This is a genomic window from Dokdonella sp., from assembly GCF_019634815.1.
In the GTDB taxonomy this organism is placed as follows: Bacteria; Pseudomonadota; Gammaproteobacteria; order Xanthomonadales; family Rhodanobacteraceae; genus Dokdonella_A.
On sequence record NZ_JAHCAP010000024.1, the window covers coordinates 1 to 47,692 of the forward strand.

At 65.6% G+C, this 47,692-nt stretch carries 45 protein-coding genes; 17 read left to right on the forward strand and 28 right to left on the reverse strand.

Going from position 1 to position 47,692, the window contains the following annotated elements:
• Positions 1-554 precede the first annotated feature (554 nt).
• From KF759_RS11570 to KF759_RS11590, 5 genes are all read left to right on the forward strand, one after another.
• Entirely contained in the window at positions 555-2,624 is a 2,070-nt protein-coding gene (locus KF759_RS11570; protein ID WP_291225653.1) for a S9 family peptidase, read from the forward strand.
• A 139-nt stretch (positions 2,625-2,763) separates the two neighbouring features.
• On the forward strand, positions 2,764-3,372 hold the full coding sequence (locus KF759_RS11575) for a hypothetical protein (RefSeq protein WP_291225655.1): 609 nt from the start codon (positions 2,764-2,766) through the stop codon (positions 3,370-3,372).
• Positions 3,373-3,401: 29 nt separating this feature from the next.
• Positions 3,402-5,117 carry a right-handed parallel beta-helix repeat-containing protein gene (locus KF759_RS11580; protein WP_291225657.1) on the forward strand — a complete coding sequence of 572 codons (1,716 nt, stop codon included), beginning with the start codon at positions 3,402-3,404 and terminating at the stop codon, positions 5,115-5,117.
• A gap of 78 nt (positions 5,118-5,195) precedes the next feature.
• Positions 5,196-5,834, forward strand: coding sequence for a glutathione S-transferase family protein (locus KF759_RS11585; protein WP_291225659.1), 639 nt, complete (start codon positions 5,196-5,198; stop codon positions 5,832-5,834).
• 126 nt (positions 5,835-5,960) lie between these two features.
• Entirely contained in the window at positions 5,961-6,668 is a 708-nt protein-coding gene (locus tag KF759_RS11590; RefSeq protein WP_291225661.1) for a YafY family protein, read from the forward strand.
• Between the two features lie 141 nt (positions 6,669-6,809).
• Here KF759_RS11590 and hisIE read toward each other — a convergent pair whose 3' ends face one another.
• From hisIE to oxyR, 10 genes are all read right to left on the reverse strand, one after another.
• Positions 6,810-7,448, reverse strand: coding sequence for a bifunctional phosphoribosyl-AMP cyclohydrolase/phosphoribosyl-ATP diphosphatase HisIE (gene hisIE, locus KF759_RS11595; RefSeq protein ID WP_291225663.1), 639 nt, complete (start codon positions 7,446-7,448; stop codon positions 6,810-6,812).
• The gene (gene hisF, locus KF759_RS11600) at positions 7,445-8,221 is read right to left on the reverse strand and encodes an imidazole glycerol phosphate synthase subunit HisF (RefSeq protein WP_291225665.1); all 777 of its coding nucleotides are present in this window, start codon (positions 8,219-8,221) and stop codon (positions 7,445-7,447) included. The genes hisIE and hisF overlap by 4 nt, the downstream gene beginning before the upstream one ends.
• Positions 8,203-8,940, reverse strand: a complete 738-nt coding sequence (locus KF759_RS11605; RefSeq protein WP_345777431.1) for a 1-(5-phosphoribosyl)-5-[(5-phosphoribosylamino)methylideneamino] imidazole-4-carboxamide isomerase — start codon at positions 8,938-8,940, stop codon at positions 8,203-8,205. The genes hisF and KF759_RS11605 overlap by 19 nt, the downstream gene beginning before the upstream one ends.
• On the reverse strand, positions 8,931-9,530 hold the full coding sequence (gene hisH / locus KF759_RS11610) for an imidazole glycerol phosphate synthase subunit HisH (protein WP_291225667.1): 600 nt from the start codon (positions 9,528-9,530) through the stop codon (positions 8,931-8,933). The genes KF759_RS11605 and hisH overlap by 10 nt, the downstream gene beginning before the upstream one ends.
• Positions 9,527-10,657, reverse strand: coding sequence for a bifunctional histidinol-phosphatase/imidazoleglycerol-phosphate dehydratase HisB (gene hisB / locus KF759_RS11615; protein ID WP_291225669.1), 1,131 nt, complete (start codon positions 10,655-10,657; stop codon positions 9,527-9,529). Before hisB ends, hisH begins: the two co-directional genes overlap by 4 nt.
• Positions 10,654-11,721 carry a histidinol-phosphate transaminase gene (gene hisC, locus KF759_RS11620; protein WP_291225671.1) on the reverse strand — a complete coding sequence of 356 codons (1,068 nt, stop codon included), beginning with the start codon at positions 11,719-11,721 and terminating at the stop codon, positions 10,654-10,656. Before hisC ends, hisB begins: the two co-directional genes overlap by 4 nt.
• Positions 11,718-13,055 (reverse strand): histidinol dehydrogenase, encoded by a 1,338-nt coding sequence (gene hisD / locus KF759_RS11625; RefSeq protein ID WP_291225673.1) that lies wholly within the window; start codon positions 13,053-13,055, stop codon positions 11,718-11,720. The genes hisC and hisD overlap by 4 nt, the downstream gene beginning before the upstream one ends.
• Positions 13,052-13,945, reverse strand: coding sequence for an ATP phosphoribosyltransferase (gene hisG / locus KF759_RS11630; protein WP_291225675.1), 894 nt, complete (start codon positions 13,943-13,945; stop codon positions 13,052-13,054). The genes hisD and hisG overlap by 4 nt, the downstream gene beginning before the upstream one ends.
• On the reverse strand, positions 13,942-14,277 hold the full coding sequence (locus tag KF759_RS11635) for a YerC/YecD family TrpR-related protein (RefSeq protein ID WP_291225677.1): 336 nt from the start codon (positions 14,275-14,277) through the stop codon (positions 13,942-13,944). Before KF759_RS11635 ends, hisG begins: the two co-directional genes overlap by 4 nt.
• A gap of 128 nt (positions 14,278-14,405) precedes the next feature.
• Positions 14,406-15,320: a DNA-binding transcriptional regulator OxyR gene (oxyR, locus tag KF759_RS11640; RefSeq protein WP_291225679.1), complete on the reverse strand. Its 915-nt coding sequence runs from the start codon at positions 15,318-15,320 to the stop codon at positions 14,406-14,408.
• Positions 15,321-15,487: 167 nt separating this feature from the next.
• Here oxyR and KF759_RS11645 point away from each other — a divergent pair, with 167 nt between their 5' ends.
• Together KF759_RS11645 and KF759_RS11650 are read left to right on the forward strand one after the other, a co-directional pair.
• A complete protein-coding gene (locus KF759_RS11645; RefSeq protein ID WP_291225681.1) occupies positions 15,488-18,178 on the forward strand; it encodes a M1 family metallopeptidase in 2,691 nt (896 codons plus the stop codon).
• A 440-nt stretch (positions 18,179-18,618) separates the two neighbouring features.
• Positions 18,619-19,959: a hypothetical protein gene (locus KF759_RS11650; protein ID WP_291225683.1), complete on the forward strand. Its 1,341-nt coding sequence runs from the start codon at positions 18,619-18,621 to the stop codon at positions 19,957-19,959.
• 110 nt (positions 19,960-20,069) lie between these two features.
• Here KF759_RS11650 and KF759_RS11655 read toward each other — a convergent pair whose 3' ends face one another.
• The 16 genes from KF759_RS11655 to KF759_RS11730 all read right to left on the reverse strand — a co-directional run bounded on the left by KF759_RS11655 (position 20,070) and on the right by KF759_RS11730 (position 34,658).
• Positions 20,070-20,747 (reverse strand): DUF2987 domain-containing protein, encoded by a 678-nt coding sequence (locus tag KF759_RS11655; protein ID WP_291225685.1) that lies wholly within the window; start codon positions 20,745-20,747, stop codon positions 20,070-20,072.
• Between the two features lie 248 nt (positions 20,748-20,995).
• Positions 20,996-21,331 carry a glutaredoxin domain-containing protein gene (locus tag KF759_RS11660; protein ID WP_291225687.1) on the reverse strand — a complete coding sequence of 112 codons (336 nt, stop codon included), beginning with the start codon at positions 21,329-21,331 and terminating at the stop codon, positions 20,996-20,998.
• A 235-nt stretch (positions 21,332-21,566) separates the two neighbouring features.
• A complete protein-coding gene (locus tag KF759_RS11665; protein ID WP_291225689.1) occupies positions 21,567-22,295 on the reverse strand; it encodes a sulfite exporter TauE/SafE family protein in 729 nt (242 codons plus the stop codon).
• Positions 22,292-22,510, reverse strand: a complete 219-nt coding sequence (gene ccoS, locus KF759_RS11670) for a cbb3-type cytochrome oxidase assembly protein CcoS (protein WP_291225691.1) — start codon at positions 22,508-22,510, stop codon at positions 22,292-22,294. The genes KF759_RS11665 and ccoS overlap by 4 nt, the downstream gene beginning before the upstream one ends.
• On the reverse strand, positions 22,507-24,927 hold the full coding sequence (locus KF759_RS11675) for a heavy metal translocating P-type ATPase (RefSeq protein WP_291225694.1): 2,421 nt from the start codon (positions 24,925-24,927) through the stop codon (positions 22,507-22,509). Before KF759_RS11675 ends, ccoS begins: the two co-directional genes overlap by 4 nt.
• Entirely contained in the window at positions 24,924-25,106 is a 183-nt protein-coding gene (locus tag KF759_RS11680; protein WP_291225696.1) for a hypothetical protein, read from the reverse strand. Before KF759_RS11680 ends, KF759_RS11675 begins: the two co-directional genes overlap by 4 nt.
• A gap of 31 nt (positions 25,107-25,137) precedes the next feature.
• Positions 25,138-26,043 (reverse strand): cytochrome-c oxidase, cbb3-type subunit III, encoded by a 906-nt coding sequence (ccoP, locus tag KF759_RS11685; RefSeq protein WP_291225698.1) that lies wholly within the window; start codon positions 26,041-26,043, stop codon positions 25,138-25,140.
• The gene (locus KF759_RS11690; protein WP_291225700.1) at positions 26,040-26,201 is read right to left on the reverse strand and encodes a cbb3-type cytochrome c oxidase subunit 3; all 162 of its coding nucleotides are present in this window, start codon (positions 26,199-26,201) and stop codon (positions 26,040-26,042) included. The genes ccoP and KF759_RS11690 overlap by 4 nt, the downstream gene beginning before the upstream one ends.
• The gene (ccoO, locus tag KF759_RS11695; protein WP_291225702.1) at positions 26,198-26,854 is read right to left on the reverse strand and encodes a cytochrome-c oxidase, cbb3-type subunit II; all 657 of its coding nucleotides are present in this window, start codon (positions 26,852-26,854) and stop codon (positions 26,198-26,200) included. The genes KF759_RS11690 and ccoO overlap by 4 nt, the downstream gene beginning before the upstream one ends.
• 10 nt (positions 26,855-26,864) lie before the next feature.
• The gene (gene ccoN / locus KF759_RS11700; RefSeq protein WP_291225704.1) at positions 26,865-28,331 is read right to left on the reverse strand and encodes a cytochrome-c oxidase, cbb3-type subunit I; all 1,467 of its coding nucleotides are present in this window, start codon (positions 28,329-28,331) and stop codon (positions 26,865-26,867) included.
• Positions 28,332-28,435: 104 nt separating this feature from the next.
• Positions 28,436-29,017 (reverse strand): SCO family protein, encoded by a 582-nt coding sequence (locus KF759_RS11705; RefSeq protein ID WP_291225705.1) that lies wholly within the window; start codon positions 29,015-29,017, stop codon positions 28,436-28,438.
• Entirely contained in the window at positions 29,014-29,850 is an 837-nt protein-coding gene (locus tag KF759_RS11710) for a formylglycine-generating enzyme family protein (RefSeq protein WP_291225707.1), read from the reverse strand. Before KF759_RS11710 ends, KF759_RS11705 begins: the two co-directional genes overlap by 4 nt.
• Positions 29,851-29,863: 13 nt before the next feature.
• Entirely contained in the window at positions 29,864-31,372 is a 1,509-nt protein-coding gene (gene nirK, locus KF759_RS11715) for a copper-containing nitrite reductase (protein WP_291225709.1), read from the reverse strand.
• Between the two features lie 285 nt (positions 31,373-31,657).
• The gene (locus KF759_RS11720; protein ID WP_291225711.1) at positions 31,658-32,887 is read right to left on the reverse strand and encodes a DUF4010 domain-containing protein; all 1,230 of its coding nucleotides are present in this window, start codon (positions 32,885-32,887) and stop codon (positions 31,658-31,660) included.
• Positions 32,888-32,927: 40 nt separating this feature from the next.
• Entirely contained in the window at positions 32,928-33,329 is a 402-nt protein-coding gene (locus tag KF759_RS11725) for a SirB2 family protein (RefSeq protein WP_291225713.1), read from the reverse strand.
• A gap of 9 nt (positions 33,330-33,338) precedes the next feature.
• Positions 33,339-34,658, reverse strand: coding sequence for an NnrS family protein (locus KF759_RS11730; protein WP_345777432.1), 1,320 nt, complete (start codon positions 34,656-34,658; stop codon positions 33,339-33,341).
• Positions 34,659-34,847: 189 nt separating this feature from the next.
• On the opposite strand from KF759_RS11730, the gene KF759_RS11735 reads away from it, so the two are divergent.
• The 5 genes from KF759_RS11735 to fabB all read left to right on the forward strand — a co-directional run bounded on the left by KF759_RS11735 (position 34,848) and on the right by fabB (position 40,050).
• Positions 34,848-35,711, forward strand: a complete 864-nt coding sequence (locus tag KF759_RS11735) for an SCP2 sterol-binding domain-containing protein (RefSeq protein WP_291225715.1) — start codon at positions 34,848-34,850, stop codon at positions 35,709-35,711.
• Between the two features lie 49 nt (positions 35,712-35,760).
• Positions 35,761-36,786, forward strand: coding sequence for a quinolinate synthase NadA (gene nadA, locus KF759_RS11740; protein WP_291225717.1), 1,026 nt, complete (start codon positions 35,761-35,763; stop codon positions 36,784-36,786).
• A complete protein-coding gene (locus tag KF759_RS11745) occupies positions 36,783-38,249 on the forward strand; it encodes an FAD-binding protein (RefSeq protein WP_291225719.1) in 1,467 nt (488 codons plus the stop codon). The genes nadA and KF759_RS11745 overlap by 4 nt, the downstream gene beginning before the upstream one ends.
• 77 nt (positions 38,250-38,326) lie before the next feature.
• Positions 38,327-38,842 carry a 3-hydroxyacyl-[acyl-carrier-protein] dehydratase FabA gene (gene fabA, locus KF759_RS11750; protein WP_291225721.1) on the forward strand — a complete coding sequence of 172 codons (516 nt, stop codon included), beginning with the start codon at positions 38,327-38,329 and terminating at the stop codon, positions 38,840-38,842.
• Positions 38,842-40,050 carry a beta-ketoacyl-ACP synthase I gene (gene fabB, locus KF759_RS11755; protein WP_291225723.1) on the forward strand — a complete coding sequence of 403 codons (1,209 nt, stop codon included), beginning with the start codon at positions 38,842-38,844 and terminating at the stop codon, positions 40,048-40,050. Before fabA ends, fabB begins: the two co-directional genes overlap by 1 nt.
• Positions 40,051-40,422: 372 nt before the next feature.
• Here fabB and KF759_RS11760 read toward each other — a convergent pair whose 3' ends face one another.
• Both KF759_RS11760 and KF759_RS11765 read right to left on the reverse strand, forming a co-directional pair.
• Positions 40,423-40,836: an MAPEG family protein gene (locus tag KF759_RS11760; protein WP_291225725.1), complete on the reverse strand. Its 414-nt coding sequence runs from the start codon at positions 40,834-40,836 to the stop codon at positions 40,423-40,425.
• A 149-nt stretch (positions 40,837-40,985) separates the two neighbouring features.
• Positions 40,986-41,546, reverse strand: coding sequence for a GNAT family N-acetyltransferase (locus KF759_RS11765; protein ID WP_291225727.1), 561 nt, complete (start codon positions 41,544-41,546; stop codon positions 40,986-40,988).
• 109 nt (positions 41,547-41,655) lie between these two features.
• Here KF759_RS11765 and KF759_RS11770 point away from each other — a divergent pair, with 109 nt between their 5' ends.
• The 5 genes from KF759_RS11770 (at position 41,656) to KF759_RS11790 (ending at position 47,596) form a co-directional block, all read left to right on the forward strand.
• The gene (locus KF759_RS11770) at positions 41,656-42,030 is read left to right on the forward strand and encodes an MmcQ/YjbR family DNA-binding protein (protein WP_291225729.1); all 375 of its coding nucleotides are present in this window, start codon (positions 41,656-41,658) and stop codon (positions 42,028-42,030) included.
• A 68-nt stretch (positions 42,031-42,098) separates the two neighbouring features.
• A complete protein-coding gene (locus KF759_RS11775) occupies positions 42,099-43,007 on the forward strand; it encodes a cation diffusion facilitator family transporter (protein WP_291225731.1) in 909 nt (302 codons plus the stop codon).
• 108 nt (positions 43,008-43,115) lie between these two features.
• Positions 43,116-45,410, forward strand: a complete 2,295-nt coding sequence (locus tag KF759_RS11780) for a transferrin receptor-like dimerization domain-containing protein (protein WP_291225733.1) — start codon at positions 43,116-43,118, stop codon at positions 45,408-45,410.
• A 595-nt stretch (positions 45,411-46,005) separates the two neighbouring features.
• On the forward strand, positions 46,006-47,085 hold the full coding sequence (locus KF759_RS11785; protein WP_291225735.1) for a DUF262 domain-containing protein: 1,080 nt from the start codon (positions 46,006-46,008) through the stop codon (positions 47,083-47,085).
• A gap of 4 nt (positions 47,086-47,089) precedes the next feature.
• Entirely contained in the window at positions 47,090-47,596 is a 507-nt protein-coding gene (locus KF759_RS11790; RefSeq protein WP_291225737.1) for a HEPN domain-containing protein, read from the forward strand.
• Positions 47,597-47,692 lie beyond the last annotated feature (96 nt).

Below are 47,692 nucleotides of genomic sequence, written 5' to 3' on the forward strand. Positions count from 1 at the left end.
GGGCGGCGCGAGGGATCGCGCCGAGTTTGCCGTGCGTGCACGGATGCACGGTCGGCAAACCCCGCAGCGCGTCTGCGCAGTCCCGCGCGCACGATGCGCGCGGGACCAAGGCCGTGAGGGTGCCCTTCTCTTTGGTGACTTTCTCTTGGGCAAGCAAGAGAAAGCCACCGGCCCGCAGGGATGCGGGACGAACCCATACGGACGTAAGTCGGTTCTCGCGAAAGCGAACACGATCAGGGCAGCGCAAGCTTTCGGCGCAGGTCGAAACGCCCAAGCGCAGAGATGCGGGACGAATCAACAAGGACGTCGATGGGTTGTCGTGCAGACGTCCGAGCCAAACCAGCCCAGCCGGTTCGACGCAAGCCGAATCGGTCGCGGCCAGGCGCAGGGATGCAGGACGAACCCACGCGAATACGTTCGGTTTTCGTGAGAGCAAACAAGTCGAAGCAAGAACCGTTGTGCGGCGCAGCCCAAACGGGCGCCGCACGCGGGAATTTGGCGCCAGCCGCGTCCGCGCTTACCATCGGCCTTCGCCCATCCCTCCGGAGAGTCCCATGAAGACCGCCCTTGCCCTGGCGTTGGTCGCCGCATTGCCCGCGGCAGCCTTGGCCGCGCCGCATCCGTTCAACGTGCATGATCTGGTCACGCTGGATCGGGTCAGCGGGCCCGAGCTCTCGCCCGATGGCAAGACGGTTGCCTTCAGCGTGCGCCAGACCGATTACGAAGCCAACAAGGGCCGCAGCGGGATCTGGACGATTGCGGTCAGTGGCGGCGAGCCGCAGCGGGTCACCGACAAGGCGATCAATGCCTCGGGTCCGATCTGGTCGGCCGATGGCAAGTCGCTGTACTTCCTGTCCGCCAAGGACGGCGTGAGCCAGCTCTGGCGCATCGCGGCGCAGGGTGGCGTGGCGCAGGCGGTCACGTCGTGGGTGCTGGATGTCGGCAGTTTCCGGCTCGCGCCCGATGGCAAGGCCGTGCTGCTGTCGGCCGAGATCCTGCCCGGTTGTGCGAGCGAGGCCGACGCGCTTGCCTGCACCAAGAAGGAACTCGATGAGCGCAAGGCCGACAAGGCCAGCGGCACCGTCTACGACGAACTGTTCATCCGCCACTGGGACCAGTGGGCCGATGGTCGCCGCTCGCAGCTGTTCATTGCGGACTTGAATGCCGATGGCAAGGTCGGCACGCCGCGCCTGCTCAGCCGCGGCATCGATGGCGACGTGCCTTCCAAGCCCTTTGGTGACGCCAGCGAGTATGCGTTCTCACCGGATGGCAAGACGGTGTATTTCAATGCGCGTCTGGGTGGCCCGCATGAGCCGTGGTCGACCAATTTCGACATCTACTCGGTGCCTGCCGATGGTTCGGCCGCGCCGAAGAATCTCACCGCCGGCAATCCCGCGTGGGATGGTTATCCGCTGGCCTCGCGCGACGGCAAGCGTCTGTACTGGCTGGCGATGAAGCGCCCGGGTTTCGAGGCCGATCGTTTCGGCATCATGGAACTCGATCTGGCCAAGGGCAGCACGCGCGAAATCGATCCGGGCTGGGATCGCTCGGCCTCGGGTCTGCAGGAATCCTTCGACGGCAAGACGCTCTACACCGCCAGCGACGACTGGGGCGAGCATGCGCTGTTCGCGGTCGACGTGCGCAGCGGCAAGGCGACCAAGCTCAGCAGCGGTGCCAACGTGGCCGGCTATTCGGTGGGACGCAAGAACCTCGTCCTCGCGCGGCAGGATCACAAACACCCGACCGATCTGTACGCCACCAACCTCAAGGCCGAACGCGCCACCCAGATCACGCATTTCAACGCCGATCGGCTGGCCGACATCCGCTTTGGCGACACCGAGTTCTTCACCTTCAAGGGGCATGGCGGCGACATGGTGCAGGGCTATGTGGTCAAGCCGGCGGAGTACGTCGAGGGCCGCAAGTATCCGGTTGCCTTCATCGTCCATGGCGGTCCGCAGGGTGCGATGACCAACGATTTCCACTACCGCTGGAATCCGCAGACCTATGCCGGCCAGGGTTTTGCCGTGGTCACGATCAATTTCCACGGCTCCACCGGCTATGGCCAGAAGTTCACCGACGCGATTTCGGGTGACTGGGGCGGCGCGCCACTCGAGGATCTCAAGCTCGGCTGGGCCGCGGCGCAGGAAAAGTATTCCTTCCTCGACGGCAACCGCGCCTGCGCGCTGGGCGCGAGCTACGGCGGCTTCATGATGTACTGGATCGCCGGCGTGTGGAACGAGCCGTGGAAGTGCATCGTCTCGCACGACGGCGTGTTCGACAGCCGCATGATGGCCTATGCGACCGAGGAGCAGTGGTTCGACACCTGGGAACACGACGGCAAGGCGCAGTGGGAAGCGCCCGAGCTGTACGAGAAGTTCAACCCGGTCAACCATGTCAAGGATTGGCGTGCGCCGATCCTGGTCGTGCACGGCCAGCAGGATTTCCGCATCCCGGTGGAGCAGGGGATCGCCGCATTCACCGCCGCGCAGGGACGCAAGGTGCCGAGCCAGTTCCTGTATTTCCCCGACGAGAACCACTGGGTGCTCAAGCCGCACAACAGCGTGCTCTGGCATGACACCGTCAATGCCTGGCTCAAGCGCTGGACGGCGGTGGGCGAGCACTGAGTCCTGGCATGAAATCTGCGTGACCGACTTGTCGAAAAGCGCACACTTCGTGCGCTTTTCATTTGATTTGCCGAGGTCGTCGACTCTTGTCACCCGTTGCCGCACGGATCGAACCTGCGGCCAAGCAAAGGAAGGAACGATGCGAACCACAGCCTTGATGTCTGCCGTCACCATTTCCCTCGCATGCGCGAGCGCCACCGCGCAGGCTGCCGATTTCCCGGTCAGCGGAACCATCACGATCAACGGCACCAGCGCCCCCCTGCCGGCAGGCAGTACGTTCGGTGATTCCATTTACGATGCGCAGACCGGGCTGCTGTCGGTGGGCAAGTTCACTTTTCCGCAATCCTCGACGACGATCAACGTCTCGGGTTTCGGCCCCGTGACCGTGACCTATCAGGTCACCCAGACCAACACGTCGACCGCGCAGGTCGCCGGCGATGGCGTGGCGGCGATGACGGCGGTAGAACTCGAACTTGCGATCGTCTCGACCTCGCTGCCCTTGCCGGTCACGCCCTGCAGGTTTTCCCCGATCCCGCTCGACCTTGCCGGCAGCGGCACTTCAAGCGAACTGAGCCTCGAGGATACCGCCTTCAGCGTGCCGCCAACGGCCGATGCCTGCGGCGGATTCGCCAGCCAGATCAACAGCCAGCTCGCAACCAGCAATAACAGCATCGCCTTGGCGCTCACGGGCGATTTCACCCCGCCACCGGATACCGACACGATCTTCGAGGACGGCTTCGAGAGCTGAAGTTCACGATAAGGCGATACGCGAGCCGGTTGATATCCCGGAAAAGTAACTGCCCCATGTTGGGGTTTTCAGCGCGATTGTGCGTATCCCTCCAGGACACTGGTCGAACGGGGTCAGGAAAGGCTTGCGGTTCATTTCTTCCGGTTGACGAAGAAGGTCGTCGGGCATGCAGAAGAAATGAACCTCATCCCTTTGCGCCTGTTCGCAATTCCCATCCTGTCTGGAGGCGATGCATGTCCTGCGCATCCACCTTGCCGGCGTTGGCCCGCGGCTCACGCAAACTCGTCGTGACCCTGCTGTTGTTCGCCGTGGCCGGCGCCGCGCATGCGGCGAAGATCGAGGTCACCTCCGCCGGCGACACCGATCCGAGCGCGGTCGACACGTGCACCTTGCGCCAGGCCATCCTGTCGATGAACCGTCGGGTTCTGGTCGGCAATTGCGTCAATATTGGCGAAGTTTTCGGCAACCGTGACACCATCACGATTGCCGCGTCGACCTTCGGTGTGCACGGTGCCGCGCTGATCACCTTGGCCGACTCCACGGATGTCAGCGGCGACACCGGCGGCCAACTCGTCGTGAGCGCGCACAATGTCACCATCGACGGTGCCGCGCCCACGGTCTCGATGCCGGCGCGGCGCCTGGTGGTTCAGCGCGACGCCAGTGCTGTCAATGCCTTCCGCATCCTCGATGTCGTCACGCCAGCCGGCGGAAAGTTGAAGCTCGAGAACCTGGTCATCCGCAATGGCAACTTGGCGCCGAGCAATCCAGCGACAGGGTACAGCGGTGGTGGTGTGCGATCCGTCGCTGCGGATGTCGATGTCGACCATTGTACTTTCACGAACAATGCCGCCACCAACGATGGAGGTGGTCTCCATGCCTCGGGAGCGCAGCTGAGCATTCGCAATTCGAGTTTCAGCGGCAATTTCGGAGGGGAAGGCGGCGCGCTCGCGGCATATGGCAGCGAAGTGAGCATCGTGGACAGCGAACTCGACGGCAACACAGGCGAGGTTCTTGGTGGTGGCCTGTTTGCGGTGAACGAGGCCACGGTCAACGTGGTGCGCAGCAGGATCACCAACAATCGCTTGGACGACGTCATCAATGGCAACGGTGGCGGTATCTTCGTCGACGGCAACCTGAGCCTGGTCGACAGTACGGTTGCGAACAACGACGCGCGCATGGTCGGCGGCATCCTCGTTGGGTCCAACACGTCATCCGTGATCATTCACGGCAGCACGATAAACGGCAACACTGGCGTCGAAAGTGTGGGTGGCGTGTCGGTCTCGGGTGGGCTCGACATTGACAACAGCACCATCAGCGGCAACGCCGCCAGAATCGGCGGCATTCAGGCGGGGCATCTCGAGATGAGCCGCGCAACCGTCAGTCTGAATCATTCATTCGCGGGCAACGGAATCATCAACGTCAGCAGTGCCACGATTGACCAATCCATCGTCGCTGACAATTTCGTGGGGGAAACCGACCAAATCGTGGCCAGCGACGGCTGGAGCGGCGACTACAACATTCTCTCCACTGCCGGCTTGCTGCTCGCGCCATTGGCTGACAATGGCGGTCCCACCCAGACCATGCGTCCCGACATCCTCAGCACGGCGCTGGACAAGATCCCGGCGGCGCTTTGCGTCGGTCTCAAGGATCAACGTGGCGTTGCGCGCCCACAGGGCATGAAATGCGATATCGGTGCGTTCGAACTCGAGTCCGACATTCTGTTCGAGGATGGCTTCGAGCAGTGAACCCGCCTGCTGACACCACCCTGTCAGCAGCATCCTGTCAAACTGGCACTCGCCAACCACGCCAGAAGGATGTCGCAAATGAGTTCGCAAGCCCGATTGGAATTCTTCCACAACCCCCACAGCCGCGGCTGCATGACGCGGGCATTGCTGGAAGAGCTCGGTGTTTCGTTTGAAATGCACACCATCGATTTCCGCAAGGATGAGCAGCACTCGGCCGAATACCTCGCCATCAATCCGATGGGCAAAGTGCCGGCGCTTCGCCATGACGGCACCGTGATCACCGAGACGGTGGCCATCTACATCTACCTTGCCGATCGCTTCGACGCCGCCAAGCTGGCGCCGGCGCTGGATGATCCCGATCGCGGCAGCTACCTGCGCTGGCTGGTGTTCTATGCCGCTGCCTTCGAGCCTGCCGTGGGCGATCATGCCTCCAAGCGTCCGCCCCTTCCGCGCGGGCAATCGGGCTATGGCGATTTCGAATCGGTGATGGCCACCTTGAACAGCCAGCTTGCTGCGGGCCCTTATCTCCTCGGCAGCCGGTTCAGTGCGGCCGACGTGTTGTGGGCCAACGCCCTGGCTTGGGTCACGGGCTTCAAGCTGATCGAGTCGAACCCGCACATCGATGCCTACATGAAGCGCGTGCTGGAGCGGCCCGCGCAGCAACGCGCGCGGGCGGCTGACCAGGCACTTGCCGCGCAGATGGGCATGGCCGGCTGAGCAAAGGCAACGGGACCGGGTTCACTGCGGGCGTCTGCAATGCTGAGCGCCCGCGTGAGCGACGAGGAAAGTGAGCCTGATGGTTTGGTGCAAGCGGCTACCCGGCAAGCATGTTACAAATCGAGCATGCGTCGTGCCGACCGCTTGTTCCTCATCATCCATGCCTTGCGCGGGCGTCGTACCGCCTTGCCTGCGCGGCGGCTCGCGGAGACGCTCGGCGTGTCCTTGCGCACGGTCTATCGCGATGTCGCCGACCTGCAGCGCTCCGGCGTTCCGATCGAGGGCGAAGCCGGCATTGGCTATCTGCTGCGCAAGGGGGCCGATATTCCGCCCTTGATGTTCAGTCCGGAGGAACTGGAGGCCGTGGTCGTGGGCATGCGTTTCGCTCGCGCCTTCACCGGCGCACGCCTGATGCGCGCGGCCGATGCAGCGATGCTCAAGATCGAAGCGGTGTTGCCAGCGGACCTGCGGCAGCGAGTTGAACGGGTGCGCATCTTCGCCCCGGTCTGGCGCGATCACGAGACCAGTGCTCTTGGGCGCCTGCTCGATCAGCTCAATGAAGCGATCAACCAGCGCTCCGTGCTGGTCGTCGCCTATCGTGACGAAGCCGGACGTGACAGCGAACGAGAGATCGAACCTCTGTGCCTGGCGTTCTGGGGCGGCAAGTGGACCGTGGGCGCATGGTGCCGCGCGCGCAAGGCATTTCGCAGCTTCCGCCCGGATCGCATCGTGCGTTGTGCCGCCAGCGGGGAAGTCTTCCCCGACCTGCCCGGGCAAAGTCTTGCTGCCTACCTCACGGCCGTTGGTGCGGGCCGTGTGAGCGTGGGCACATGAGCCTGCTTCGAGCAGCGGATGATTCTCGTGGTGGCCGCTGATTCAAGCGAAATTCCGTTCGGCGCGCCGCTTCAGCGGCGTTTTCCCTACTCCCGGGAACGAAGGTTTTCTCCGGTCTTCCCTGGAATTCCCGGTTGAGGTTCAACGCTGATCCGGATTGGGATTGCCCTGGTCATCGCGATGCCGTCGCGCGAGTTCAGACACGACATCGGCGAGCCTGAGGTCGGCGCCGCGCAGCAGCACGAGCAGGTGGAACAGCAGGTCGGCCGCCTCGTTGCACAGCCCGTCCAAATCACCCGTCGCTGCCGCGAGCGCGGTTTCCACGCCTTCCTCGCCGACTTTCTGCGCGCGGCGCGCCGGCGCTGCGGCGAGCAAGCGCGCGACGTAGCTCGAAGCCGGGTCGACCTGTTTGCGTGACTCGATCAGGGCCTCGAGCTGGTTGAGCCAGGGATGTGCAGGCGCTTCGCCATCGAAGCAGCTGGGCGTGCCGCGATGACAGGTCGGGCCCTGCGGCAGCACTTGCGCAAGCAGGGTATCGCGGTCGCAATCGGCGGCCAGCGAAACGAGGCCAAGTACATGGCCCGACGTCTCGCCCTTCATCCACAGCCGCTGTGTGCTGCGTGACCAGAAATGCACGCGGCGTGTTTCCAGCGTGCGCTCGATTGCCTCGCGGTTGACGTAGCCGAGCATGAGTACGCGGCCATCGTGTGCGTGCTGGGCAATCAACGGCAAGAGGCCATCACCCTTGCTCCAATCGAGCGCATTGGCAACCAGGGTCATGGCCGCACCACGATGCCATGTGCGGCAAGTGCGCGCTTGAGCGCGTCGATGCGGATATCGCCGCTGTGGAACACGCTCGCGGCCAGTGCGGCATCGACATCGGCGCGCTCGAACACCTCGATGAAGTGCGCGATCGTGCCCGCGCCGCCGGAGGCCACCAGCGGCAGGTTCGTGGCGGCACGCACACACGCGAGCAGATCGCAGGCATAGCCCGCGCGCACGCCATCCTGACGGATCGCGTTGATGACGATTTCGCCAGCGCCACGTGCCTCTACTTCACGCACCCAGCCGAGCAAGTCGCGGCCGGCATCGTGGGCGGCGTCGGGCTTTCCGCTGTGGGCGACGACACGCCAACTGCCGGCGTGATCGGTCTGGGCATCGACATCGATGCCGATCACCACGCACTGGCTGCCGAAGCGCGCGGCCAGTTCCTCGATCAGCTGCGGGCGCGCGAGCGCGGGCGAGTTGACTGAAACCTTGTCGGCACCCGCGGCGAGCACGGCTTCCGCATCGTAGATGCCGCGGATTCCTCCCGCAACGCAGAACGGAATATCCAGTTCGCGGGCGACGCGCTCGACCCAGGCGGTATCGACGCAGCGGCCTTCGGGACTGGCGGTGATGTCGTAGAACACCAATTCATCGGCGCCTTCGGCGCTGTAGCGCGCGGCCAGCTCGACGATGTCGCCGACCACGCGGTGGTCGCGAAAGCGCACGCCCTTGACCACGGCGCCTTCGGCCACATCCAGGCACGGGATCACGCGACAGGCTGGCATGCGCGCAGTTCCTCCAGGCTCAGGCTGCCTTCGAGCAAGGCGGTGCCGGCAACGCAGGCGGCGACGCCGGTGCCGGCGAGCGCCTCGACATCGGCGCGATCGCGCACACCGCCCGAGGCGATCCATGCGATCTGCGGCCAGCGCGCGGCAAGCAGGCGATAGAGCGTGAGGTTGGGGCCGGCACGCATGCCATCGTGTTCGATGTCGGTACAAAGCACGTGCTGCAGGCCGGCGGCGAGCAGGCGTTCGAGCAGGTGCGTGAAGTCGATCCGGCTTTCGGTTTGCCAGGCATCGAGCGCGGGATACCAGTGGCCGTCGCCGCCGAGACGCAGATCGAGTGCGACGCACAGGCGCGCCGCGCCGAAGCGGTCGAGCCATGCCGCTACGGTGTTGGGTTCGCGCGCGGCGATGCTGCCGACCACGACACGGGCCACACCCGCATCGAACAGGCGCTGCACGTCATCCACGCTGCGCACGCCGCCGCCGGCCTGCACGCGCAGCCCGGACTGAGCGAGTCGGCCGATGAGATCGAGCTGGCGTGGCGTGCCTGCGCGCGCGCCGTCGAGGTCAACCACGTGCAGCCAGGTCGCACCGGCCTGTGCGTAGTCGCTGGCGAGTGCGAGCGGGTCGAGCGCGAACTCGCGCGATTGCGCGAAGTCGCCTTGGCGCAGGCGCACGACCCGACCGTCGCGCAGATCGATGGCAGGGATCACGAGCATGGCAATTCGAGGAAATTGGCAAGGATTTGGCGACCGACCGCAGCGGATTTTTCCGGGTGGAACTGCGTGCCCATGACGTTGCCGCGCGCGACCGCGGCGCTGAACGCGCTGCCGTGCCTGCTGCTGGCCAGGGTGTGCGCGTCGGTGGGCGCGGCATAGCCGTGAACGAAGTACACCCAGGGCTGTGCATCCAATCCGGCCAGCAGGGGATGCGCGCGACCGATCTCGAGCGTGTTCCAGCCCATGTGCGGCCAGCGTGGCGCGGCCGGCAGGCGCGCCACCGTGCCGGGCAAGAGACCCAGGCCTTCGACCTCGCCTTCGGCGCTGCGCTCGAACAGCAGCTGCATGCCCAGACAAATACCCAGCAGCGGTTGACTGAGTGTGCGGATGACGCGATCGAGCCCGCTCGCGCGCAAGCTGCGCATCGCCTGCGCCGCTGCACCGACGCCGGGCAGGATCGCGTGCGTTGCCGCGCGTATCGTCGTCGCCGCATCGCTGACCCGCGCCTCGACGCCGAGGCGCGCGCAGGCGGTGACGAGCGATCCGAAGTTGGCGCCACCGGCGGCGATGATCACGAGGTTCGTGCTCATGCGGTGACTCCACCCGCGAGCATGCCCTTGCTGCTGGGGATCTGCGCGCTCTCGATGCGGATGGCCTGACGCAGCGCGCGGCCGGTCGCCTTGAAACAGGCTTCGATCATGTGGTGCGCATTGCTGCCGACCACGCGCAGGTGAAGGGTCGCGGCAAGGGCATCGGCAAGACTGTGGAAGAAATGCGGCACCAGTTCGCAGGGCAGGCCGCCGACCGCTTCGCGCGGAAAGCTGCCGCTGAACACGAAGCCCGCGCGCCCCGAAAGATCAAGCACGACATCGGCACGGCTCTCGTCCATCGGCAGCGCGAAAGCGATCGCTCCGGCCTCGCGTTGTGGCAAGTCGGATGGGTCGAAGCCATAGCGGGCGATGCCACGTCGCTCACCGAGTGCGCTGCGCAGCGCCTGACCGAGCGCGAGCGCGCAGTCCTCGACGCTGTGGTGTTCATCGACCGCGAGATCGCCCGCGCAGCGCAGTTCGAGCGCAAAGCCGCCATGCACGGCGAGCTGTTCGAGCATGTGATCGAAGAAGCCGATGCCGGTACTGATCCGGGCGCGTGGCGCAGCATCGAGGTCGATCGCCACCGAGATCGAAGTCTCTCGCGTCTTGCGTTCGAGCTGGGCGCTTCGCGGCGCATCAAGCAGGGCGCTGGCGATCTGCGGCCAGCCAAGCGACTCGCCAATGCGAAAGCCACGCAGGCCCATGTTCGCAGCCAGCTCCAGATCGCTGTCGCGATCGCCAATCACCGCGCTGCGCGCACGGTCGATGACGCCATCGACCAGATAGTGACGAACCATTCCGACGCCGGGCTTGCGCGTGGGCGCGTGCTCGTGGGCAAAGTGACGGTCGATCAACACCTCGCGAAAGACGATGCCTTCGCCGGCAAGGATGTCGAGCAGCAATGCCTGCGGTCCATCGAAGTCGGCCTCGGGAAAACTTGCGCTGCCCAGACCATCCTGGTTGCTCACCATCACCAGCTCGTAGCCAGCCTCGACGCAGCGGCGCAGCGCGCTGATCGTGCCGGGCACGAGACGCAGCTTCGCATAGCTGTCGATCTGCTGATCGGGCGGTTCGACGATCAGCGTGCCATCACGATCGACGAACAGGATCTTCGCGGGCGTGCTCATGGGCAAGCTCCGGACAGTGCGGCGATCACGGCCTCGTTCTGCGCGGGTGTGCCGATGCTGATGCGCAGGCAGTTTTCCAGCCCGGGTTGAGTCGAGAAGTCGCGCACGAGGATGTCGTGGGCGAGCAGGCGCTCGAAGGCGCGACGCGCATCGGCGAAGCGCAGCAGCAGGAAATTGCCAGCCGATGGCCACGCGCTGCGCACGGCCGGCAGATGCGCCAGCGCAGCGCGCAGGCGTTCTCGTTCGCCAACCAGCAGGGCGATGCGTTCGCCCGTGCGCACGAGCGCGGCCGGTTCGAGCGCGCGCAAGGCCGCGCGCACGCTCGGCGCGGGCAAGGGGTAGGGCGGTGCGATGCGCGCGACGAGATCGACGATCTCCTCGCGGCCGATCAAGCTGCCGATGCGCGCGCCGGCGAGGCCATGCGCCTTCGACAAGGTGCGCAGCACCGCGAGATTGGCGTGATGTTCGATCAGGCCGCAGGCGCTGGGCGCATCGGCAAACTCGATGTAGGCCTCATCGACGACGAGCAGGGCGCGACCGGCGAGTGCGCTCGCAAGTGCGTCGATGTGCTGGTGAAACAAGGTGCCGCTCGGATTGTTGGGCGAGCACAGGAACACGAGTTTGGTGTCGTCGTCGACCAGCGCGAGCAGGGCTGTCGGGTCGAGTGAAAAATCATGGTCTGCATCGAGCGCGAGCGCGCGAAAGCGCGCGTCGTGCACGGTTGCACCGATGCGATACATGCCAAAGCTCGGCGCCAGCGCAAGCACGTTGTCGCGGCCGGCGCGGCAGAATGCGCGCAACAGCAGGTCGATGGCCTCGTCGCTGCCGCGACCGATCCACAAGCGTTCGGTACTGACACGGTAGAGCGCGGCAAGTCGCTCGCGCAGCAGTTCGGGTTGCGGCTCGGGATAGCGGTTGAGCGCATCGCTGCGCGCGTCCTCGGTTTCGTCCCATGGCAGTTCGTTGGCATCCAGACGGATGCGCGCGGTGTAGCCGCTGCGCCGCGCAGAGGCATAGGGCTTGAGCGCGACCAGTTCCGGTCGCGCGCGCAGCAGGAGGCTCATGGCGCCCGATCCAGTGCGGCCAGGCGCAGGTCGACCGCGCGCGCGTGCGCTTCGAGGCCTTCGGCGCGCGCGAGCAGGGCGGCATCGGGGCCGACCTCGCGCAGGCCATCGGCATTGAGTTCCTGCACGTAGACGCGGCGCATGAAGCTGTCGACGCCGACACCGCCGAAGGCGCGCGCGAAGCCGAGCGTGGGCAGGACGTGATTGGGGCCGGCGCAGTAGTCGCCCACGGTTTCCGGAGACCACGCGCCGAGGAAGATGCTGCCCGCGTTGGAGAGGGCAGGCAGCAGATTGCGCGGCTCGCGCACGTTGACGATGAGGTGCTCGGGCGCGTAACGCTCGGACACTTCGATCGCCTGCGCGAGATCGGCGACCTTGATCAGCCGCGCGTGCGCGAGCGCCGCATGTGCAATCGCGCTGCGCGGCAGGCTCGCCAGTTGCCGTTCGAGCGCGCACGCCACCGTATCGAGCAGGTGGGCGTCCGGACTCACCAGCACGACTTGCGAATCACTGCCGTGTTCGGCCTGCGCGAGCAGGTCGGCGGCAACGAAGTCGGGATCGGCGAAGGCGTCGGCGATCACCAGCACTTCGGACGGGCCCGCGGGCAGATCGATCGCGGCGCCCTGCGGATCGGCGGCGACTTCGAGCTTGGCCGCAGTGACCCAGGCATTGCCAGGTCCGAACAGTTTGGCGCAGCGGGGCACCGTCTGCGTGCCGTAGGCGAGCGCGGCGATCGCCTGCGCGCCGCCGATCTTGAACACGTGGTTGATGCCGCACAGTCGCGCGGCGGCGAGAATCGCCGGATCGGCGCTGCCGTCGACGCGTGGTGGCGTGGCCAGCACGATCTGCTGACAACCGGCGACGCGCGCCGGCACCGCGAGCATCCACACGGTCGAGGGCAGGGGCGCGCTGCCGGCCGGTGCGTAGAGGCCGACCGTGCCGATCGGCCGCAGCAGCTGCTCGCAACGCACGCCGCGCGCGGTGTCGCAGATCAGATCCTTGCCGCGCTGCGCACGGTGAAAGGTTTCGACGCGCTCGATCGCGCGCTCGATCGCATTGCGCAGCTCCGGTGCCATGCCCATGAGCGCAGCCGCGAACTCCTCGTCGGTGACCGCGAAGCTGTGCAACGTGGCCTGGTCGAAGCGCGCGCTGTACTCGCGCAGGGCGGCGTCGCCGCGTGCGCGCACGTCGGCGATGATTGCGCGCACGGACTGCAGGCGGACCGGATCGGCGAGCGGCGCCGGTCGTGCGAGGGTCCGGTCGCGGGCGCGCTCATCGAGCATGTTCCAGTCGATGACGCGCGTGACGCGGGCGAGTTCGGGCCGTGCGTTCATGCGAGCATTCGCTCGACATTGAGCACGAGCAGTCCGTGTGCGCCGAGCCGCTTGAGTTCTTCAAGGTGCTGCCAGTCGAGCTGCGCATCGCACAGGGCTTGCAGCGCGATGTCGTCGGGGCGGCCGTCGAGGCCGAGCACGCTGGGTTGCTCGCGCGTGGGCAGCAGGCGGCGAATCTCGTCGAGCGCGCTGCGCGGAGCCTGCAGCATGAGCAATCGCGCGCCATCACCCGAGAGCGCAGCACCGATGCGTGCGCAAAAACGTTCGATCAGGGCGCTGGTCGCCGCCGCTGGCGCATGCGGGCTCGTCACCAGCACCGCTTCGCTGCGCAAGACGGTGGCGATCTCGTGCAACTGATTGGCGGCGAGGGTAGCGCCGCTGGAGACGAGGTCGCAGATGGCATGCGCCTTGCCCAGCCGTGGCGCGATTTCGACCGAGCCGTTGAGCACGACGACTTCGGCGTCGATGGCCTGCTCACGCAGCCAGTTTGCGGTGAGCTGCGGGTAGGACGTGGCGATGCGCAGGCCGGCAAGATCTTCGATGCGCTCGATCGGGCCGCCGTCGGGTACGGCGAGCGCAAGGCGACACTGGCCGAAGCCAAGCGCGCGCAACTCGCCGGGGAACGGCGTCCCCTGCGCGGCGAGGCGCTGTTCGTCGAGTACGTTACGGCCGACGATGCCGAGTTCGCAACTGCCCTCGACGAGCAGCCCGGGGATATCGTCATCGCGAACCAGCAACACGTCGACCGGCAGGTTTTCGCCGTAGAGGAACAGCTTGTCGCGGCTCTCGCGGAAGGCGAGGCCGGCACGCCGCAGCAGGCCGAGCGAATCCTGCGACAGGCGCCCTGATTTCTGCACGGCGATGCGCAGCCGTTCGCGAGTGCTGATCATGACGCGGCTCGGCTGCGCGGCTTGCGCGCCGGTTTCAGTCGGGCTGCGGCCAGGGCATAGCCGCCCGCGCCCTGTTCGAGGCAGCGCGCGACGCGGCCGATGGTGGTGATGCTCACCGCGGTTGCCTCATGGATCTGCCGATACGGCTTGCCGGCGAGCAGTTGCGGCACCACGCTCCAGCGCTCGCGCATCGCCTCGCGTTCGGCCGGCGTGCACAGGTCGTCGAGAAAGGCCTGCATCTCGGCCACGCTGCGCAAATTGAGCAGTGCTTCGCACAACGCGCGTTCGGAGCGGCGCGAATCCAGGCTCGGGGAAAGTGGTCTGCGTTTCATTTCAATGTACTAATGCGCTAATACGCTACGAAGTGTAACGGTGCGGCATTTTCGCCGTCAAGCCTGCGGGTCGGCGGGGGTCCGAGAGATGTGGCGCGCCAGCTGCCGCCGAGGGTGGCGACGTGAGCTCAGTCGAGTGTGCGCGGATCGAGCAAGTCGCGTGGCAGGTCGCGGAGCAAGGCAGCGAGCGGCATGAGCAGGGGGCCGAGCGCCGAGCTCTTGCGCCAGAGCATGGCGATGCGGCGGCTGGGTACCTCGCCGCGGAAACGCAGGAGTTGCACGTGCGCCGACGGCGCAACGGGCGGCTTGACCGCAAGCAGTGGCAGCAGGGTGATGCCGACATTGGCGGCAACCATCTGGCGCAGGGTTTCAAGGCTGGTGGCGCGAAATCCTGCATGCTCGCCTGCGCCGGCATGGCGACACACCTCGAGCGCCTGGTCGCGCAGGCAATGGCCGTCGTCAAGCAGCAGCAGGTCCTGGTTGGCGAGATCGTCGATGGTGATCGACTTGCGCCGTGCCAGCGCGTGGCCTTCTGGCAGTGCCAGCAGGAAGGGTTCCTCGAACAGCATCTCGACGTGCATCTGCTCGTCATGGATTGGCAGTGCGAGCAAGGCCGCGTCGAGCCGTCCCTCGCGCAGCTGGGTGAGCAGCACTTCGGTTTTTTCCTCGACCAGCAGCAGTTCGAGTCGCGGCCAGCGCGCGTGGATGCGCGGCACGATGTGCGGCAACAGGTATGGGCCGAGGGTGGGAAAGATTCCGAGGCGCACGGCGCCGGATTCGGGGTCATGGGTGCGCCGGGCGAGTGCCTTTATGGCATCCACGTCATGCAACACGGTGCGTGCGCGGGCAACGATGTCGCGGCCCACGTCGGTCAGCAGCACCTTGCGTGGCGCACGTTCGACCAATTGCACACCGAGCTCCTCCTCGAGCTTGCGGATCTGCGTCGACAGGGTCGGCTGGCTCACGAAGCAGGCTTCGGCAGCGCGGCCGAAATGCCGATGATCGGCCAGGGCGACGAGATAGTGGAGGTCGCGCAGGTTCATGCGGTCAATTGAAGCAGGCGATTGCACACTGCGTAAAGATCAGCGCGGTTAATTGGTCGGATGCGGCATGGAAATTCCATGCAAGGGCTGGCCGGGTAGGCAATCCGGCACAGGCGCGGCCCGCCGCATCTTGGCAGATTGGACGTTTTGCGAGGCGGAGGATTGCGATGTTGCGCGTCATGCTTGCCGGTTTGTTGCTGTTGATTGCCGCGCCACTTGCCCGTGCCGCCGTCGAGCCGGTGCCGACCGGCAAGCTGCCGACCGATGCCGTTCCGCTGTCCTACGCGCTGCACTTCAAGGCAGATCCGCGTCAGGATCGCTTCGAGGGGCACACCACCATCCAGGTACGGCTCAAGGCACCGGCCGAGCGCGTTTGGCTGCATGCGCAGGAACTGGACATCGGAAAGCTGCAGGTGAGCGGCGCCGATGGCAAGCCGATCATGGCGAGCACGCACCTGCATCCGCAAGCCGGCGTGCTCGAGGTGCGCTTCGACAAGGCAATTGCAGCGCAGACGATCGCGCTCGATTTCCAGTACAGCGCCCCATTCAACGCCAAGTTGCAGGGCCTGTACAAGGTCAAGGTTGGCGATGACGCCTATGCGATGACGCAGATGGAGCCGATCAGCGCGCGCTTTGCCTTCCCGGGTTTCGACGAGCCGCGTTTCAAGGTGCCGTTCGACATCTCGTTGACCGTGCCGGTGCAGGATGTTGCGGTGGCCAATACCTTGCAGACAAGCGAAGTGAAATCGGCCGACGGCAAGTGGAAGACGCTGACGTTTGCCACCACCAAACCGTTGCCGACCTATCTGGTCGCGCTCGCGATCGGACCTTGGGATGTGGTCGAGGGCAAGCCGATTCCGGCCAATGCCGTGCGCAAGCAAGCCTTGCCCCTGCGTGGCCTGGGTCCGCGCGGCAGCAAGCAGCGGCTGGGCTGGGCGCTGGAAACCGCCGCCGCAATCGTGCCGTTCTTCGAGGACTACACCCGGCAGGCCTATCCCTTCGACAAGCTCGACCTGCTGGGCGCACCCGACTTTTCCGCGGGGGCGATGGAGAACGCGGGCCTGATCATCTACCGCGATGCGGCCCTGCTGGCCGATGGCAAATCCGCCGCCGGACAATTCCGTGGCGTGTTCAACATCAATGCGCACGAGATCGCGCATCAGTGGTACGGCGATCTCGTCACCGTACCTTGGTGGAACGACATCTGGCTCAACGAAGCCTATGCGACCTGGGGCCAGGCCAAGGTGGCGATGGCGCTGCATCCCGAATATCAGGCCGATTTGGGCGCGCTCGAAGGCCGCCTATACGCGATGGGCAGCGACAGCCTGCTCAGCACGCGCAAGGTCCGCCAGCCGATCGAGAACCATGGCGACATCCAGACCGCGTTCGATGGCATCACCTACCAGAAGGGCGCATCCGTGCTGACGATGTTCGAGAACTGGGTCGGTGAAGCCACCTTCCGCAAGGGCATGCGCGAGTATCTCGCCAGCCATGTCTTCGGCAGTGGCAGCTCGGATGATCTGATCGCTTCGCTGACCAAGGCCAGCGGCAAGGGTGAAGCCTTCGCCAAGGGCATGCGCAGTTTTCTCGACCAGCCCGGCGCGCCCCTGATCAAGGTACAACTTCAGTGCAAGGCCGGCAGGCCGAATCTGGAACTCGCACAGACACGCTATCTGCCCTATGGCGTGATGAGCAAGGACGTGCAGCAATGGACGGTGCCCGTGTGCTTGCGTCTTGGGCATGGCGAGCGCAGCGACACGCAGTGCGTGCTGCTGGACCAGCCGCAACAGCACTTCGCGCTCGATGGTGCCTGTCCGGATTGGGTGATGCCCAATGCCGATGCGCGTGGCTACTACCGGTTCGAACTCGATGGCGAGGGTTTCGCCCAACTCGCCAAGGTCAGCGCGAAACTCAATCCGGCCGAACAGCTCATGTATGCCGATGCCCTGTCCTCGGCGTTCAGTCGCGGCACGCTGCCACCGACCCGCCTGCTCGAAGCGATGCCCGCGCTCGCCAGCTCGGAGTTGCCGCAGGTCGCCACCGCGCTGCTGGGGCGCTACAACTGGATCACCGAGTACCTCGTCGATGAACCGACTCGCGCCGTGCTCAATGACTGGGCGGCGTCACTGTATGCGCCGCAGATGAACAAACTGGGATGGCGCCGCGTCGAGGGCGAGAGCGGCACCACCACGGCCCTGCGTTCACGACTCTCCAATTTCCTCGCCTTCGACGCGCGTGATCCGGCTGCGCGCGCCGCCCTCAACCAGCAAGGTCGTGCCGCCCTGGGTCTGGACGGCTCGGGTACGGTCGATCTCGCACGCGCCGATGCCGACCTGCTCGGCAACGCGCTGCGGGTCGCAGTGGAAGAAGGCGGCGCATCTGCCTTTGATGCCACGCAAAAGGCTTTCGAGGCCAGCCGCGACACCCGTCAGCGCTATGCGCTGCTGGAGGCGCTCGGCTCGACCCGTGATCCCGTGCTGGCAGCGCGCGCACGCGACTATGGCCTGAGCAAGGCCGTGCAGCTTGGCGAGATGGCGATGCTCTACGGCGCGCAGATGTCCGAGCCGAAAAATCGCGCAGCGACCTGGCAGTGGATGACCGAGCATTACGATGCATTCCGCGCGCGCCTCACGCCGTTTTCGGCGGGACGCATGCCGGGCATGTTCTCCGGTGGTCGCTGCAGCGATGCCGAAGCGGACGCGCTGTCGGCGTATTTCGCACCACGCATCAAGGACCTGGTCGGCGGCGAACGTGGACTCAGGCAGTCGCTCGAACGCATCCGTCAATGCGGCGCGCTGCGCGGCCATGTCAATGCCCGACCGCTCAAGGAATGGGCGGTGTCGCACAAGGCCGGGTAAGCAAGTCGATCGCGTGGCTGGCGGCCTGTTCGAGGTGTCGCCAGCCGCGCCGGGTCCTGCAGATCGGGTGCCGCCGCTGGAACGTGGCGGGAATCGAGCCGACTGTGGCGTGCGCGTTGCGCTTGGCGAGTGCTCGATCGTGGTGCCGGCGGCACGAGTCGGCGCCTCGCTCCGGCCTTGCGCCGGCCCCGGCGCCTTCCGGGCACGATCGGCGCACATGCACGCGGTGAATTTCGGCGCGTGTTCGTCCATCAACAGCGGGCGGGCAGGATGGCCTTGCGCCACGCCCTGGCCATTGAGACGGTGGGGCGAATCCAGGCGCCACGGCTGCCTCAAGGACACAGATGTCGAACCGGGTTTCGATGTGCAGCGGATGGCTTTGGGATTGCGGACACGAAAGCGCATACAAGGAAGGCATCGTCCCGTCTGGATTGGCCATCATGCAAGGTTCACGCACCCTCATTGCCCTTGTCGCCGCGTTCGCGGCGTTCGTTGCCATGCCGCTCTACGCGCAATGGACGCCGCTGTGGAGTGGTGCTTGGCAGAACGAGCTGGAAGCCCGCTCCGCGTATCCGATTGGCGTCAAGGTTGTCGAGGGCGGACGCAGCTTCGCCCTGCTGTCGGTCGCGCATGACGGGCAGGAACACCTTGCGCTCGCGCGGTTCGACGAAGGCGGCAGCTTTGTCTGGATGCGCGAACGTCCGGGCGGCGACAATCCGGGCTTCCAACCGCTGGCAAGCGGGCTGGTGGTGGTGGCCGACAACCTCGGGCCGGTCGTGCGCGTGCGCGCCCATGATGGCGTCTCCGGTGATGTCGTCTGGGAAGATGCATCGCGCAACGGAACGCTCGCTGCGGGCGAGCACGTGGTCGTGGTTGGCGTCGACGGTGGGCTGATGCTGCCGGCAATCGACGGGGATGACATCGTGGTGATTCGTTACGGGGCGGATGGCAGCCTGCGTCCGACCTGGCGCTGGTCGCCCGGCCCGGAATTCCGCAGGGCCGAAGACATCATCGCCCTGGCAGACGGTGGCGCCGTGCTCGGCGTGGCCGGCAACCGGTTATCGGGTGGCTATATCGTCGTGCGCTTCGACGCGCAGGGCGGTGTGGTGTTTCATGACCGCGAACTGGGCACGTTCGACGGCGGCACCTTCAGCCGCCGCCTCCGACTCGGCGTCGACACTGGCGGCAACGTGCTCGCGCAAGGCGTGTTGCTCAATCCGCTGCGCAACTTCCAGGCGCAGGTCTGGAAGCTCGCGCCCGATGGCTCCCGGCTGTGGACCACGCAGCTGGTGAATCCGATCAATCAGAATCTGGGCATCGAGGCGGATGGATTCGTGCTGGATGCCGGCGGTGACGCCTTGGTGGCGATCGACCCGATCCTCGACCACCCGATGCGGCTCGTGCGGCTCGATGGCGCCACGGGCATGCCGCAAGGCTTCGCGGACGCGGCACTTGAGGGCATGCCGCACAGCCTGGTGCGCGAGCCCAACGGGCGCCTCTTGCTCGCCGGAACCTATTACGTGAATGCGCAGGGACACATCGGCGCGCGGCTGGCGGAATTTGATGCCCAGCTGCGGCCCTGTCGCTCCAGCGATCTCGGCGCGCAATACGCCGTCGCGGTGCCCGAAGGCGGCGCCACCGGCTGGACGGTCATCGCCAATACACGCTGGGTCGCAGGCAACAACGAGGCGGTATTGTCCCGCTACGACGCGCAAGGCAGCTGCGAATTTGGCGACGCGATCTTCACCGATGCCTTCGAAGCTGCCGTGTCCGCCGACTGATTCACACGACGGCATGGCTTGGCAATTCCGTTTGAAGGAATGACGCCTGCAGCTGCCACGGTCAGCCATCGTGCGCAGGCATGGTGTGCCTCCGGCCCCGGCTTCCGGGCTCAGTCGTCCAGCCAGCCGTCGATGGACAAGGCCGGGGTGCTCAGGCTCACGGCAGGATTTTCCTCGAGCAGTCGCTTGTCGATTGGCAGGCGCAGTTCTCCGGAGGTCGATTGCAACGCGATCTCGCCTGCGTTGGCGTGGATGACCAGATGGGCCGCGTGACCCGCCTCGAAGCGAATGAGCAGTCCTCGCAGTCTGGGCGCGAACAATGAAAGCGCGCCTGCGCCGTGATTGAGGTATGCCTGCAGCTGTTCACTGAACGCGCTCAAATCGCGGTAGCGCCATTCGAGTCCGGCAGGCACTTTGGCGGTGACATTGGCGAGGATCTGGCAAGTGGGCGCGCCATCGGGCTTCTGCAGCCAAAGCTGCGCGCCGCGCTCGGCCAACTCGCGCTCGATGGGTATCTCCACGCGCCCATCGGCAGCAACGACCAGCTGGCGAACCTGCTCGCCGACGATCAGGCTGATCTTCGCGCCTGGACAGGCGCGGCGGGCATGTTCCTCGCACACCCGCAGTTCGCCTTGCAGGCGGTCGAACCTCGGCTCTGCGAGCAACAGCAGTGGCCCGAGCTCCTCGGCGTAGGAGAGGCGCCGCTCCTTGGCGGCCGCCGGCGCTGTGAGCGATCCAAGCAGGCAGGCCAAACCTGCGAATTTGATGAGACGGACGAGGTATGTCATGGGGAACCACGGGCAATCGGTGCCGGATGATCGCTGATCGGGTTTCCGCGCAGCTTGCGCAGCGGCCTGACACGCGGTGATCCGGAATTGGTTGTTGTGAATGTGGGCCGGGTCGAATGCGGCCATCGCTGCTGTCTCGACCCGCCGCCGTCCGCATCGGCCCGCGTGCCGGCATGACCGTGCAGGCCATGCGCGCATGAGCACCGCCACGGTGAACCGCCGACGCGCCGGGGTTGGCGCGGGTTGGTTCAAGGTCGCTGGGCCAGCGCCGCCTCGATGGCCTTCACATGGAAGCCATTGATGGCCTTGCCGTCGATGACGATCAGCGGCGTACCCTGGCCACCCAGGGTGTTGAATTGGTTGTTCGCGCTCGCCGAGGTTTCGATATCGCGCTCATCCCAATCCAGGCCCTTGTCCTTGAACCAGGCGCGGGCCTTGGCGCAATAACCGCAGCTCTGCGTGGTGTACATGACGATGTGTGGCGCCGCTGCGGCTGTGGACTGGGCAGCCGATGCGTTCGGCAGGAACAGTGTCGAAACAACGCCGGTCATGACCAGCGCAAGGACAAGTACGAGTTGTCGCATTGCAATCCACCTCGATCAGGAGTGCCGTCGCGCAGCGGACGGTCGCATTCCGACCCTGCCCGGGATCATTGGTTCCGTGTGCACCGTTCGCGCCTCACACCCAGACCACTTGGGCCCCGCAGCGTTGATCAAGGCAACGCTCGCCGCCGCTGCACCGCTGCGCACGCGCGGCTTTCGCCGGTTCGCTCGTGCCGCCCGCAATCGATCGCCGCGTCCATGCCCTTGGGGCTTGCGCTCAGCGCGGCGCGGCGCAATCGAAGGGCAGGAGGCCGTGCAGCCATGGCATGCCGGCGACGAGCCAGGGGCCGGCCAGGGTGAGCGCGGCGCTGAGCACGAGCGCGACCGCGGCGATGCGACGGTTGCGCGGATGTGCGCCCCAGCGCGCGACACGCTGCGCGCCGAACGCGACGGCGAGCAGCGCCGGCGCGGTGCCGAGACCGAATGCCGCCATCGTCGCCGCGCCGTGCAGCGCATCCAGTTGAAGCGCCGCGATCAGCAGCACGGTGTAGACGAAGCCGCAGGGCATCCAGCCCCAGATCATGCCGAAGGCAAACGCGCGCGGCGCGCTGGTGACCGGCACGAGGCGCCGACCCAGTGGTGCCAGGTGTGGCCAGAGGCGTCGGCCGATGCCGAAGCTCGGATCACGCAGCACGCCACTGGCCACCGCGGCACCGAGCAGCAGCGCCGCCGCCGCGAGCACGCGCAGCCCGATGCGCACGGCTTCGACATCGAGCAGGGCAATTGCGCCGCCGAGCACGCCGCCGAGCAGCAGCCCTGCGATCACATACGAAGTGACGCGCCCGAGTTGATACAGCACGAGCAGCTCGCGGCGCGGACGACCATCGGCGCCCTTGGCGGTGGCGATGCCGAGCGCGGCCGAGATGCCGCCGCACATGACCAGGCAATGCCCACTTGCGGCCAGCCCGAGCAGCAGGGCGGCCAACAGGGTTGGCAACTGGCTCATGGCGCCGATCCGGGGTCTTCGCCGGCGGCGTCGTCCATGGCCTCGGGCGCTGCGTCCTGCGCGGCATCGTCGGGCGCGGGATCGTCGAGCAGGGGCATGAACTTGGGTGTGTCCAGATCATCGAACTGGTCGTGATCGACCGCCCAGAAGAAGGCGATGCCGGCGCCGAGCGCAAACAGGATCGACAGCGGAATCATCACCAGAAGGATGTTCATGCCAGCGCCTCGCGCGTCGTGGCAAGCGCTGCCTGCCCGCGGTTGCGACCGATGCGTGTGGCATTGAGCACGACGATGAGCGAGCTCGCCGACATGCCGATCGCGGCGAGCCAGGGCGGCACGAAACCGAGCGCGCCGAAGGGCACCGCGATGAGGTTGTAGACCAGCGCCCAGCGCTGGTTCTGGCGCAGGATGCGCAGGGTTTCGCGCGCGATGGCGATCGCTTCGGGCAAGGCGCTGAGGCGCGACTGTGCGAGCACGATGTCGCTGGAGGCTTGCGCGAACTGGCTGCCGCTGGCGAGTGCGACGGCGACATCGGCGCCCGCGAGCACGGGCGCATCGTTGATGCCGTCGCCGACCGCGACGACGCGGGCGCCGGATGCGCGCAGCTCACCCAGCCGCGCGAGCTTGTCGGCGGGACTCTGGCGCGCCTGCCACGGCTCGATGCCGACGCGCTGCGCGAGTGCGGCGACCTTGGTCGGCGCATCGCCGCTGAGGATTTCCAGCGTGAGGCCGGCCGCGCGCAGCGCCCGCACCGATTCGCGCGCACCCGCGCGCAACTGCTCGTCGATCCGCCACGCGCCGACCAATCCGTGGTCGTCGGCAAGCACGAGGGCATCGTCATCGAGCGCGGTCTCCGCACGGTCGCCGAGCGCGAAACGCGCATGACCCAGGCGCAGCCTGCGGCCATCGACCTTGCCGCGCAGGCCATGACCGCTGATTTCCTCGACCTCGTCGGCGTGCAGAAGCGGTGTCGCTTCCGCTGCGGCAACCACGACGCGCGAGAGCGGATGAGTGCTGCTGCGCGCAAGCGCGGCGGCGAGTGCGAGCGCTGCGTCGGTCTGCGCGGGCCCGATCGGCTGCAGGCTCGCTTGTGGCTGAGTCAGCGTACCGGTCTTGTCGAACACCAGATGCGTGGCGCCGGCGAGTGTTTCGATGGCGTCCGCATGCACGACCAGCACGCCGCGTTGCGCGAGCAGGGCGAGTGCGCGCGTGAGCGCGGCGGGCACGGCGAGTGCGAATGCGCAGGGACAGGACACCACCAGCACCGCGAGCGTGGCGGCGAAGGCGCGCGAGGGATCGAACCAGCTCCAGCCGATTGCGGTGAGCGCGGCAAGCGTGAGCACGCGCGCGACGAAGCGTGCGGCCGCGGCTTCACCTGCGCAGGCCAGACGCGGGCGCTGCGTCTGCGCGCGCGTGACGAGTGCGACGATGCCTGCGAGCGCGGTATCGGCGCCGACGCGTTCGACGCGCAGTTGCGCCGGGCCTTCGACGACGATGCTGCCGGCAATCAGGCGCTCGCCGCGCTGCTTGGACAGCGGCGTGGATTCACCCGAGAGCAGGGCTTCATCGACGCGGCAGTGCGCGCTTTCGAGCAGGCCATCGGCGGGGATCGAGCTGCCCTGCGCCAGATGCACGAGGTCGCCGGGCAGCAGCTCGATTGCGCCGACGCGCTCCTGCGTGCCGTCGCTGCGAATGCGCTGCGCGAACGCAGGCGTGAGGCGCGCGAGCGCATCGCTCAGATCGCCGGCACGGTGGCGCGCCTTGAGTTCCAGATGACGACCAATCAGAAGGAAGAACACGAACATGCTGACCGAGTCGAAATAGACCTCGTGTCCGCCGGTCATCGCCTCGATCACGCTGGCGCCGTAGATCAGCGCGATCGCGATCGCCACCGGCACGTCCATGCCCAGACGGCGCGCACGCAAGGCGCGCAGGGCGCCGGCGAAGAACGGCCGCGCGGCGTAGAACACCACCGGCGTGGCGACCAGCAGGCCGAACCAGCGGAACAGGTCGCGGGTGGGCGTGTCCATTGCCGAGAACGCGCCCAGATACAGCGCGCTTGCATACATCATGGCCTGCATCGCGCCGAAGCCGGCGACGACGAGGCGCTTGAGCGCGGTGCGCGATTCGCGCCGACGCGCATCGTCGAGCGCGGCGGCATCGAGCGGCAGCGCGGCATAGCCGGCGCGTGCGAAGGCTTCGACCACACGCGCAAGCTCGCAGCGCCGTACATCCCAGACGATGCGTGCGCGACGTGCGGCCGCGTTGACCTGCACGAGTTCGACGCCGGGCAGGGCGCCGAGCGCGCGTTCGATCAGCCACACGCAGGCCGCGCAGCGCAGGCCATCGACGAGGAACACGCCTTCGCGGCGATCGCCGTCGAGTTCACGCACGACATGACGGGCAAGATCCGGGCGCCGCCAGGTTGCCGCTTCGATCGGCGCATCACTCGCGGGACGCAAGGCCGGTTGCGTGCGCAGGCGGTAGTAGTCGGCAAGCCCGAGTTGGTCGATCCACTGCGCTGCGGCGCGGCAGCCCTGGCAGCACACCGGATGACGGACGCCGGCGACCGTGGCATGGATCGTCTCGCCGGCCGGCAGTGCTTCGCCGCAATGCCAGCAGTTCGCGTTCACGGTCGCTCCTGCTCCGCCGGCGGCGTTGCACTCGGTGCGGCGGGTCGGTTCAGCGGCATCTTGAGGATCACCTGCGCGTCCGGCGCGATGGGCTCGTCGGCATGGCGCGCGCCGAGCACGATCATCCAGATGCAACCCGCGAGCGAACCGGCGAACACGAACGCGGCGAGCCAGATCACCGGCTCGCGATACCACACCATCCGCGGTGCTTCAGTGCGCGGCGTTGGCGTGCGAGCGTGCATAGACCCACGCGGCGATCAGGCGCGCGTCGGTGTCGGTCAAGCGCGTGCGCCAGGCCGGCATCACGCCGCTGCGGCCATTGCGGATGGTCTGCTCGATGGTCGCGAGGTCGCGGCCGTAGAGCTCATCGGCCGTGGTGAGGTTGGGCGCGCCCAGCGCAGGATTGCCGGTGCCGGTCGGGCCGTGACAGGCCGCGCAGACCGCGAAATTGTCCGCGCCGAGCCTGGCCTTGGCCGGCGAATGATCGCGACCCGAGAGACTGAGCACGTAGTTGGCGAGATTCTCGATCGCGGCCTTGTCGAGGCTGCTCGAGAACGGCGGCATGACGCCGTGACGGCCATCGAGGATGCTGGTGAGCAGGGTGTCGCCGTCGCCGCCGTAGATCCACGTGGCATCGACGAGGTTGGGCGCGCCGATCACGCGGTTGCCGTGAGCCTCGCGCCCATGACAGGCCGCGCAGTTGTCGACGAACAGGCGCTCGCCCATGCGCGTGGCCGTGCTGTCGGCTGCGAGCACGTCGACCGGCTTGCCGGCAAAGCCGGTGAGGACCGGATCGAGTTTGGCACGATTGGCGGCGATGTCGTCGGCGAGCTGTTGATGCGAGGTCCAGCCCAGCGAGCCCTTGCTGGAGCCGAATCCCGGATACAGATAGAGGTAGGTGAAGCCGATCACGAACATCGCGCCCGACATCACGATCCACCAGAGCGGCAGACGGTTCATGCCTTCGCGCAGCACGCCATGCGCCCACACGTGACCGGTGGTGCCATCGGGAAGGGTCGGAATCTTCACGCGCGGCCCCCACAGGAACAGGAACAGCGTGATGCCGAGATTGAGCACGATGAGGAACATGATCCAGCCGGACCAGAACGGGCTCATTGCGATTGCTCCTCATCGTCCATCGGAATGCGCGCAAGCGCGTCGTACTTCTGCTTGTGGCGACCGTTCCAGACCCAGATCCAGATGCCGATGAAACTGAGCATCGTGACGACGGTCACCACGCCGGCGAGATTGCCCCAGAACGGACTGAGCATCATGGCGCGGCCTGCTGCGGTTTGGCGTTGGCCGGTTCATTGGCGATGCCCAGCCCCTGCAGATAGGCGACCACCGCGTCGAGCTCGGTCTGGCCGCTGACCGCAGCCTTGGCGCCGGCGATGTCGGCATCGGTGTAGGGATCGCCGAGGAAGCGCAAGGTGCGCATGCGCGCGGCGATGTCATCGCCATCGACCAGCGCCTGTGCCAGCCACGGATACGACGGCATGTTCGACTCGGGCACCACCGAACGCGGATCACGCAGATGCTGGCGCTGCCATTCGTCGCTGTACTTGCCGCCGACGCGGGCGAGGTCGGGCCCGGTGCGCTTGGAGCCCCACTGGTGCGGACGGTCGTAGACCGATTCCTCGGCAGTAGAGAACGGTCCATAGCGCTCGGTCTCGGCACGCAGCGCGCGGATCATCTGCGAATGGCACAGATAGCAGCCTTCGCGCACGTAGATGTCCTTGCCGGCCAGGCGCAGCGCGTCGTAGGGCTTCACGCCCAGCGCCGGCTTGACCTCATGCGCCGCCATGAAGATCGGCGTGATCTCGGCGAGGCCGCCGATCGAGACCATGATCGCGGTGAGGATGCCGAGCAGGCCGGCATGCTTTTCGATCGCTTCGAAATACTTGTAACCGCGGTATCCACCAGCCATCGTCGTCTCCTCAACCCATGGCCGGCAGCGGCGCCGGAACCTGAGCGGCTTCGGGCTCGGGAATCGGCACCGGAATCGGCGTGATCAGTTTGGCGCGCGCATGGGCTGCGGTGTGCCACAGGTTCCAGGCCATCACCACCATGCCCGCGAGCACGAACATGCCACCGAGCCAGCGCACCGCATACAGCGGCTTGATCGCCAGCAGGCTGTCGATGAAGGCATAAGTGAGCGAGCCGTCGGGATTGGTCTCACGCCACATCAGGCCTTCGGTGACGCCGGCCACCCACATCGCCAGCACGTACAGCAACACGCCGGTCGTGTGCAGCCAGAAATGCCATTCCATCGCGGCGTGCGAATGCATTGCCGGACGTCCGAGCGCGCGCGGCGCCATCGCGTAGAGCGAGCCGATCGTGATCATCGCGACCCAGCCGATCGATCCGGAATGCACGTGGGCAACGGTCCAGTCGGTGTAGTGCGAGAGCGAATTGACGGTCTTGATCGCCATCATCGAGCCTTCGAAGGTCGAAGCGGCGTAGAACACCAGCGCGATGACCATGAACTTCGCCGCCGGATCGGTCTTGAGCCTGTGCCAGGAACCATTGAAGGTGAGCAGGCCGTTGGCGGCCGAGCCCCAGCTGGGCATCAACAGGATCAGCGAGAAGGCCATGCCGACCGATTGCACCCAGTCAGGCAGCGCGGTGTACATCAGGTGGTGCGAACCCGCCCACATGTAGACCGAGATCAGCGCCCAGAAATTGACGATCGAGAAACGGTAGCTCCACAGGGGCTGCTGCGCCTGGCGCGGCACGAAGTAATACATCATGCCGAGGAAGCCCGCGGTGAGGAAGAACGCCACAGCGTTGTGGCCATACCACCACTGCACCATCGCGTCGACCACGCCCGAATAGATCGGATACGACTTGGTCAGTGACACCGGCACGGCGAGATTGTTGACGATGTGCAACAAACCGACCGCGATGATGAAGGCGCCGTAGTACCAGTTGGCGACATAAATGTGGCGAATGCGCCGGCGCGCGAGCGTGGCAAAGAACACGAAACCGAAGCTCACCCACACCACCGCGATCAGGATGTCGATGAACCATTCCGGTTCGGCGTATTCCTTGCTCTGCGTGATGCCCAGCGGCATCGTCAGCATTGCCAGCACGCAGATCAGCTGCCAGCCCCAGAAGGTGAAGTTCGCGACTCTCGGAAAGGCCAGGCGCGTGTGCCCGGTACGCTGCACCACGTAGTAGCAGGTACCCATCAGCGCCGAACCACCGAAGGCGAAGATCACGCCGAAAGTGTGATCGGGGCGCAGTCGGCTGAAGGTGAGGAAGGGAACGTCGAAGTTCCAGAACGGCCAAGCCAGTTCGGCGGCGATCCACACGCCCACCGACATGCCGATGATGCCCCATACCGCCGCGGCGAGCAGGAACAGGCGTACGACTTGGTCGTTGTAGGTTTCTGTCTTGGGCATCGACGGGCTCCCCCGGAAAACACCATTATCCGCGATTTGTGCGTTGCATCACCAGTGCCGCCGGGGGCGAAAGCCTGCCTCGCCTGCACCTTGCGTTTGCCGATTCAGGGCGTTGCCAGCGCGCGTTGCACCGCGCCGACGAACTCCGGATCGGCCTCGCCGAGTTTTTCGCTGCGCGCGAGGATGCGGCCCTGTGCGTCGAGCAGCACCAGCGCGCTGGAATGGCTGAACTCGCCATCCTCGAGCTGCTTGTACTGCACGCCCAGAACCGCGGCGATGCGACGCACGTCGCTGGCGGGGGCGCGCATCAGATGCCAATGCGGAGAGTCGACGTGACGCTTGTGCGCCAGCTCGTTGAGCACGGCAGGCGTGTCGCGGTCTGGATCGAGGCTGATCAGCACGACCTCGATGCCTTCGCGCTGCGCCGGCGCGAGGGCGCGCTCGGTCTTGCGCACGCTGTCGATGATGAGCGGACAGACGAACTTGCACGAGGCATAGAACATCGCCGCGATCACCGGCTTGCCTTGCGTGTCGGCGAGCTTGCGCGCCTTGCCGTGCTGGTCGGTCAGGCTGGCATCGAGGTGGTAGATCGAATCGCCGGGCAGGGGGGCGGCAAAGGCAGGCAAGCCGCCGGCGAGACCAAGGCAGGCCAACAGCGCGAAGATGCGCAGGTATTGCCGTTTCATTTTGGAGTCTCCTTCAGGTCGCGCGCACAGCGAAAGCCCAGGCTCGTCGTGGTATCGGCGGCCTTGAGCGAGGACAGCATTGCGATGCGCATGAGCAAGGCGTAGTTGTCGCGGTCGCGCATCGACAGCGCGGCGGCACCGCAGAACTTGAGACGGTCGGGATCGTTCTGGTCGCGGCTGTCGGCACTGACCATGAACGCGGCGTAGTCGTCGACCCACTCCCAGACCAATCCATGCAGATCGCGCACGCCGTAGAGGTTGGGCGCACCGCCTACCGATGCCAGCGTGCCGCGCGTGGGTTTCGCATACCAGTCGAGCAGTTGCTGGCGCCATGCCGCGTCACCGCGCGCGTCGGCCAGCGTGGTGCTGGCCGCGGCCACGCGCTCCCATTCGATCCAGCTCGGCAGGCGCGCGCCTTCGGCCTCGCAGAACGCCTGCGCCGCGAACCAGCTCACGCGCGTGACCGGCTGCGTGGGCAAGGCATCCTTGCCCAGTGCCACGGCCGATTCCCAATGGGCCAGATAGCCCGCATCGGCGAATACCGCGGGCGCTTGCCCGCGCTGCCATTGCGGATGCGCAAGCACGAATGCGAGGAACTGCGCATTGGTGACCGGTTCCTCGCGCAGCGCGAATGTGGCGACGGTGTGTGGCGGTGCCGCCACGCCGTTGTCGATCACGCTGCTGAAGGTCGTGGCGGGAATGTCCCGGTACGCCGGTGGCGCGGCCGCCAGCGGCGTGGCCAAGGCGATCAGCGCCAACATCACGAGCCGGTGCAGCCCGCCTGCGCCGCGCTGCGGAGGCGAATGCGGAGCGGCAAGACTGCGACGGCTCATGATGACGGGCTCCTCAGTGCTCGGCCTGGGTTGCGTTGGGGTTTTCGGCGCGCGTTGCCGCGGCTTCTTCCTTGGTCACGCGACCACCGGGATTGCCCCAGCTGTTGAGCACGAAGGTGCCGATGTTGGCGACTTCGTCGTCGGTGAGCTGGTTCATCGGCGGCATCACCGAGTTGTACTCGGCACCGTTGACGGTGACCTTGCCGCTCACGCCATGCAGAACCGCCTCGATCAGCTTCTTGGGCTCCTTGGCGAAATAGTCCGACTTGGCCAGTGGCGGGAACACGCCCTTGAGGCCTTCGCCATTGGCCTGATGGCAAACCGAGCAGGTGCCGGTGAAGAGCTGCTTGCCTGCGGCGATCTGTTCTTCCTTGGTCAAGGTGCCACTGGCATGGGCCTTGGCTGCCGCGCTGACTGCGGACAGGTTGGGTTCGGCGCGATCGCCAAGGTACACCTCGTCAACTTCCTTGCCCGAGTAGATCGCCTTGTTCTCGGGGCCGTCGACCTTGAGGATCGCCAATGCGCCCTTGTTGAAGGCGCGGAAAATCGAGTGGTCGACCAGCACATAGCTGCCAGGCACCTCGAGGTGGAACTCGACGGTCGCCGCGCCGCCCGCGGGGATCAGCGTGGTCTGCACGTTTTCTTGCGGATGCGTGCCGCCTTCAGGCTGCACCTTGTCGAAGATTTCGCCGATCACGTGGAAGCTCGACACCAGGTTGGGTCCGCCATTGCCCATGAACAGGCGCACGCGCTCGCCGACCTTGGCGGTCAGCGCCCTGTCGCCGGTCAGCGCGCCTTCGGCGCCGTTGAACAGCACATAGGTCGGGTTCTCGTCGATCGCCTTCTCCATGTCGAACGGCTGCAGTCCCTTCTCGCGATACTTGCCGGTGGTGTAGAAGTCGCCCTGCATCACGTAGTACTCATGGTCGACCTTGGGCAGGCCTTCGGGGGGCTCGACCAGAATCAGGCCGTACATGCCGTTGGCGACATGCATGCCCACCGGCGCGGTTGCGCAGTGATACACGTAAATGCCCTGATTGAGCGCCTTGAAGGTGAACTGCGACTGGTGCCCGGGCGCGGTGAAACTCGAAGCGGCGCCGCCGCCGGGGCCGGTCACGCCGTGCAGGTCGATGTTGTGCGGCATCTTGCTGTCGGGCGCGTTCTTGAGATGGAACTCGACCGTGTCGCCCTGACGCACGCGGATGAAACTGCCGGGCACGGTGCCGCCGAAGGTCCAGAAGGTATAGGACACGCCTTCGGAAATCGGCATTTCCTTCTCGATCACCTCCAGCTCGACGATCACCTTGGCCGGGTAATCTCGATTGGTCGCCGGCGGCACATGCGGCGGGCTGGTCAGGATCGCGTGGATCGGCTCGCCCTGCGGCGCGCCGAAGTCGCCCTTGGCCGAACCGCCGGTGGTCCCCAGCGCAGCGTTGGCCTCGCCGATGCCGCTGGTATTGGAAGTGCAGCCGGCCAGTCCTGCACCGGCAAGTATTGCCAAGGCAAGCAACACGCGTTTCATGGATCACCTTCCAGTTTTCAGTCTTGAAATGGTCTCTTGAGGCAATTGTTGCGCACGCAGCATGCGGCCGATCTGATCTGGATCAAACGCTTGTGCGGGATGTTCAGCCCGCAGTCCGGAATGACCTGATGCGCCTGGCTTCTTGCTCGAAACCGAAGCATGCCAGAGGCCGCGAGCGAGCGATGGTGCATCGTGCCAAGATCCCTCCTAAGCGGACAGCCACCAGAATGCGGGTGCAGCACCGGAGGGCTGCGTGCGGTCGGACGCCGGACCCGCAGGCGAGGTTCAGGAATTGATCGACATCGCCGCCACCAAGGCAAGGTCGATCGCGGTCACCCCGGCGAGGATTGCGCGCGCGAAGCGGCCACCGCCACCGCCTAACGCGGCGACGCACTTCATCAGGGAGTTGGTGATGAAGGCGAGTGCCAGTGCAATGCTCGCCTCGCGCGTTGCGATCGCGCCGGTTGCGGCCAGCTCGCCGACCGTCACCGCGGCGGCGTGAACATCGGCAAGCCCACTGGCCGCGGCTGCGGCGAGCACGCCACTCTCGCCGATCCAGTTCCCGAGTGCGGCAGCGCCCAACAGCGCGACAGCGACGATGGCGCCAAACGCCAGCGCATGCACGAGGTCGAAAGGCCGCGAAAGACTGAGCGCGGGCTGGGCCTGATCTGCCTCGTGACGCGCGTGCCAGGCCATGGTCAGGGCGATGGCGCTGGCAACCAGACCGGCGGCCGCCAGCGGCAGCGCGAAGGCGAGCAGCAGGGTCGGAGCCAGCACGCCGAGGATGATGGCAAGCTGGATCACGGTGGCGACATTGGACAGCAAGGCCGCTGCGACGGCCGAACGCCGCAATTGCGGCAGTGCGCGTGCGCGCTGGCCCATGCCTCCGATGGTCGCGGTGCTCGATACGAAACCGCCGAGCAAACCGGCCAGCAGGATTCCGCGGCTGCCGCCGAACAGGCGCAGTGCGATGTAGCCTGCCGCATTGATCGACATCACCAGCACCACCAGCAGCCACAGCTTGCGCGGATTGAGCACGCCAAGGGGACCGACCGTGCGATCGGGCAGCAGCGGCAGCACGATGGCCACCGAAGCCGCCAGCAACAAGAGGTCGGCCAGCTCGGCGTCACTGAGCAGCTGACGGGTAAAGCGATGCAGGGTCTGCTTGCTCGCCAGCAATGCCGCGACCAGCACGAACAGGGCAGCGGCGAGCTGCGGTGCGCGCATCGCCAATGCGCCCAGCAGGAACACCGCAATCAAGGCGAGTTCGCCGGTCAGGCCTGGATCTTCCTTGCGGCTGGTCTGGTAACTCGCCAGCACCAGCACGCCGATCATGAGTCCGCCGAGCACGAAGCCGATCGGTTCGAGCAATTGTCCGATCGCGCCGGTCAGCGCGGCCAGCGTGTAAGTGCGCACGCCTGCGATCGTGTTCGAGCTGCTCTGGCTTCGTTCACGTTCGATGCCGACGAGAAGTCCGCCACCGAGTGCGGCGAGAAAACCCGGGAGAACCGCCACGTCCAGCGCCATCCACAACCCCGTTGCTTGTCGCCCAGCCTCAGGATAGCAGTGCGGCGAGCGCGCCCCACGGGTTGTGCGAGCGGGCCACGCTGACGATGAACAGATACACCGCCAGCGCGGCGATGAAGCTGCAAACCTGCACGCTGCGGGTGCGGCCGCGCTTGAGCGCGAGCGTGCCGAGCACGATATAGACCACCAGCATCAATACCTTGACGGTGAGCCAAGCCTGCACGAACGGATACTGGTGCAGCATGAGCACCAGCAGGATTGCCGAGCCGAGCAAGGTGGTGTCGATCAGGTACGACAGCCAGCGCAACCGTGCATCGTTGGTCCAGCGCGAACGCGCGAGCATGAAGCAGCCGCGGAGCGCGAACAGGCAGCCCGAGAGAATCACCGTGGTGATGTGAATCAGCCGGATCGGCAGGTAGAACTCGATCACGTGCGCGACTCAGCCCGGCTTGCCGTCGAGACGCGGCGTCATGTAGATCCACAGCGAGCGCAGCACCCAGGGCAGGAAGGCGATGATCCAGCCGAACGCGGCGATCACCAGCCACAGCGGCGCAATGCTGGAAATTTCCGCGTACAGGCGTGCGAGAACCACGAGCTGCAGCAGGCAGAAGGTCAGCCACGGAATCGCACCCATCTGCAGCGGGCGCCCGGAGTGACCATGCGTCACGCGCGTGACCATCGCCACCAGCATCGAGCCGAAAAAGCCGACCGTGAGCGCATGCGCGGGTGCACGCAGGAACAGGAAGCCGAAATCGAAGAACGCGAGCAGGCTTTGCGCGGCATACAGCGCAAAGGCGATCCACAGCCAGGCGCTGCCGATGTAGAGCACCGCGAGCAGGCCCGGCCGCATGCACTTCCACGGCTGCCAGCCGAGCCAGTGCACGAGGAAGAACACCGCCAGCGGCAGGTCGGCGAGCCACAACCAGTCTTGCTGATGGCGCAAATCGAGCACCAGATGCACGAGCAGCAATGCCCACATCAGCGGCAGGCTCCAGCTCGGGCGAAACACGCGATAGCCCGCGCCGGCGACATTGCTGCTGAAGAACGGAATCATGCGGTGGCAGACCGTGAAATAGATCGGCACCAGCAGCGCGAAGGTGCCGATGCGGATCGAGAAGTAAGCCAGCTGCCACGGCGCACTGAGTGCGAAGGCGCCGAACGCGGCGAGACCGCAGGCGCCGAGCACGAGCGCGAGGAAACACGACAGGGCATGACGATCCTTGGCGCCATTGCGCGCCAGCACGCCACCGAGCGCGATCAGGGCCATGGTCCAGCCGCCCAGCATCAGCGCGATGCCGGCGAGCAGCAGCGGGCGCAGGTCGAGCAGGCCGATGTGGGCAAGCAGGTAGCCGCCGAACACGCCGGCGAACACCGGCACGTAATGTCGTGGCTGCAGGGCGGGCTGGCCCATCCAGCGCGGAAACACCGTGAGCAGGAAGCCGAAGATGAAGGGCGGCAGCATGCCGTACTGGGTGAATACCGCATGCGCCCAACCCGCCGGTACCGGTGCGGTCGGGAAGGCGTGGCCGGCCCAACTCGCGCCGAGGAAACATGCCCACCACAGCATCGACACGATCACCGCGCTGGCGCCGGCGAAGAACATCAGGCGGTGCGGCGCGCTCGCCATCACCGCGGGCAATTCGGCCAGTGCCGCACGCAGCGAGCGGTCCTGATCAGCAGCGCTTTCGGTCGCGGTGCCCATCTCGACGCGCAATGGAATACCGCCGAGCCCCGAGTTGCCACTGTTGTTCGTGTTCATCCCGCAATTGTGAATCACTCGCAAGGCTTTGTCTTGATGCTGATCAAGGGTCAACCGCAGGGTCGCCTTGATCTGGATCAGCGCGCGTGCTGCGCGCACCCGCTGCAATAGGCCGATGAATGTTCCGTCGGGTCGCGCTGCACGTATCTGTTTTCCGAGCTTCCGGATGCCCTTGTGCAGGGTTCGCGCATGCGCATGAAGCCGCCCGATCTTGCGCGGCTCGTGCTCGGCGGACTGCGCGGCGTGATCGATGGCGTCGATGACGGCTTGATTGCGCTGCTTGCGGCGCGTCGCCGCCTGGTGCGGATGGTGGCGGCGGTGAAACAGCATGGCGGGCGTGGACCGCACGATCTCGCGCGCGAACGCTATGTGCACGCGCGCGCCCAGGCGTTGGCGGCGCGGCTGGATGTACCGGCGGCGACCGCGCACGGCATGCTCGTGGTCGCGATCGATGATGCCAGGCGCCAACAGGGCGATCCGGTTGACGCGCATCAAGGCGGCCAGGCGTTGGCGGCTGGGAGAATCGCGCTCATGGATCCGCGTGTCGATGTCACACCCGCGCCGGCCGCGCGCCTGTTGCGACTGCTGCCGCCGCCACGGCGTTTTGCACCGCTGCTGCGTCTGCTGCCGCGGCGCCCACTCGCGCGTCTGCTCGAAACGGCGATGGCGCATGTGCTCAAGGAATCCTTGCACGCAGGTGATCTCGATTTCATGCAGGGCCGGCGCCTGGGTATCGAGGCAACCGATCTCGAGTTTTCCTTCGTGGTCGAAATGCACGAGCGCGAGCTGCGCGTGGTCGATGCGGCCGCCGAGGCAAGCGTGCGCGGCTCGATGACCGATCTGCTCCTGCTCGCGAGCCGGCTCGAAGACGCCGACACCTTGTTCTTCCAGCGCCGGCTCATGCTGACCGGTGATACCGAGCTCGGTCTGACCGCGCGCAACCTGCTCGATCGCCTGCCGTGGGAGAATGTGCCGCTGGGTTTGCGCATCGCGCTCAACCGTGGTGCCCGATTCGCACGGGCGGCGCGGGCGGCGCACCGACGCGAATCCTGAGAGCCTGCCGCCACGCGCGGCAGTCTGCGTCCACCCCTGGAAGACGTCGATGACAACCACCGCTGACTTGCCCGTGCCGATCTGGCGCGACGAACTCGAACACGAATATGCGGCGCTGCGTGCGCGCATCGAGCATCTGGTGCCATGCCTGGAATGGCCGATGCATCTGCCCTGGATCGAAGCGATCAACCGCCTCAAGCAGCAGCGCGGCGCAGTGATCATGGCGCACAGCTATCAGTCGCCGGAAATCTTCCACGGAGTGGCTGACGTCACCGGCGATTCGCTGGCGCTGGCGCAGGCGGCCGCCGATTGCGATGCCGAAATCATCGTGTTGTGCGGCGTCCACTTCATGGCCGAGAGCGCCAAGATTCTCGCGCCGCACAAGACCGTGCTGATTCCCGATCTCGAAGCCGGCTGCTCGCTGGCCGCCTCGATCACCGCCGATGACGTGCGCGCCTTGCGCGCAAGGTACCCGGGCGTGCCGGTGGTGAGCTATGTCAATACCTCGGCCGCGGTGAAAGCCGAGACCGATGTCTGCTGCACCTCGGCGAACGCCGTGCAGGTTGTCGAGTCGCTGGGTGTGGACAAGGTGATTTTTCTTCCCGATGCGTTTCTCGGCGCGCATGTGGCCAAGCAGACCGGCGTCGAGCTCGTGCTTTGGCAGGGGCGCTGCGAAGTGCATGAGAAGTTCACCGCGGGCGAAGCACGACATGCGCGCGAACGCTTCGATGCCAAGCTCGTCGCGCATCCGGAATGTCCGCCCGAAGTGCTCGCCGAGGCCGACTTCGTCGGCTCCACCAGCGCGATGGGCAAATGGCTCGCACGCGAGCAGCCCAGGCGCGTCGCGCTGATCACCGAATGCTCGATGGCCGACAACCTGCGCGCGCAGTTTCCGGCCACCGAGTTCATCAAGCCCTGCAACCTGTGTCCGCACATGCAGCGCATCACCTTGCAGAACATTTACGCGAGCCTGCGCGACCTGCGCCACGTGGTCGAAATTCCGGCCGACATCGCCGATCGCGCGCGCCTGTCGCTCACGCGCATGCTCGCGGTTGGTCGCGGCGAACGCGTGTGAGCGAGCCGATCGTCATCGTCGGCTCGGGCGTGGCCGGGCTCAGTGTCGCGTTGGCTGCAGCGCCAAGACCGGTGCTGCTGGTGTGCCGCGGCCCGGGCGAAGGCGAGGGCAGCGCGAGCCGGCTTGCCCAGGGCGGATTCGCCGCCGCGCTGGATCCTGCCGACAGCGTTGACGCGCATGTCGCCGACACGCTCACTGCCGGCGCGCAGCACAACGATGTGGCAATGGTGCGCTGGCTGTGCGCGCAGGCACCGGCGCGGGTGGAACAGCTGGAGCGGCTGGGTGTGGCCTTCGACCGTGACGCCGCTGGCCGTCGTCAGCTTGGCCGTGAAGGCGGCCATCATGCCGCGCGCATCGTGCATGCGGGCGGCGATGCCACCGGCGCCGCGATCGTGCGCGCCTTGGTCGCACAAGCCCGGCAGTGTGGGCATGTGCGCCGGCAAGCGGGTGTCGAAGTCGATGCGCTGCGCCTGCGCGGCGGGCAGGCGTGCGGCGTGCGCGTGCGCCACGCCGACGGCAGCCTGCAGGAGATCGACGCGCAGGCCGTGGTGATGGCTACCGGCGGCATGGGCGCGCTGTTTGCACGCACCAGCAATCCGCCCGGTGCCGACGGTGCCGGTCTGGCGCTCGCGCTGACAGCGGGTGCGCAGGCGCGCGACCTCGAGTTCGTGCAGTTTCATCCGACCGCGCTCGACCTGCCCGGCCGTGTCAACCTGCCGCTGATCACCGAGGCCTTGCGCGGCGCCGGTGCACGGCTGGTCGATGGGGCGGGGCGCTTCCTGCTCGATGGCGTGCATCCGCTGGGCGACCTCGCGCCGCGCGACGTGGTCGCGCGTACGGTGTGGCAGGCCCAGCAGCAAGGACGGCGCGTTTTGCTCGATGCCACGCGCATCGAAGCGGACTGGCGGGCACGGTTTCCGACCGTGCTGGCGGCCTGTCTCGAACACGGCATCGATCCGCGCACGCAGCCGATTCCGGTGACGCCTGCGGCGCACTTCCACATGGGGGGCATCGCGGTGGATGCCGACGGTCGCAGCTCGCTGCCCGGCCTGTTCGCAGTCGGCGAGGTCGCCTGCAATGGCGTGCATGGCGCCAACCGATTGGCCAGCAATTCGCTGCTCGAAGGGGTTGCCTGCGGGTGGCGCCTGGGCACGCTGCTGGCCGATGTGGCGCTGCCGGCGGCACAGGGCGAATCGACTTGGTGCGCGCTGGGCGCAGGCCTGCCCGCCGTGCAACTGGCACAGCTGCGTCGCTTGCTTTGGCAGGCCGCCGGTCCGCTGCGTTCGCCGGCAGGGCTGCAAGACGCCTTGCAAATCTGCGAGAACCAGGTCGGCGAGGGCTGGCAGGCGCGGCTGGCCGTCGCTATGCTTGCTGCGGCCTTGCGTCGACCGCGTAGCCTGGGCGCTCATTGGTGCGTCGAAAACCGGTCAGCGCCGTCGCAACCGTTGGCCATCGCGTCCTGATTGCCGCCGCGGCGCCGGCTCGTTCCAGGCCATGCAAGGCATGGCCGCTGCTCACTTTCCAACTGCCAAAGAACTCAATGTCCCGACCGTCTTCGCTCAGTTTCGAGCAGCTCCTGTCCTGCGCGCGTGGGGAAATGTTCGGCCCCGGCAACGCGCGCCTGCCAGCGCCGCCGATGCTGATGTTCGACCGCATTACCCATGTCGATGAGAACGGCGGGACGCATGGCAAGGGCCTGCTCCAGGCCGAGCTCGACATCCGCCCCGACCTGTGGTTTTTCGGCTGCCATTTCGAGGGCGACCCGGTGATGCCGGGCTGCCTTGGCGTCGATGCCATGTGGCAACTCGCGGGTTTCTATCTGCCGTGGCTGGGTGAGCCGGGCCGTGGCCGCGCGCTGGGCGTGGGCGAGGTCAAGTTCACCGGCCAGGTGCTGCCCAGTGCCCACTTGGTGCGTTACGAGATCAATGTCAGCCGCGTGATCCGCGGCCGTCTCAAGATGATCGTTGCCGACGGCAGCACCTTCGTCGATGATCGCCTCATCTACACCGCCAAGGACCTGCGGGTGGGCCTGTTCCAGTCGACGGAGGCATTCTGATGCGCCGCGTCGTGGTCACCGGGGTTGGTATCGTCTCGTGCCTGGGCAATGCGGCCGACAGTGTCTCGCGCGCACTGCGCGAGGGCATCAGCGGCCTGCATGCCGTGCCCGAGTATGCCGAACGTGGCCTGCGCAGCCAGATTGCCGGCGTTCCGCAGATCGACCTTGTCGCCCAGATCGACCGCAAGCTCAAGCGCTTCATGGGCGACGCTGCGGCTTATGCCTACGTGGCGATGCGCGATGCGATCGCCGACGCGGGCCTGGCGCTCGATCGCATCCGCCATCCGCGCATCGGCGTGATCGCCGGCTCGGGCGGTGGTTCGGCGCAGTGGCAGATCGAAACCGGCGACCTCTTGCGCGAGAAGGGCGTGCGCAAGGTCGGACCGTACATGGTGCCACGTACGATGTGCTCGACGGTGTCGGCGACGCTCGCCACCGCGTTCGGCATCCTCGGCCTGAGCTATTCGATCGCAGCGGCCTGCGCGACTTCGGCGCATTGCATCGGCGCGGCCGCCGATCTCATTCGCCACGGCGCGCAGGACATCGTCTTCGCCGGCGGCGGCGAGGAACTGCACTGGGGCATGACCGCGCAGTTCGATGCAATGGGCGCCTTGTCCACGGGCTACAACGCCACCCCGCAGGCCGCCTCGCGTCCCTACGACGTTGGCCGCGACGGTTTCGTGATCGCCGGTGGCGGCGGCATCCTCGTGCTCGAGGAGTACGAGCATGCCAAGGCGCGCGGTGCACACATCCATGCCGAACTCGTCGGCTATGGCGTCACCTCCGACGGCGGCGACATGGTCGCGCCCTCGGGCGAGGGCGCGGTGCGCTGCATGCAGATGGCGCTGCGCGATGTGCGTGGCCCGATCGACTACCTCAACACCCACGGCACCGCCACGCCGCTGGGTGATCTCATCGAGCTCAAGGCCGTGCGCGAAGCCTTCGGCGCCGCCGTGCCGCCGCTGTCCTCGACCAAGGCGCTGACCGGTCATTCGCTCGGCGCCGCCAGTGTGCACGAGGCGATCTACAGCATCTTGATGATGAGCGACGACTTCATCGCCGGATCGGCCAACATCGAGGCACTCGACGAGCGCGCGAAGGATTTTCCGATTGCGCTGGCCAGCCGCGAAGCACGCCTGAACACGGTCATGTCGAACAGCTTCGGCTTTGGCGGCACCAACGGCACCTTGGTGTTTGCCCGCGTCTGAAGCACGCGCTGCGACTGCACGCGGTCCGTTCCCGGTCATGCTTCTCGACGGCGCGTGGCTCCAGGCCGCGGCCGCCTCGTCTCGCGCCCTCGCGAACGATGGGCGCATGCGGCCAAGCGGAACGTCCTTGCCGTCCTTGACTGAACCCTTGAGCATTCGGTCGCCATCGACGGCAACCAGGTCGTACTCGGGCTGGTCAGCGCCGCACTGAACGGATATGCCTCATCCGCAGCGGGCGAACCGTGCTGCCGCAACTGCTTGCGCTGCTGTTGCAACGTGCCAGGTGTTTTCCATCAACGAACCAAGGCTTGAGTTCGGCCGCCGGCGGCCCGTGTGGCGGGACGGCGATCCGCTTCACCGAGCAGTCGGGTTTCACGCCGACATCAGCAAGCAGAAGGCCCAATACACCCCGATTGCCATTTGCACGGCGAACGCCGTGAAACGTACCGTGACTGCCGTTGCGCTCAAGGACACCAGATGCACGAGTGATTGAAAGACGCGGCACGCCAGGAACACATAGGCGAGTGGGTCCGTAATCGAACTACGGCCAGTGGCGAGTGCGACCAGCAACAGGCCGCCGAAAATGGGAAGACCCTCCACGCAGTTGGCGTGGGCCCTGGCGAGGCGTTGCATGAATGGCGAAAGGCTCGCGTTGTCTGGTGTGAACCCGTTCGCCGGAACTTTGCGGCGCAACACGAGCTGTGACCGGATGAATTCCATGAGCACGAGTAGCAGCAATGCCCAAGTGATGAAGCCTGTGAGCGCGAGGCTGCTTGGCGTGATCATGACGGACTCCGGTTTGGGAAGCCTGGGCAGAATAGCTTGGTCCGGGCGGCCTGCGGCCGCGCTATCGTGGATTGCGCGCAGCGCACGGGGGCCTGACTCGTTGGCCCATTGGATCCGTCAAATGGACGGCCAAGCGGCATTCGCCGCGCTTACAAACGCCGCAGTCGGCGCGACAGATCGAAGCGCACGCGCACCACGTCGGGCTCGTCGGCGACCAGCTCGCGGCTCGCGCCCAGCAGGCGCGAGAAGTCCAACATCTGCGCATTTTGCGCAAGCACGGTGCCCCACAGTTCGTGCAGGCCGCGCTTGCGCGCCTCGCTGACCAGACGCTTCATCAGCGCGCGGCCCAGGCCTTGTCCGGCAAGCGCGGGATCGGTGATCACCGCGAACTCGGCGCTTGGCCGGTCCGCGTCGAGATGGAAGCGCGCCTCACCGCGGATCTCTCCCGCCGCGTCGACGATGACGTAGGCGACGCCTTGGGCGGGATCCACGCGGACCAGGCGGGTCGCCGCCTCGGTGGAGAGCTCGCGCATGCGGTGGAAGGTGCGCTGGCGCACCTGCTCGGGCGTGAGTCGGGCAAAGGCGCGTTGCAAGCCCGACACGTCGTCCGGGTGGATTGCGCGCAGTCGGAACACCTCGCCGTTGGCGGCGCGGAAGGCACGGCCTCGGCTGGGTCGCGGCTGGGGACGGATCGGAGCGGGGTGTGACATGCACGATCCCGGTGGCAACGGCACGGCAAAGCATGCCACGGTTCGCAGCAGCGGGGCATTGACGCATAATCCATGCTCAAGCCGTGTGGCGACGGCATGGGGGAAAAGCATGGCGGATGAACAGACAGGCCTGCGCGACGTCGATCTCGACGATTTGTGCGCACGCTGGCCGGGCGCGACGCGGTCGATCAAATGGGAGGTCGATTTGGTGTACAGCGTTGCCGGCAAGATGTTCGCGGTGCTGAGCACGCTCGGTCCCGATCGCGGTCGCCTGTCGTTTCGTGTCGAGCCCGAAAGCTTCGTCGAACTGCGCGAGCAGCCGGGGATGGCGCCGGCACCGTACGCGGCCAACCCGTTCTGGATCAGCGTGACCGAACCGGAACGGTTTTCGCAGGCCGAGCTGGCCGGCTTCGTGCGCGGCTCCTACGAACTCGTGCGCGCGAGCCTGCCGCAGAAGACGCAGGATGCGCTCGACGCCTCCTGATCCCGATTTGCCCGCCACGCGCCGTGCGTGGCGATCCATCATCCGATTCCATCGAGCAAACACTCCGCATGTCTGGCAAAGCCGATTCCGTCAAGACGATCTTCTACGCGCTCGGCGCCAACTTCGCGATTTTCATCGCCAAGGCGGTTGCCGCGTTCTTCACCGGTTCGGGCGCGATGTTCGCCGAAGCGGTGCATTCGCTCGCCGACACTGCCAACCAGGTCTTGCTGCTGTTCGGTCTGCGCGCAGCCAAGCGCCCCGCCTCGGCCGAGCATCCGCTGGGCGAGGGCAAGGCGGTGTATTTCTGGTCGTTTCTCGTGGCGCTGCTGCTGTTTTCGGTGGGGGGTGCATTCTCGATCTGGGAAGGCCTGCACAAGCTCAGCCATCCCGAGCCGCTGCGCTGGGCCTGGGTTGCGGTCGGCGTGCTCACGTTCGGCATCATCGCCGAGAGCCTGTCGATGTGGGGCTGCCTGCACGAGGTCAACAAGGCGCGCAATGGGCGCAGCTTGTGGCGCTGGTTCCGCGAGAGCCGACAGAGCGAACTCATCGTGATCTTCGGCGAGGATTTCGCCGCGTTGTTCGGTCTGGTTTTCGCGCTGATAGCCGTGGTGCTGACGATGGTCACCGGCAATCCGGTGTTCGATGCGATCGGCACGATTGCGATCGGCGTCCTGCTGGTGCTGGTGGCGGTGTTCATCGCGGTCGAGGTCAAGGCCTTGCTGGTGGGCCAGAGCGCCGAGCCGGAGATGCGCGCCGCGCTCGATGCCTTCCTGCGCGAACGCAAGGAGATCGAGCGCGTGTTCAGCGTGCTCACCCTGCAGCTCGGGCCCGACGTGATGGTGGCGATCAAGGCGCAGATGCGTGGCGTGAGTGACGCGCAGGCTCAGATCGAGGCGATCAACGCCATCGAGCGCGACATGCGCGCACTGTTCCCGCAGATCCGCTGGTCGTTCTTCGAGCCCGACGTCACCGATTGAGGCATTTCACTCAAGCAGGCGCCGGGCATGCCATTGGTCATGCTGCCGAGGTGCGCAGCGCGGGCGTATGCTCGGACGCTTGTCGTCACGATCGCCGAGGAAGCCATCATGCGCTGCATGCTTCGCACGTTGTTGTCGATCACCACGACGCTGTCGCTCACCTGCGTCATCGGTGCGGCGGCGGCGCCCGCTGTTTCGCCGACCTTGCTTGGCTTCGATGCCGCCGCCAGCAGTGCGCAGCGAGCGCTCGAAGCGCGCTTCGATGCCCAGCTCAAGGCCGCTGACCAGCGCGAGTGGCTGCGCACGATGTCGGCTGCGCCGACCCACGTCGGCTCGCCGCAGGATCTGGCCAATGCGCAGACCACGCTCGAACAGTTCAGGCAATGGGGCTGGGATGCGCGCATCGAGACCTTCGACGTGCTCTATCCGACGCCCAAGTCGATCGCGGTCGAACTGGTTGCGCCGACGTCGTTCAAGGCGCGCCTGAACGAGCCGCCGATCGCGGGCGATGCCGCATTCGCGCAGGCGCACGAGATGCTGCCGCCGTACAACATCTACGGTGCCGATGGCGATGTCACCGCCGAGCTCGTCTACGTCAATTACGGCATGCCCGACGACTACAAGGAGCTCGCGCGCCACGGTGTCGACGTCAAGGGCAAGATCGTGATCGCGCGCTACGGCCACGGTTGGCGCGGCCTCAAGCCCAAGCTCGCCTGGCAGCATGGCGCGGTGGGTTGCCTGATCTATTCCGATCCGCACGAGGACGGCTATTTCGAAGGTGATGTCTATCCCAAGGGCGGCTGGCGTCCTGCCGACGGCGTGCAGCGCGGTTCGGTGATGGACATGGTGATCCATCCCGGCGATCCGCTCACGCCCGGCGTCGGTTCCACCGCCAAGGCCAAGCGGCTTGCACTCAAGGATGCGAAAACCGTCCTCAAGATTCCGGTGCTGCCGATTTCATACGCCGATGCGCAGCCGCTGCTGGCTGCGCTCGATGGCGCGCTCGCGCCTGCGAGCTGGCGCGGCGCGCTGCCGATCACCTATCACCTCGGGCCGGGGCCGGCCAAGGTGCATCTGAAGGTCGAATCGAACTGGCAAACCAGGACCCTGCACAACGTGATCGCGCGCGTTGCCGGCGCGCGGGCGCCCGAGCAGTGGATCGTGCGCGGCAACCACCGCGACGGTTGGGTGTTCGGCGCCGATGATCCGCTCGCCGGTCACGTGGCAATGATGGATGAGGCCAAGGCGATCGGCGGTTTGCTCAAGCAAGGCTGGAAGCCCGCCCGCACGATCGTGTTCGCCAGTTGGGATGGCGAGGAACCCGGGCTGCTCGGTTCCACCGAATGGGCCGAGACGCATGCCGATGAACTGCGCAAGCATGCGGTGTTCTATCTCAACACCGACGGCAATGCGCGTGGTTTTTTCCACGCCGGCGGCAGCCATGCGCTGCAGCACTTCGTCAATCAGGTCGCCAACGACGTCACGGATCCGCAAACCGGCGTGAGCGTGCAGCAGCGCGTGCGTGCCCGTCTGCAGGTCGAAGGGTTCGCCAGGGGCGCCAGCGCGCAGGCGAAAAAGCTCGCCAAGCTCGCCGCCAGCGATGCCGACCTGCCCATCGAGGGACTCGGCTCGGGCTCGGATTTCAGCACCTTCCTGCAGCACATCGGCGTTGCCGCGCTCGACATCGGCTATGGCGGTGAGGACCAGCAGGATGGCGTCTACCACTCGGCCTACGACACCTTCGATCACTATGAGCGCTTCGGCGACCCGGGCTTTGCCTACGGCATCGCTCTCGCGCAGACCGCAGGTCGCATCGTGCTGCGCGCTGCCGATGCGCCGGTGCTGCCGATGCGCGTGGGCGATTTTGCCGACACCGTCGATCAGTACGTCGGCGAAGTGCGCAAGCTCGCCGACGACGAACGCGCGCACAGCGTGGCGTTGGGCAAGTTGCTCGATGAAGATGCGTTCAAGCTCGCGGCCGATCCGAAGGAAACCTCGATCGCGCCGCCACGCGAGGATGCGGTGCCCTTCCTCGCCTTCGCGCCGCTCGAAAACGCATTGGTGCAGCTCAAGGACAGCGCGCGCGCCTACGATCATGCATTGGCCGCGCTTGACCCGGCGAAGCTGGACATCAAGAAGCGCGCGCAATTGAACGAATTGCTGCGCGGGCTCGAAAGAACCCTGCTCGACAGCAAAGGCCTGCCGGGCCGCCCGTGGTACCAGCATCTGGTCTATGCGCCGGGCCTGTACACCGGCTACGGCGTGAAGACCCTGCCGTGCGTGCGCGAAGCGATCGAGGAACGCCAGTGGAACCAGGCCGATCGCTGCATCATCGCCACCGCGAAGGTGCTCGATGCCTATGCCCAGCGCATCGACCAGGCGCGCGCCGCGCTGCGCAAGTGATCGCCCGTTGCGTGCGCGGCCCCTGGTCCTGCGCCTGCTTGTCGGGCGACTTGCCAGGCAGCCGTGGCCTGCTCGAACCGCCTCGGGCCGAGACGGCCCGGAGTCGTATCGACCAGGTTCATTGCGCTCGCCCTCGATCTGCTCGCCGCCCCAAGCCTCGCCAGCGTCGCGTGTGGCGGAGTCCTGCGTAAAGCCTCGCCCCATCCTGATCGACCGATGGCGGAAATGCAGGCGGATGATCACTGCGTCCACTTCGTTCCGATGCTGAACGATCCGCTGAAGACCTGCCCGGGCCACGCATGCACAAGCGCTACCGATCGCCACGCATGGTCCAGCGAACTTCGCCGATCACGCGCCCCGGCTGCACCTCGACTCGCCAGCCGTTACGCCCCTGCAGCCGCAGGCGTATTCCATTACGCACCCATCTTCGTCGGATAACACGGTTGCGTTCAGATTTTCCGGAACGTGACAGTTGCCACAACGCATTGATTTCGAGCAAGAAAGCGCCTTGACCTCCCGCTCACGCTGCTGCACGATCCTTGCTACGCCCCGTTTTCGGGGTCTACTTGTAGTTAGATGTGACTTGGAGAGTTCAATGGCTACTGAAATAGAAGATCAAGAACTGCAAGTTGAGCCGGAGGAAACTGATGAAGCGATCTCAGTTGCCTATGACATAGCCACCTATCCATCGGATTTCACACTTTCGATCATTGCTCAAATGTGGAAAGACGGGGACATATCTATCCCCGACTATCAGCGCGAGTTCGTTTGGTCTATCAGTCAATCCTCTCTCCTGATTGATTCTTTTTTAAGCGGCCTTCCGGTACCACCCGTCTTCTTCTATGTAGACGAAGACAATCTGAACCTTGTGATTGACGGCCAACAAAGAATTCTCTCTGTCGTCTTCTTCCTAGAAGGATATTTTGGCCACGAGAATCAGGGGAAGCGCCAAACCTTCCGCTTGACTGGCCTTAAGGAAGGTAGCCGCTACGCCAATAAGAAATTCTCTGATCTGAGTGAGAGCGATCAAAGAAAGCTGAAGCAATCCGTATTGCGAGCGATCAACATCCGACAACTTTCACCCGTCGGGGAAAGCACAAGCGCCTACCACATCTTTGAGCGTCTCAATACCGGCGGCACTCCCTTGAAGCCACAAGAAATACGCAACTGTGTATTCCGCGGTGGCTTCACCACCATTCTCAAAGATCTAAACAATGACAAGCACTGGCGAAAAATTCTTGCAAAGCCTGTCAAGGACAAACACCTTAAAGACGTTGAGCTAGTACTCCGTGTTTTTTCGCTGTTCAATTCAAGCGAAAAGTACGAAAAGCCACTTAAGGAGTACCTCAACCAAACAATGAAGGCTCACGACACGGGAAAATCGACCTTGGTTAAGAAGTACAAGGAAGCCTTCCCCATCGTCACAGAGGCAATTGTCAAACAGCTCGGGGATAGGCCATTTCACTTACGCGGCCCACTGAATGTGGCGGCTCTGGACTCGGTTATGGCGGTGCTGTGCGAGAACGCGCACCGGCTCTCAGGCAAGAAGCTTGACAGCGCTTACAACAAGCTCCTTGATGATGATGAGTTCGACTATCACACCAGAATCAACACAACCGATAAAGCCGGTGTGCTGAAGAGAATCGAATTGGTACGGCACCACTTCGGATTCTAGCCGTATGAGCTATCTCAATAACTTTCAGCACGCCGATCATATCGCCGCGCACCTACAGACTGTTGTTCCAACCCTTGCCGACCCTTTGCTGAAGGCCAAGTACGCCGGCTTCATGGCCGTTGCGGCTGTGACAGTGTACGAGATGGCAATAAAGCAAATTTTTTGTGACTTTGCCAATCAGAAGCACAAAGTTCTTGGAAGCTTCACAGAGTCGTTTTTTTACAGGATCAACGGAAGAATCAAACTTCAAGTCATAAAAGACGAGTACGTAAAATTCTTCGGGCAAAAGTACAAAGATCGATTCAAGAAGAATCTTGACCTCGAATCATCTCTCTACCTTAGAGCAACAGGAAGAGACATCGTTAGCTCTTACTCTAATCTTATTGTATGGCGCAATGATTTTTCACATCAAGCTGCAACTCAATCATTGTCGACATTTGATGAAACGGTGAAGTCTTACCAGGACGGTAAACAAGTTATTGCGTCACTTGCAAAATCGATGACTCGCTAGCCACATGAGAGTCACATCTAACAATTCATGTATGGACTCCCCCGTCAACCTCACCGCGCAGTGATCCGGCGCGAGTGACGTCGCGGTGTCTTGTTC

What these genes read in the sequence shown, in the direction of transcription:
- KF759_RS11570 (WP_291225653.1), top strand. Translation starts at nt 555, where the DNA reads ATGAAGACCGCCCTTGCCCTGGCGTTGGTCGCCGCATTGCCCGCGGCA.
- KF759_RS11575 (WP_291225655.1), top strand. Translation starts at nt 2,764, where the DNA reads ATGCGAACCACAGCCTTGATGTCTGCCGTCACCATTTCCCTCGCATGC.
- KF759_RS11585 (WP_291225659.1), top strand. Translation starts at nt 5,196, where the DNA reads ATGAGTTCGCAAGCCCGATTGGAATTCTTCCACAACCCCCACAGCCGC.
- KF759_RS11590 (WP_291225661.1), top strand. Translation starts at nt 5,961, where the DNA reads ATGCGTCGTGCCGACCGCTTGTTCCTCATCATCCATGCCTTGCGCGGG.
- hisIE (WP_291225663.1), bottom strand. Translation starts at nt 7,448, where the DNA reads ATGACCCTGGTTGCCAATGCGCTCGATTGGAGCAAGGGTGATGGCCTC.
- hisF (WP_291225665.1), bottom strand. Translation starts at nt 8,221, where the DNA reads ATGCCAGCCTGTCGCGTGATCCCGTGCCTGGATGTGGCCGAAGGCGCC.
- KF759_RS11605 (WP_345777431.1), bottom strand. Translation starts at nt 8,940, where the DNA reads ATGCTCGTGATCCCTGCCATCGATCTGCGCGACGGTCGGGTCGTGCGC.
- hisH (WP_291225667.1), bottom strand. Translation starts at nt 9,530, where the DNA reads ATGAGCACGAACCTCGTGATCATCGCCGCCGGTGGCGCCAACTTCGGA.
- hisB (WP_291225669.1), bottom strand. Translation starts at nt 10,657, where the DNA reads ATGAGCACGCCCGCGAAGATCCTGTTCGTCGATCGTGATGGCACGCTG.
- hisC (WP_291225671.1), bottom strand. Translation starts at nt 11,721, where the DNA reads ATGAGCCTCCTGCTGCGCGCGCGACCGGAACTGGTCGCGCTCAAGCCC.
- hisD (WP_291225673.1), bottom strand. Translation starts at nt 13,055, where the DNA reads ATGAACGCACGGCCCGAACTCGCCCGCGTCACGCGCGTCATCGACTGG.
- hisG (WP_291225675.1), bottom strand. Translation starts at nt 13,945, where the DNA reads ATGATCAGCACTCGCGAACGGCTGCGCATCGCCGTGCAGAAATCAGGG.
- KF759_RS11635 (WP_291225677.1), bottom strand. Translation starts at nt 14,277, where the DNA reads ATGAAACGCAGACCACTTTCCCCGAGCCTGGATTCGCGCCGCTCCGAA.
- oxyR (WP_291225679.1), bottom strand. Translation starts at nt 15,320, where the DNA reads ATGAACCTGCGCGACCTCCACTATCTCGTCGCCCTGGCCGATCATCGG.
- KF759_RS11645 (WP_291225681.1), top strand. Translation starts at nt 15,488, where the DNA reads ATGTTGCGCGTCATGCTTGCCGGTTTGTTGCTGTTGATTGCCGCGCCA.
- KF759_RS11650 (WP_291225683.1), top strand. Translation starts at nt 18,619, where the DNA reads ATGCAAGGTTCACGCACCCTCATTGCCCTTGTCGCCGCGTTCGCGGCG.
- KF759_RS11655 (WP_291225685.1), bottom strand. Translation starts at nt 20,747, where the DNA reads ATGACATACCTCGTCCGTCTCATCAAATTCGCAGGTTTGGCCTGCCTG.
- KF759_RS11660 (WP_291225687.1), bottom strand. Translation starts at nt 21,331, where the DNA reads ATGCGACAACTCGTACTTGTCCTTGCGCTGGTCATGACCGGCGTTGTT.
- KF759_RS11665 (WP_291225689.1), bottom strand. Translation starts at nt 22,295, where the DNA reads ATGAGCCAGTTGCCAACCCTGTTGGCCGCCCTGCTGCTCGGGCTGGCC.
- ccoS (WP_291225691.1), bottom strand. Translation starts at nt 22,510, where the DNA reads ATGAACATCCTTCTGGTGATGATTCCGCTGTCGATCCTGTTTGCGCTC.
- ccoP (WP_291225698.1), bottom strand. Translation starts at nt 26,043, where the DNA reads ATGAGCCCGTTCTGGTCCGGCTGGATCATGTTCCTCATCGTGCTCAAT.
- KF759_RS11690 (WP_291225700.1), bottom strand. Translation starts at nt 26,201, where the DNA reads ATGATGCTCAGTCCGTTCTGGGGCAATCTCGCCGGCGTGGTGACCGTC.
- ccoO (WP_291225702.1), bottom strand. Translation starts at nt 26,854, where the DNA reads ATGGCTGGTGGATACCGCGGTTACAAGTATTTCGAAGCGATCGAAAAG.
- ccoN (WP_291225704.1), bottom strand. Translation starts at nt 28,331, where the DNA reads ATGCCCAAGACAGAAACCTACAACGACCAAGTCGTACGCCTGTTCCTG.
- KF759_RS11705 (WP_291225705.1), bottom strand. Translation starts at nt 29,017, where the DNA reads ATGAAACGGCAATACCTGCGCATCTTCGCGCTGTTGGCCTGCCTTGGT.
- KF759_RS11710 (WP_291225707.1), bottom strand. Translation starts at nt 29,850, where the DNA reads ATGAGCCGTCGCAGTCTTGCCGCTCCGCATTCGCCTCCGCAGCGCGGC.
- nirK (WP_291225709.1), bottom strand. Translation starts at nt 31,372, where the DNA reads ATGAAACGCGTGTTGCTTGCCTTGGCAATACTTGCCGGTGCAGGACTG.
- KF759_RS11730 (WP_345777432.1), bottom strand. Translation starts at nt 34,658, where the DNA reads ATGAACACGAACAACAGTGGCAACTCGGGGCTCGGCGGTATTCCATTG.
- KF759_RS11735 (WP_291225715.1), top strand. Translation starts at nt 34,848, where the DNA reads ATGCGCATGAAGCCGCCCGATCTTGCGCGGCTCGTGCTCGGCGGACTG.
- nadA (WP_291225717.1), top strand. Translation starts at nt 35,761, where the DNA reads ATGACAACCACCGCTGACTTGCCCGTGCCGATCTGGCGCGACGAACTC.
- fabA (WP_291225721.1), top strand. Translation starts at nt 38,327, where the DNA reads ATGTCCCGACCGTCTTCGCTCAGTTTCGAGCAGCTCCTGTCCTGCGCG.
- fabB (WP_291225723.1), top strand. Translation starts at nt 38,842, where the DNA reads ATGCGCCGCGTCGTGGTCACCGGGGTTGGTATCGTCTCGTGCCTGGGC.
- KF759_RS11760 (WP_291225725.1), bottom strand. Translation starts at nt 40,836, where the DNA reads ATGATCACGCCAAGCAGCCTCGCGCTCACAGGCTTCATCACTTGGGCA.
- KF759_RS11765 (WP_291225727.1), bottom strand. Translation starts at nt 41,546, where the DNA reads ATGTCACACCCCGCTCCGATCCGTCCCCAGCCGCGACCCAGCCGAGGC.
- KF759_RS11770 (WP_291225729.1), top strand. Translation starts at nt 41,656, where the DNA reads ATGGCGGATGAACAGACAGGCCTGCGCGACGTCGATCTCGACGATTTG.
- KF759_RS11775 (WP_291225731.1), top strand. Translation starts at nt 42,099, where the DNA reads ATGTCTGGCAAAGCCGATTCCGTCAAGACGATCTTCTACGCGCTCGGC.
- KF759_RS11780 (WP_291225733.1), top strand. Translation starts at nt 43,116, where the DNA reads ATGCGCTGCATGCTTCGCACGTTGTTGTCGATCACCACGACGCTGTCG.
- KF759_RS11785 (WP_291225735.1), top strand. Translation starts at nt 46,006, where the DNA reads ATGGCTACTGAAATAGAAGATCAAGAACTGCAAGTTGAGCCGGAGGAA.
- KF759_RS11790 (WP_291225737.1), top strand. Translation starts at nt 47,090, where the DNA reads ATGAGCTATCTCAATAACTTTCAGCACGCCGATCATATCGCCGCGCAC.